Source organism: Streptomyces sp. NPDC023481 (assembly GCF_055560195.1).
Window position 1 is genome coordinate 504,800 of sequence record NZ_JBVHJE010000003.1, and the last position, 57,671, is coordinate 562,470.

The window sequence follows — 57,671 nt, forward strand, 5'->3', positions numbered from 1 at the left end:
CAGGCGAAGAAGGTCCAGCGCTGGCTGAAGACGTACTGGAAGTACCAGGGCTCCATCGACGGCAAGCTCGGCACCAACAGCTGGAAGGCCTTCCAGCGCTGCCTGAAGAAGTACTGGGGCTACTCCGCTCCGATCGACGGCGTCGTCGGCAAGAACACGGTCAAGGCGCTCCAGCGGCTCCTGAAGGAGGGCTACGGCTACCACGGTCACATCGACGGCATCGCCGGTGCCGGCACCAAGGCCGCGTTCAAGCGGTTCGCCAACGCCCACTGAGGCACGGCATCCCGCGCCGCCCGCACCAGCCTCCGCCCCGGCTTCCCGGGGCGGAGCGCTTGAGGGCGCGCTGCCGGGTTACTCGGCCGGTATGGCGAAGCTGCACGTACCCCGGCGCCGCCACCGGCAGGCCGCCGACGAGGACCCGGCGCCGCGGATCCCGGCGCCCGACGAGGCCGGGCCCGCCCCCGAGGTCGAGCGGCGGGCACCGCGCACTCCCGTGAAGCTGCCGCGCCGCGCGTGGGCCGCGGTCTTCCGGGGCGCCCTGCGCGAGTTCCGGGACGACGAGCTGACCGACCGGGCGGCGGCGCTCACCTACTACGCCGTCCTGGCCCTGTTCCCCGCGCTGCTGGTCCTGGTCTCCCTGCTGGCCGTCGCCGGCAGGTCGGTCACCGACCGGCTGCTGGCCAACCTGAACGGCCTCGCGCCCGGCCCCGCCCGGGACATCGTCACCCGGGCCGTGGAACAGCTGCGCCACGGCGCCGGCGTCGGCTCGCTCGTGGCCCTGGTCGGCATCGTGCTGGCCGTGTGGTCCGCGTCCGGCTACGTGGCCGCGTTCATCCGCGCCGCCAACGCCGTCTACGACATGCCCGAGGGCCGCCCGGCGTGGAAGATCCTCCCGGTGCGCGTCGGCGTCACCGTCGTCCTGATGATCCTCACCGTGGCCGGCGCGCTCATCGTGGTCTTCACCGGGGGCCTGGCCCGCCGCGCCGGGCGGGCGCTCGGCCTCGGCGACACGGCGCTGACCGTCTGGGGCATCGCCAAGTGGCCGGTGCTGGTCCTGCTCGTCACCCTGATGATCGCCATCCTGTACTGGGCCACCCCGAACGCCAAGGTCAAGGGCTTCACCTGGATCACCCCCGGCAGCGTCCTCGCCCTGCTGATCTGGATGGCCGCCTCCGCCGGCTTCGCGTTCTACGTCGCCAACTTCGGCTCCTACAACAAGACGTACGGCACCATGGCCGGCGTCATCGTCTTCCTGGTCTGGCTGTGGATCACCAACCTGGCCGTCCTGCTGGGCCTGGAGTTCGACGCGGAGACCGTACGGCAGCGGGCCATCGCCGGCGGCCACCCGCCCGACGCCGAGCCCTACACCCGACCCCGCGACACCAGGAAGTGGACCAAGGACGACGTACGCCGCCTGGACGGAAGCTGACGCGGGCGTACGCACCTCGCCCTCGGCGAGCCGGTACCGGTCAGCTCCGCGGGACCCCGCCCGGGGCGATCAGGCCGGTCTCGTAGGCGAGGATCGTGGCCTGGACTCGGTCGCGCAGGCCGAGCTTGGACAGCAGCGCGTTCACGTGGCTCTTGACCGTGCCCGTGGTGACACCGAGTTCGGTGCCGATCTCCGCGTTGGTCAGCCCGGAGGCGATCTTCAGCAGGACCTCCCGTTCCCGCTGGGTGAGCCGGCCCAGGGGCCCGCCGGCCGGGGGCCGGGGCGGGGGAGGGGCGCTGCGGGCGAAGGTGTCGATGAGCCGGCGGGTCACCGCGGGCGCCAGGATGCCGTCGCCGGCCGCGACCACCCGGATCGCGGACAGCAACTGCTCGGGCTCGGCGTCCTTCAGCAGGAACCCGGACGCCCCGGCGCGCAGCGCCTCGTACACGTACTCGTCCAGGTCGAACGTGGTGAGCACCAGCACGCGCGGACCGCCGGACCGGGCGGTGATCAGCCGGGTCGCGGTCAGTCCGTCCATGCCCGGCATCCGGATGTCCATCAGGACGACATCGGCGTCCCCGGCGGCGGCGCGTGACACCGCCGTCGCCCCGTCACCGGCCTCGGCCACCACGGTCAGATCGGGTTCGGCGTCCACGATGGCGGCGAATCCCGCCCGGACCACGGCCTGGTCGTCGACGACGATCACGCGTACGGCTACGGGGCCACCTCCTGGACCGGGGCCGGAACGGCTCCGGCCGGCAACACCACCCGTAGCGTACCGGCCGGTTCGCACCGGAGCCGCCCCTCGGCCGCGGCGGCCTGCACCCGCAGGCGTTCGGCGACCGGGCCCGCGACGGCGAGCCGCACCCCCGTCACCGTGATCCGCAGGGTGCCGCGCCACCGCCGCAGGGTCACCCGCGCCGGACCCGTGTCGCCCGCACCGAGTGCCGCTTCGACGATCCGGTACACCGAGACCTGTACCGACGGCGGCAGGTCCCGGGCGGCCTCAGGCAGACCCCGCAGCCGGACGTCACGGCCGGCGGAACGCAGCGCACCGCACAGCGCCTCCAGGTCGCCGGCGGCCGGCGACGGGGCGAGCCGGCCGCCGGGTCCGCCGCCGTCGCCCAGGCTGTGCAGCATCTCCCGCATCGCGGCCAGCGCCGCCCTGGCCGTGCCGGCCACCTCCGCCAGGTCGCCCCGCCGGGCCGCGCCGACGAGCGCCCGCGTGTGCTCCAGCACGGCGTCCCGCAAGGTGGCCGCGAGCCGCCGCCGTTCCGCCACCGCGGCCCGGTCCGCCTGCCACATCGAGCTGGCGAACGCGAAGTCGTCGTGGGCCAGGGCGCGCAGCCGGCGCCGCCGCACGATCAGACCGGCGCCCCACACGGCCGCGAACACCGGGGCCAGCAGGACGGACAGCAAGAAGACCAGCAGGACGGTGCCGGCCGTCCCCGTCGGCTCGCCCGCCACCGAACCGTCGGCCGAGGACACGGCCGCCACGGCGCCGGCCGCTCCGAGGGCCGCCGCGACCGGCGCCGGCCAGGTGCGCCCCGCCCCCTGACCGTAGGCGGCGACCGCGTACACGGCCAGGGTCTCCGCCAGCGTCCCGGCGGCGAGGAACTGCGCCACCGGGGACGGCAGAAGGCCCCCGGCCACGGCCACCGGACCCGGCCAGGCCGTCGCCAGAACGGCGAGGAGGACGGTCCACGGCGCACGTCTGCGCCACAGCAGGGGCAGCGCGTGCAGCACCAGCAGCCCGCAGACGACCAGCAGCGCCGGCAGCGCGGCGCGCCGGGCGGCGCCGGACCAGTCCTCCGTGACCGCGAGGGCGTAGGTCACCGGCAGGATCATCGACACCGCCACCAGGGCGGGATCGGCGAGTCGCTGCTCCCGCAGCACGTCACGCCGCCAGCCGTGCGGGTCCGGCCGTCGCGGCTCGGCGCCGTCGGGCAGTGTCGCGCACACCTGCCAGCCGCCCTCCGGCGTGGGTCCGGCGCTCAGTTCGCCACCGGCCGCCACGGCCCGCTCCCGCATCCCGGCCACGCCCCGCCCCGCGCCCAGACCGCCGGCGCCGTGCGGCGCGGTGCGCGGCGGCGCGTTCCGCACGGTCAGCCGGAGCATGCCGTCCGCCCGCGTGACCAGGACCCCGGCGGCGGCGCCGGGCGCGTACCGCAGCGCGTTGGTGAGCGCCTCGCGGACGATGCCGTGGACCGCCTCGGCCGACGGGCCGGCCAGGTCGCCGGGGATCCGCGCGGTGACCGGGCGGCCCAACCGGCCGAAACCGGCGACCAGTTCCTCGATCCGCCCGCTCATCGGCCGGTGGTCCGGGCGGTCGGTGTCCCGCAGCAGGCCCACCAGCCGTTGCAGTGCCGTGAGGGTTTCGGTTCCGGTGCGCTCCGCGAACGACAGCGCCTCCGCGGCTATGTCGGGCCTGCTGCCCTGGAGTCGGCGCGCCGCGTCGACGGTCACCACGACCGAGGTGAGGTGATGGGCGCTCACATCGTGCAGCTCCCGGGCCAGTCGCCGGCGCTCCTCGTCGCCCGCCACCCGGCGGGCGTGCTCCGCCCCGGCCAGCCGCCGGGCCGCGGTGAGCCGGCCGGCCAGCCACTGCCGCCGTGCCTCGCCGAGCCCCGCGCACAGCAGGTACCCGCCGAGCGCGACCGCCATCTCGGACAGCAGCGCGGGCCGGGGGCCCTCGCGTACGGCGGCCAGCACCCACTCGACGCCCACGGCGGCGGCGACCGCCCGCACCGTCACCGGAACCGGGCACCGCACGGCGACGGAGTACAGGGCGACCAGCGGGGCGACACCGAGGTAGTGGTCCGGCCCGGCGAGCCCGCCCAGGACCAGCGTGCCCAGGGTGCAGACCAGCACCCGCACCGGGGCGGTACGGCGTCGGGCCAGCGCGGCCGTCTCCAGGGCCGGCGCGCCCAGCACGCAGAGCAGGGCGGGGCGGCCGGGTGTGCCGTCCGGGCCCACGCCGGGCCACAGCAGGGCGCCCTGCCCGGCCGCCAGCAGCAGGGGCAGAAGCCAGTTGCGTATCGTCTCCATGTAGCCGACGAGCGTAGGGGCCGCCCGCGCGCCGGGCACCGGACCAGGGGTGGAGATCCCTCTCCACCCAGAGACAGAGAACGGACCCCCGGTCCCGGGCCAGGCACCAACCGGGGGTGGAGCATCCGGTCACCCCCTGAGCCGATGCCACGCCAGGGGATGTTCGGGCAGGCTGACGGCATGACACAGCCTCAGCTCGACGAGCGACTGCCGTACCACCGCCTGGCCCGTCTCTCCCCGCACCACCGGTGGTGGCGCCCCCTGCTCGGGACGCTGGTCGTGGCCGTGGCCTACACGCTCGCCGTGGTCCTCCTGATGCTCGCCTGCGCCGCCCTGGCGGTGTCCCTGGGTTACCGCGAGGACGCCGACGGCTGGCCGGAGTTCGGCCCCGTCTCGGGCACCGCAGTGGATCTGCTCTCGATCGCGGTGGCGATACCCGTCGTCCTGGTGACCGTGCGCTGGATCGGCCGGCGCCGGGCCGGCACGGTCTCCTCCGTGACCGGGCGGCTGAGATGGCGCTGGCTGCTGCTGTGCGGGCTGACCGCCGTACCGGTCCTCGCCCTCTCGATGGGTGCCGCGTACCTGCTGCCCGGTGACGGCGAGGGGGAGGGCCCGTGGGTGGGCTGGGCGGCCTTCGGCAGGGCCCTCGCGATGCTGGTGGTGCTCGTGCCGGTGCAGGCGGCCGCGGAGGAGTACGTGTTCCGCGGCTGGCTGACCCAGACCGCCGGGGCGTACCTGCGCTCGCCGTGGGCCGCCCTGCTGCCCCAGGCCGTCCTGTTCGCCGCCGCCCACGGCTGGGGCACCCCCTGGGGCTTCGCCGACCTGGTCGTCTTCGGGGCGGCCGCGGGCTGGCTGACCTGGCGGACGGGCGGGCTGGAGGCGTCCATCGCCCTGCACGCGGTCAACAACCTCCTCGCCTTCGGCGTCTCGGCCGCCGTCGTGGGCGGCCTGAACACCGACGAGAGCGCGGCCGACGCGCCCTGGCAGATGGTCGCCGTCGACGTCGTGGGCATCGCCCTGTACACGGCGGCCGTGGCCTGGTGGCTGCGCCGCCGAAGGCCGGCCCGCACCGCCCCAGTACCCGGTCCTGCGGTGCCGCCGCCGCTTGTCGCGATGGCGTACCCGTACGTCCACGGCGCACCCGTGCCGCCGCCGTGGCCCGGCCGGCCGGCACCGGACACGGCGGCTCCGCCCGCGTCCCGGGGCGCCGGGGGAGACGGCGCGGGCCGCGTGTGAGCCGCGGTCAGGCGGTGTGCGGGGCGGTGGGGAGGGTGCGGGCCGCGAGGCCGGTGGCGGCCACCGGCGCCACCGCATCGGACATGACCCTCTCCTCCGCTTGCCGGACCCCGCCACGCCGCCCCCGCACCCGCCGCGGCCCACGCACCACCGGTATCCCCGCCGCACGGATCCACCGGCCACCGCACTCGGGGACGGTTCCCGTCCGGCCGCCGCGCCCCGGGGGCGCCCGTGTCCGGGAACGGCAGGTGACGAGGATCGGCCGGCCGGCTCCGTATCCTCGGCCAGGAGACGCGGAACGGCCGGCAGGTGCGCCCGGGCGGTCCGGGCCGCGTCGCAAACCCCCACACTTCAGGGAGTCGACGTCATGACCGACAAGCTCACCGTGAGCGTCCTGGGCACCGGCATCATGGGCGCCGCGATGGCCCGCAACCTCGTGCGGGCCGGACACAGTGTCAGGGCCTGGAACCGCACCCGCGCCAAGGCCGACCCGCTCGCCGACGACGGCGCGCACGTCGCCGGCACCCCAGCCGAGGCCGTCGAGGGCGCCGATGTCGTCCTGACGATGCTCTACGACGGCCCGGCCGCCCTGGAGGTCATGCGCGAGGCGGCGCCCGCGCTGCGCTCGGGCGCCGCCTGGGTGCAGTCCACCACCGCCGGCCTCGACGCCATCGGAGATCTGGCCGCTTTCGCCCGCGACCACGACCTCGTGTTCTTCGACGCGCCGGTCCTGGGCACCCGGCAGCCCGCCGAGGCCGGACGGCTCCTCGTCCTCGCCGCCGGCCCGAGCGCCCACCGGGCCGCCGTGACCCCGGTGTTCGACGCGGTCGGGGACCGTACCGTGTGGACCGGCGAGGACGGTGCGGCCGGTACCGCGACCCGGCTGAAGCTGGTCGCCAACAGCTGGGTCCTCGCGGCCACCGCCGCGACCGGCGAGGTGCTGGCCCTGGCCCGGGCGCTCGGCGTGGACCCGCAGGGATTCTTCGACGCGATCGAGGGCGGCCCGCTGGACATGGGATATCTGCACGCCAAGTCCCGGCTGATCCTGGAAGGCCGGCTCACCCCGCCCCAGTTCGCGGTGGCCACGGCCGCCAAGGACGCCCGGCTCATCGTCGGGGCGGGCGAGGCAAACGGGGTCCGGCTGGACGTGGCCGCCGCGAGCGCCGCGCGTCTGGAGCGCGCCGCCGCGCAGGGCCACGCGGACGAGGACATGGCCGCCGCCTACTTCGCCAGCTTCGGCCCCGCCGACCGTCCGTCCGCCTGATAAGCCGCCGTCCCCTCCGCCGCCCCTCTTGCGAGGGGGGGTGTACGACCACGCTGCCGGCCGGTGCGGCGGTGCCGAGCACCTGCCGCACGCCGGGCAGCAGGACCGGGTCGTACGGCGGGGAGGCCAACCACTCCCGCGGTGGGGCCAGTCCGGCCGTGGGGTGGTCCTGGTCCTCGACGGCCCGGAAGTCATCATCGCGGCGATCCCGGGTAGGGCGCTCGGTATGTCTTCGCGCCCCGCCGCCCCGCCGCCCCGGAAGAGCCCGCAGCCGTACGCGGGGAGCGCCCGTGGGTGAGACGCTCGCGCTGGCCTCCGCGCTCTGCTTCGGGGTGACCCACTTCGCGAACGGGCTCGTCTCCCGCCGTACCGACGGCATCACCGTGGCCCTCTACGCCCAGCTCGCCGGGAGCGTGGTCGCGGTGGTGGCGGCCCTCGCGTCCCCCGGTGGCTCCGCGACGGCGGGGGACTACTGGTTCGGGGCGCTGTCGGGTGTCGGCACGGGCGTGGGCGTCGCCTTCCTCTACCGGGCGATGTCCCAGGGGAAGATGAGCGTCGTCGTACCGGTCAGCGACGTGGGCGCCGTCGCCCTTCCCGTGCTGGTGGGTGTGGCCTTCCTGGGGGAGCGGCCGGCCGCCGTCGCCTGGGTCGGTATCGCGGCGGCCGTGCCCGCGCTCTGGCTCGTCGCCCAGGCGTCGGGGCCCGGCCCGGACGGCGGCCGTGCGCCGGTGACCGCGGGCGTGCCGGCCGCACTGGCCGCGAGCGCCGGTTTCGGGGTGCAGTTCCTCGCGATGGCCCAGGTGGGAGCCGGCGGCGGCCTGTGGCCGGTCGTCGTCAGCCGGCTCGCCTCCGTGCTGGTCATCGCCGTGGTACTGGCCCTGTACCGGTCCCCGGTGGCCATGCCCGGCCGGCTGACGGCGGTGGCCGGGGCGGCCGGAGCGGTCGGCACGGTCGCGATCATCCTGTACCTGGCCGCGACCCGGCACCAGCTGATGGCCGTCGCCACCGTGCTCTCGGCGCTCTACCCGGCCATCCCGGTACTGCTGGCGCTGGTCTTCCTGCACGAGCGGCTGACCCGGTGGCAGGCGGCCGGACTGGTGTGCGCGGCCGCCGCCATCGGACTCATCGCCCTGCGCTGAACCCGTCGGTGCCGGATCCGCCGGCCGCCTCAGGCGTCCGTGTAGGTCATCACGTGCTTGACCCGTGTGTAGTCCTCCAGCCCGTACGCCGACAGGTCCTTGCCGTACCCGGACTGCTTGAAACCGCCGTGCGGCATCTCGGCGGCCGTGGGCATGTGGCAGTTGATCCAGACGATGCCGGCGTCGATCCGCCGGGCCAGGGTCACGGCACGCCGGTGGTCCCGCGTCCACACCGACGAGGCCAGCCCGTAGCGCACGTCGTTGGCCATGCGCAGCGCCTCCTCGTCGTCGGCCGCCGCCTGCACGGTGAGGACCGGCCCGAAGATCTCCTCCTGGACCGCCTCGTCGTCCTGGCGCAGCCCCGTGACCACCGTGGCCTCGTGGAAGAAGCCGTCGCCGGGCAGCGCCGAACCCCCGGCGACGGTCCGGGCGTGAGCGGGCAGCCGCTCCAGGAAGCCCCGGACCCGCTCGCGCTGCGCCGCGCTGTTGAGCGGCCCGAAGTAGGCGCCGGCGTCCTCGGGCGGCCCGGGCGGCAGGTCCTTCACCTCGGCGACCAGGTGCTCCACGAACGCGTCGTGCACCGAGGCGTCCACGATGATCCGGCACGCCGACGCGCAGTCCTGCCCGGCGTTGTACAGGCCCGCCTCGGCGATGCCCCGCGCGGCCCGCGCCAGGTCGGCGTCGGCCGCGACCAGCACGGGCGCCTTGCCGCCCAGCTCCAGGTGGACGCGCTTGACGTCGGCGGAGGCGGCGGAGGCCACGTCGGTGCCGGCGCGGACGCTGCCGGTGACCGACACCATGGCCGGCCCGGGATGCCGTACCAGCAGGCGCCCGGTCTCCCGGGTGCCGCACACCACGTTGAGCACGCCCGGGGGCAGGAACTCGGCCGCCAGCTCGGCCAGCATCAGCGTGGTCACCGGAGTGGTGTCCGACGGTTTGAGCACCACGGTGTTGCCGGCCGCGACGGCCGGCGCGAACTTCCACACCGCCATCATCAGCGGGTAGTTCCAGGGGGTCACCTGGGCGCACACGCCGACCGGTTCCCGGCGGACCGACGAGGTGTGCCCGGGCAGGTACTCGCCGGTGGCCCTGCCCTCCAGCATCCGGGCGGCCCCCGCGAAGAACCGGATCTGGTCCGTCATGGGGCCCATCTCCTCGCCGGTGACGAGGTGCAGGGGCTTGCCCGTGTGGACCGTCTCCGCCGCCGCGAACTCCCCGGCCCGCTCCTCCAGGGCGTCCGCGATCCGCAGCAGGGCCCGCTGCCGCTCCCCGGGCGGGGTGTCCCGCCAGCGTGCGAACGCGTCCTGGGCGGAGCGTACGGCCGCGTCGACGTCCGCCTCGCCGGAGACGGGTGCCGTACCGGCGCGGCGCCCGGTGGCCGGGTTCACCAGGGGGACGGTCTCGTCGGTGCGGGCCGGGCGCCGGGCTCCGCCGACGAAGTTGGGCAGCGGTTCGCCGAGGTTCACCGGGCCTCCCCCACGGGTGTGAAGTCGCGGGAGGCGATGTACGGCGGCCGCGGCGCGGGCGCGGCGTACGGCGACCCGAGCGTGTTGTCCACACTGTTGTAGACGAGGAAGATGTTGGAACGCGGATACGGCGTGATGTTGCCGTTGGAGCCGTGCATGCAGTTGGCGTCGAAGAACGTCGCGGACCCGGGCGGCCCGGTGAACTGGTCGATCCCGCCCGCCTCTTCGGCCAGCTCGCGTACCGCGTCCTGCTCCGGCATGCCGACGGTGGGGGAGTGGGTGCGCAGCGAGGTCCGGTGGTGGCCGGGCGGAGTGCGGCCGACGCAGGGCACGAAGGTGCGGTGCGAACCGGGAATGATCAGCAGACTGCCGTTGTACGGGTGGTTCTCCGTCAGGGCGATCGAGACGCTCAGCGCGCGGGGCCGGGGCATGCCGTCCTCGGCGTGCCAGGTCTCGAAGTCGGAGTGCCAGTAGAACGGGCCGCCGGTGAATCCCGGCTTGTAGTTGACCCTGCTCTGGTGCACGTACACCTCGGAGCCGAGGAGCTGCCGGGCCACGTCCGCGAGCCGCGGGTCGGCGGCCAGCCGGGCGAAGACGGGGCTGACGCGGTGCACCTCGAAGACGGAGCGGACCTCCTGGGAGGCCTCCTCCACCACGGTGCGCTCGTCGGCGCGCAGGGCGGGGTCCTCGGCCAGCCGCGCGGCCTCCCGCCGCAGGGCGTCCACCTCGTGGGGGCCGAACAGCGGGTGCGGGCTGTGGTGGTGCCCGCGGTCGGCGAAGCCCGTGTACGCGCCGGGCGTGAGCGGCCCGTCCGCGGGGTCGCCCCACACCACGGGATCGGGCCGGGGCACGCGGGGTCCGGGCTCCGGCAGCCGGGTGGGGTAGCGGTCAGCGAGCGTGGTGGTCATGGTGTCCCTTTCCGGTCCGTTCGTCGGGCAGTCGGTCGTGGCAGGGGGCGGCGCGGCAGGCGTCGGGCGCGGGCACGTCCAGGGCGGGGTTGCCGTCGAAGAAGCCGTTCGGCCGCAGGGTGAAGCCCGTGGCCACCACCGGCATCGCCGGCCAGTCCTCGGGCCGTACGACGTGGTGCTCGCCGAAGGTGTGCCACAGCACGATGTCGGTGTCGGCCGTGGGCCGGTCGCCCTGCACGTACTCGGGCAGCCCCCCGTCGCCGGGGTGCTGGTTGGGGTAGTCGCCGGCGGCGTACATCTGGGCGGGGTCGTGCGCGGTGACCCAGAGGTGGCCGTAGGTGAAGCGGGCCCGGTGCCAGGCCTGGCTGCCGCGGGGCTGCATGGGCAGCAGACCCGAGGAGGGGACGAGCTTGTAACCGACCGGCTCGCCCAGGCCGTTGCGCCGGTGCGGGTTGACGATGTTCCAGAAGCGTCCGGTGGCCGAGTGCGCGGTGCGCTGCTCGGCCTGCCGTTCCGTGGCCAGCAGACGGGGCTGGAGGCGCCAGGCGTTGCCGTACGGGTTGTGCTCGTCCATCGGCAGCGGCACCGAGTCGACCTCGTACACCGAGTTGTGCGGTCCGTCGACGGCCATGTCCAGGCGCATGGAGAAGAAGTGCTGGTGGTGGGGGCCGTAGAGGCCGGGCGCCACCGCCGTGCCGTACGGCGGGCAGGGGCCGGAGAACGCGCCCGTCGAGATCATGCCGGTGAGCTTGACCTCGAAGCCGATCGTGCCGTCCAGGTACAGGTACCAGAAGTACCCGTACTGGTAGTTGCCGAGGACGGCGAACGAGGAGACGACCAGCCGGCGCTGGCGCCGGGTGACGACCTTGCCGGTGCGGAAGTCGGTGTGCTTCCACGCGATGTTCATGTCCTCCTCGTGCATGCAGATCGCGTGCGGCAGCGTGACCGGCTCGCCGTCCTGGTCGTGCACCACGGCGTCGAAGTAGTGGATCTCGCCGAGGCAGTCGCAGCCCAGTTCCAGGGCGTTGACCATGAACCCGGCGCCGTACTCGCCCTCGTCGAAGGCGTTCTTGCGGTAGTGGGTGAACCCGGGGTCGCCGTACGGCGTGTACATCTCGGCCAGGGAGGCGCGGTGCAGCACCGATCGGACCCGGCCTTGGTCCTCGTAGCCCAACTGGTGCAGTACGAGGCCCTCGCGGACGGTGAAGCCGAGGCGCAGCCGCCACTTCTGCCAGCGCACCGCGTACCCGTCGACGGTGAAGCTCGGCCCCTCGGGCTGGGTGATGTCGATGGGCCGCAGGTCGGTGCGCTCCTGGACGACGGGCGGCCAGTTGCCGTCGGCGGCGCGTTCCTCGGGGTCGTAGTTGCCGGACAGCGGCGGCAGCGGCACCACACCCTCGTCGGCGACGTCCAGGACCTCCACCGAGTCCAGGTCCACTAGGGCCACGAGGTTCTCGACGGGACGGGCGTAGCCGTTGTCGCGGGGGTGGGAGCGGACGAAGGTCAGCGCGTAGGACAGCCGCCGTCCCGGCCAGTCGGGATGGTCACCGGTGTGACCGGTCGGCCAGGCGTCGATCATCGCGAGGGAGAAGTCGGTGACCCCGCGCCGGCGCATGGCGTCCTGCCAGCGCGGATCCTCGCGGACCGCGGTGTCGCACTCCTCGAACTCCTCCTCGGTGACGGCGGTGTGGACCCCGGGCCGCGGCCGCCACCGGGTGACCTCCTCGGTGTCCAGGCACACCACCGCCTCGTAGGTACGGCGCTGCCGGCGGTCCCGCAGGACGACGGACACCTCGCGCGGCGGACGCCGGCCGGGATCGTCGTCCGCCAGGCGTTCCTTGTCCGGTTCCCTGAGCGACATCATGACGAACCGCACGTCCGCCGTGAGTCCCTGCCGGGACCTCAGCAGCGTGGCGGCGCGCCGGATCTCGTCGGCGGTGAGCGGCTCCAGCGGATGCCGTGTCGCTACGGCGGTCGTGGCGGGAGAAACGGTCACAGGGGCCTCCTGGACAGGTGGGCGGCGGGGGTCCGGGGCGGGGCGGGACGGGGTGCGGCCGCCTGGAGCAGGTCGTGCCGCAGGGCCTGCAGGACCAGGGGGCGGCCGGCGTCCAGGTAGAAGTGGTCGCCGGGGAAGCGCCGGTGCCGTACGACGGGCACACGGGTCAGCTGACCCCAGTCGTCCAGGTGCCGCGGCACGAGCGTCATGTCCTCCGACCCTGCGTAGACGGCGATCGGCGTCGGCAGCGGGGGACCACCGGGCCGGTGCCGGTAGGTCTCCGCGGCGGTGAAGTCCGCGCGGAGCGCCGGCAGCGCCAGGCGCAGCAGTTCCCGCTCCTCGCGGATCTCCGGCGAGGTGCCGCCGAGCCGGATGACCTCGGCCAGGAAGGCGTCGTCCGGCAGGCCGTGGCAGGGGCGGGCGGGCGCGGTGAGGCGGTGCGGGGGCTCGCTGCCCGAGACGACGAGCATCGCCGGCGGCCGGCCCCGGCGCAGCAGCTCGCGGGCGGTCTCGTAGGCGGCGACGGCCCCCAGGCTGTGCCCGAACAGGGCGTACGGCCTGTCGTCCGCCGCCTGCTCCAGCAGGCCGGCCAGTTCCTCGGCACAGCCGCGGGCGAGGGCGGTGACGCTCGTGCGGGGCGGCTCGGCGTAGCGCCCGTCGCGCCCCGGGAGCACCACGGGGTGCACGTCGATGTCCGGGGCGAGCGCGTCGGTCCAGGCCCGGTACACACCGCTGCCGGCGCCGGCGTGCGGGAAGCAGAACAGGCGGATCAGTGCGTCGGTGGTCCGGTGTCGCGGGTCAGTCATCGGGCTGGTCTCCTTCCCCTGCGTGCGCTGTGCTCTTGACGAGGTCCCGGACGGTGGGCGACGCCAGGAAGTGCTCCAGGCGGACGTCCAGGCCGTGTTCGGCGCGGACCCGGGAGACGAACCGGGCCGCGTGCAGCGAACTGCCGCCCGCGGCGAAGAAGTCGTCGCCCGGGTCCAGCCGGTCCTGGCCGAGCACCCGGCCCGCGAGCGCGGCGAGGGCGTCCTCCAGGGCGTCCGGCCGGCCGCCGTCGGCCACCGTGCTGCGCGGCTCCGGCCGCAGGGACGGCAGCGCGGCGTAGTCGGTCTTGCCGTTGCCGGTGACGGGCAGTGCGGACAGGAAGCCGTAGGCCGCGGGGAGCATGTAGGCGGGCAGCGTGCGGCGCAGGTGCCCGGTCAGCTCGGCGGGCTCGGGGGCGTCGCCGGCGGCGACGACATGGGCCTCGACCCGGTCCCCGACCGCCCGGACCGCCGCCGCGCGGACCCCGGGGTGGCGTTCCAGGGCGTGCTGGATCTCGCCGAGTTCGATCCGGTGGCCGCGGATCTTCACCTGCCGGTCGGTCCGCCCGAGGAAGTGCAGGACACCGTCGGTGTCCATGCGGACGAGGTCGCCGGTGCGGTACATGCGCGCGCCGGGCCGCCCGGCGAAGGGGTCGGGCAGGAAGCGCCGCGCGGTCAGGCCGGGCCGTCCGCGGTAGCCGCGGGCCACGCCGGCCCCGCCGACGTACAGCTCGCCCGTCCGGCCGGGCGGCACCAGTTCGCCGTGCTCGTCCAGCACATGCACGCCGACGTTGGCCAGCGGGACCCCGATCGGCACCGGCGCGTCACCGGCCCCGGCGTCGCAGCGCCAGGACGTGACGTCGACGGTGCACTCGCTGGGCCCGTAGAAGTTGTGCAACCGCGCCCCCGTGCCCAGCGCGTGGAACCGTTCGACCAGCCGTGGCGGCAGGGTCTCACCGCCGCAGAAGACGTAGCGCAGGCCGGTCACGTCGGTCAGGGCCGGGTCGTCCTCGTCCAGCAGCACGTCCAGCAGGGAGGGGACGCAGGCCAGCACGGTGACGCCGGAGTCCCGCATGAGGGTGAGCATCCGGTGCGGGTCGCGCAGCGCGCCCGGCGGGGGGACGACGAGTGTGGCGCCGGAGACGAGCGGGGCGAAGATCTCCCACACCGAGATGTCGAAGCCGAGCGAGGTGTGGTGCAGGACCGCGTCCCGCGGGCGCAGCGGGAAGGTGGCGGCGTCCCAGTACAGCCGGTTGGTGAGACTGCGGTGCTCGACCTCGACCCCCTTGGGCGTACCGGTCGATCCGGACGTGTAGAGCACGTACACGAGCGAGTCGGGAGCCGCCGGCCTCCTCTCTTCCGGGGGCCCCGCCGGGGCGTCGGCCAGGTCCGGCACGGTGGTCACCGGCATGTCGAGCGGCGGCAGCCGGTCGAGCAGTCGGGGGTCGCCCAGGACGAGGGCGGCCGCCGCGTCCTCGGCCAGGAACGCGGTGCGCTCCGGCGGATGGGCGGGGTCGAGCGGCAGATAGGCGGCACCCGCCTTGAGCACGCCGAGGATCGCCGTCACCGCTCCGGGACCGTGCTCCATGTGCAGCCCGACGACGTCACCGGCGCCGACGCCACGGCGGCGCAGCGCCCCGGCCAGCCGCTCGGCGTCCGCGTCGAGACGCGCGTACGTGAGATCCGCGCCGGCGCTGCGCACGGCGACCGCGTCGGGGTGGCGGGCCGCGGCCGCCTCCACCAGTTCGTGCACACACCGGCCGGCCGGATAGCGCACCCCGGTGTCGCGCACGCGCGCCGGTTCCCGCAGCCGGGCCAGCCGGCGCGGGCTGATCACCGGGCGGCGAGCGGATTCCGTCCCGGCCGCGGGGAGCGGGCCGCTCAGGTGCGCATACGGTCCCCAGCGTGCCGTTTCCGTCAGCAGGCGGCGGTGGCAGGCGGCGACGGGACTCCCGTCGGACAGCCCGAACGCGCCGTGGACGTGCACGGCGTGGCGCACGCAGTCCTTCACCAGCGCGGTGACCGCGTCGGCCAGCGCCAGCGCGTCGGCCACCAGCCTCCCCGCCCGCTCGGCTGTCAACTCCTTTCCTTCGGCGTCCAGTTCCCGCAGCCGCGCGTCGTTCGCCAGCCGCAGCCCCTCAAGTCGGGCGCGCTGCGCGGCCAGAGGGAACGCGACGGCCTGGTACGAGCCGATCGGGCGGCCGAACTGCGGTCGCCTGCGGGCGCGTTCGACGGCCTTGCCGAGCGCGGCACGGGCCAGGCCCAGCAGATGGGCGTTGCGCAGCAGCACGCAGCCGGCCCACAGCGGCCCGGCGGGCACGCCGGCCAGATCGGGGTGGGCGGTCCCGGGGGCATCCGTGTCCACGGCCAGGAGCAGGTCACCCGGCGTGGGGTGGGGTGTCGCCGTGTCCGGCCGCCAGCCGGTCACGGTGTCCGGCGCGCCGGGGGTCGGGAGGAGGACGAGGTCGGGCCGGTGCTGGGTGAACAGAGCCGGTTCGCGGCGGCCGGCGGCCCGGCTGCCGTACCCGGCGCCCGTGCCGCCCGGCTCCAGCCCGTCCGGTCCGTCCAGCCGGGCGTGCGGGCGTTCGGGCGTGGTGTCTGGTCCGTCCAGCCGGGCGTGCGGGGCCTCCAGCCGGGTGTGGGGGCCATCCAGCCCGGTGTCCATCCCCTCCGGACCGGCGTGCGGGCGCTCCAAACCGGCGTGCGGGCCCTCCAGCTCGCCGTGCGGGCGCTCCGACCCGCTGCCCTCCTGCCGGTGGAGCGGCACGGCCACCCCGACGCTGCACGCCCCCGTGCGCACCTCCCGCGCCAGTCCGGGTGCCGCACGAATGAGCAGCGGCAGGGCGATCAGGGTGTCCAAGGGGTCGCTCGGGCCCTCGGCGCGACCCAGGCGCTCGGCGAGGCCGGCGGCGTCGGCGGTTGTCAGCCCCAGGCCCCCGTCGTCGACCGGGAGACACGCGGCGTACCAGCCGTCCCGGGCGAGCCGGCGGCGCAGGTCGGTGACGCGGGACGGATCGCAGGAGTCGAGGGTGTGGGTGAAGTCCTGGAGCAGCTGCTGCCGCCAGGCACTGTGACGAGGCATGTCAGAGGTGCTCCTCCCAGGGATCGCCACCGTCCAGCAGGTCGGTGACCACGGTCGACAACTGCATCTCCGAGGTGCCGGCGGCCAGCGTCAGGCCGGGCGCCTCACGGACGGCCACCATCAGGTCCGGGAAGGCGGGTGACCCCTGCGGGCCGAGCAGATCCCAGGCCAACCAGGCCACCCGCTGGGCCAGTTCGCTGCTCCACCACTTCGCGGCGGCCGCGGCGGAGGCGCCGAGCCGCCCGTCCGCGAGGTCGGCCACGGCCCGCCAGCCCAGCAGGCGCGCGGCGGTCACCTCGGCGTCCAGCCGGGGCAGTCCCTGAGCGCCGCTCGTACGGGCCGCTCCCTCGCCGGCGTCCAGTGCGCGGACGAGCTGGTCCAGCCAGCGGCGGGCCCGCCCAGCGAAGCAGATGCCCGTGCGCTCCAGCCCCAGGGCCTGCGTGAGCATCGACCAACCCGCGCCCGGTGCGCCGATCAGTGCCTCGTCGTCCACCTCGGCGCCGTCGAGGTGGACGACGAAGAACCGCTCCGGGTTCACCGTCGGCAACGCCTCGATCCGCACCGCCGGATGGTCCAGGGGCACGACGAACAGGGCGGTGGCCGCATAGGCGTTGTCACCACCGCCGGCGACCCGTGCCGCGCAGATGCCGTACCGGGCGTCGGCCGTCGTGGCGTTCCAGGTCTTGGTGCCGGTCAACCGCCAGCCGTACGCGGTGCGTTCGGCGCGGGTGGCCATGCCGCCGAGGTCGCTGCCGGCGTCCGGTTCGGTGTACAGCACCGAGAAGACGACGTCGCCCGCGGCCATCGCCGGGCAGTGGCGGCGGCGTTGCCGCTCGGTGCCGAACGACAGGAGCGTGGCACCGGCGTTGTCGATCGTGTTCACGCGGGCGCTGTCGGGGACCCCGTGCAGGGCGAGTTCCTCGGCGACCACCGCGGTGGCGGTCACATCGGAGCCGCGACCGCCGTACTCCGGCGGCCAGTGCGGGGCGAGCAGACCCCGGCCGCCCAGCTTCCGGTAGGTCAGCCGGGGCAACGGGCACTCCTCGTGCGGCGGGGTTCTCCAAATGCCGTTCAGTTCCTCGCGTAATTCCGGTGCTGCCAGCAGCCGCCGTACTTCAGCACGTAAATCGGAGTTCTGAAGTCCTGCCATTTATCCAGTGTGAGGACAGCAGCGGACCGGGTGTCAAGAGGGGTGCGGAAAAGGGCCGGAACAGGGCGCCACCCGGTAGTTCCCCGCACACAGGATCCAAACCCGCGACTTTGCGTCGCCTTTTCCGTGCGGGTCGGACCGGTGAATGGAATGCCTTCACACAACCTTCAGATCGCGTGTATCCGTGCAGGTAACCACCCTCGCCGCAGAAAGATCACCGGCATTTCACGTCATCATTCGCGATCATTTCCGCGATGGTCCGTTGACGTCCGCGCCCGGATTTCCCTACGTTGGCCGGACACGGCACCGCTTCCCTGGCCGGGGTAATGCGTCCCCCGCTTTCCGCGTGCCTTCCCCGGGAGCGGCCACGAGGCGTTCTCCTGCTCGCGGGGACGACCCGCTTCCACGGCAGCGCGGCCCCACCTGCTCGTCCCGTCCTCACCGTTCTCCCGTTCTCACCGTTCCGAGGAGGAACACATGACGACGTACGACCATCCCACCCGCACCTTCGCCGACGCGGCCGAACAGCAGAAGGACCAGGTCAGGTCCGTCTACCGGCGAGTGGCCGAGGAGTACGACGAGCGCATCCCCGGACTCGGCCCGTGCGACGAGATGTTCACCACGACCGAGCACCGCTTCCTGCTGGAGAAGATCCGGCCCGGCGAACGCGTCCTGGACATCGGCTGCGGCACCGGCCGCTTCACCGTGCCCATGGCGGAACTGGGCGCCCAGGTCAGCGGACTCGACCTGTCGGCGGCGATGCTGGAGGTGGCCGGCGGCAAGCTCCGCGACCGGGGCCTGAGCGCGGACCTGCGCGAGGGCGACATGGCGCACATGCCGTTCCCGGACGGCTCCTTCGACACCGTCACCAGCATGCTCGCCCTCATGCACCTACCCCTGGAGGACCGGCCGGCGGTCTTCGCCGAGGTGCGCCGTGTGCTGCGGCCCGGCGGCCGGATGCTGCTCGGCGTCAAGAACGCCCTGTTCGAGGAGATGTTCACCGGCGACCGGTTCGCCTCGGTCGACGTCACCGACGTCGCCGGCAAGCAGCTGCTGTTCACCGGCACCCGCAGCGGCGAGGACTACCTCGCGCCCTGGTACAGCTTCAGCCCGCAGGACCTCACGGCACTGTTCGCCGGGGCCGGGATGACGGTCACCAGGATCCGCGGCAACTCGCCCCTCGCGGCCTGGCTCGCGGACGAGGTCCTGAGCGACTCCTCCGTGCGCGCCTTCGTCGACCGGATCGAGCGGTTCCTCGGCGAGATACCGCCCTTCAACCACTTCGGCTACCACCTGCTCGTGGAGGCGGTGAAACCGGCGGTCTGACGTCCCGTCGGGCGGTGCGCGACCGCGCTCGCCCCGCGGCCGGCACAGGTCCGGTGCCGGCGGGTGACACCCGGAGCCGCGGTCCGGCTCCGGGTGTCACGCATGCCGTGTCCGCCCGCGGCCCGGGACCGAGCGCACGGTCCCGGCGGCATGCCGGCCCGCGGCTCACCGCCGGCCCGCGCCCCAGCCCCCGGTTGCCCGCCTCTCGCGCTCCCGCAGGTCAGGCACGGTTTCCCGGGCGTGCAGGCGAGGGGCGACGGGAAACCCGTCGACTCCGGCCGGCCACGGCGGGATCGTGAGGGTCGTCAACACCGAGCACGACCTGCGGACGACGCAGGAGAACCGCAAGGGGGAAACCATGCGCAAGACGATGCGTGTCGGCGCCGCGTTCGCGACCGCCGCGGCGGCGGTCCTGACCATGAGCGGCGCGGCCCACGCCAAGCCCGCGGCCGACCCGTGGGCCGGCTGCCCCGACGGGGCGGTGTGCGTGTACCCGCAGAACCAGAACCCGGCCCAGTCGCCGAGCCTGGTCTTCTACAGCTACGGGCCGCACAACCTCAGCAACCAGTTCGGCCGGCACTGGGTCCTCAACAACCAGTACGGCGGCGCCACGGCGAGCCTGTGCTCCGGCTACAACGGCACCCTCTGCGGCACGCCCTTCGCCGAGGGGACGGGCGTGTGGGTCGACCTCACCGGGATCAACTCCATCACCCTGAACCGGCCGTAGGCGGCACGGCCCGCAGAGCCACAGCCCTCGGCCCGCCGTACCCCACCAACGGCGGCCGAGGGGTCATCACGGGGGAAGCTTCCGGAACCGCGACCGCGGTTCCGGAAGCTCTTTTTCGGCCACTGCACACACATGGCTGGGCCACCTGTCACACCCCGGCAGTAACCTGGGCTCCCGCCGTCTCACGGCCTGGGCACGTGCCATGGGGGACGCCTTGGGGGAGCCGCAAAAGGGAGCCGACACCGGCAACCGGAACGACAACGACCGGAACGAGGACGACGGGGACGGGACGGTGCCGACCACACCGTCCTTCCCCGCACAGCTACGACGACTGAGGCAGCAGCGCGGCCTGTCACTGGCCGACCTGGCCAGACAGACCCACTACAGCAAGGGGTACCTCAGCAAGATCGAGACCGGCGCGAAACCCGTGACCGTCGACGTGGCCCGCCGCTGCGACCAGATCCTGCGCGCCGACGGCGCGTTGCTGCGTCTGCTCGTACCGCAGCGCAGGGTCGCGCCCGCCGACGGCAACGATGTCACCGGCCCCGCCTGCCCCTACCCGGGCCTGTCGGCGTTCACCCCGCAGGACGCCGGCCGTTTCTTCGGCCGGGAGCGGGCCACGGCCGCCCTCGTGGAACGGCTCTTCGACCGGGTCGGCAAGGGACCGCTGCTGCTCGTCGCCCCCTCCGGCGCGGGCAAGTCCTCGCTGCTCAACGCCGGTCTGGTACCCGCCCTGCGGCGGGCGGGCGGTTTTCCGATGGCCGGCGCCGACCGCTGGCCCGTCGTCACCCTCACGCCCACCGCGCACCCGGTGGACGAACTGCTGGAACGCGCCGCGAAGGTGCTCGGCGGCGACCTGGACCTCACCGCGGCCCGGCTGGGCGAGCGGCCCGAGGCCCTCCTGACCGCCGTCCGGGCCCGCGCGGAAGCCACCCCCGCCGGGCGCCGGCCCCCACCACCGCCCCGGCTCGTGCTACTCGTCGACCAGTTCGAGGAACTGTTCACCCTGTGCGCCGACGACACCGAACGACGCACCTTCGCCCGCGTGTTGTGCGCCCTGGCCGCACCCCCGCCGTCACCCGGACACGATCCCGCGGTGGTCGTCCTCGGTGTACGCGCCGACTTCTCCGGCCGATGTCTCGACCTGCCCGAACTCGCCCCCGTCTTCACCGACGGCCTCTACGTCCTGCCCCCGATGACCACGGCGGAGCTGGTCGAGTCCATCACCCGCCCCGCCGAACTCGCCGGTGTCACCCTCGACCCCGGCCTGGTCCCCCTGCTGCTGCGGGACGCCGGACTGACCGGCGAACCCGGCGCCCACGGCGTCCCCTCGGGCGCGCTGCCCCTGGTCTCCCACGCCCTGCTGGCCACCTGGCGCCACCGCGAGGCAAGCACCCTGACCGTCGCCGGGTACGAGAGCACCGGCGGCATCCAGGGAGCCGTGGCGCGCACCGCCGAGGACGCGTTCGCCCAGCTGTACCCGGCGGAACAGCAGACCATCCGGCGCATCCTGTCCCGGCTGGTGCAGGTCTCCGACGGGACCGGCGCCACCCGGCGCCGGGTCGGCCGTACCGCCCTGATGACCCAACTGGCCGACGCGGAGGGCGCCGACACCGCGCTCGACGTGTTCGTCCGCGCCCGGCTCCTCACCGTCGACAGCGACAGTGTGGAGATCACGCACGAGGCCCTGCTGCACAGCTGGCCGCGGCTGCGGGAATGGATCAGTGCCGACCGGGCCGGCCTGCTCGTCCGCCAGCGACTCGCCCACGCGGCGGCCGCCTGGGAACGCGAGGGCCGCGACCCGTCGGCGCTCTACCGTGGCACCCGCCTGGACACCGTCCGCACCTGGGCGGCGGACACCGACGGCCTCGGCCCGCTGGGCCCCGTCGAGGAGGCGTTCCTGCGCGCCAGCCAGGCCGAGGAGGAGGCCGGGCAGCGCCGGACCCGGCGTCAGACCCGGCTGCGCCAGGCCCTGGTGGCCACCCTCGTCGTGCTGCTCGGCTGCGCCCTGGCCGCCGGCGGCATCGCCTACCGGCAGCGCGCCGACGCGCTCGCCCAGGAACGCCTCGCCCGCTCCCAGGCCCTCGCCGTCCGGTCCACCCTGCTGGCCGGCGGCCGGCCCGAGGCGTCCATGCTGCTCGCCGCCGAGGCCTACCGCACCGACCCCAACGCCACCACCCGCGGAGCCCTGCTGAGTACCCAGGCCGAGCCGTTCACGGCCCGGCTCGGCGGCCACCGCGGACCGGTCAACACGGTGGCCTTCGCGCCGGACGGCCGGCTGCTGGCCACCGGCAGCTCGGACGGCACGGTCCGGCTGCGGCGCCTGAGCGACCACCGGACGACGGCGACGCTCACCGTCCCCGGCCGGATCCGCTCCGTGACCTTCAGCCCGGACGGCCGTACCCTCGCGGTCACGGCGACCGACGGGCCGGTACGGCTGTGGTCCCCGGCCCGCGCGACACCCGCCACCCTGCTCCCGGGCACACGCGCGGCCCGCGTGGTCGCCTTCGCACCGCGCGGCCACACCCTCGCCGTCGCCGCCCCCGGCGGAACCGTCCAACTCTGGGACACGGCCGGCACCCCCCGGCGGACGGCCCGCCTCACCGGTCACGCCGGTGAGGTCGACGCGCTCGCCTTCGCGCCGGACGGCCGCACCCTCGCCTCGGCCGGCACCGACCGGACCGTACGGCTGTGGGACGCCCGTCGGGGCCGCCGACAGGCCGTCCTGCGCGGCCACACCGACGGGGTCCTCGGCCTGGCCTTCGCCCCCGACGGCCGCGGCCTGGCCAGCGGGGGAGTGGACCGGACGGTCCGGCTGTGGGACGTCGACGGCCGCCGCGTCACGGCGACGCTCACCGGACACAGCGACGACGTCAACGCCGTCGCCTACACCCCCGACGGCACCACCGTCGTCAGCGCGAGCGGGGACGGCACGACCAGACTGTGGGACGTCCGCAGCGGACGCCTCGTCACCATCCTCACCGGACACACCGACTACGTGATGTCCGTGGCCGTCGACCCCACCGGCACCCTCCTCGCCACCGGCGGCTTCGACCAGTCCGTGGTCCTGTGGGACCTGCGCGGCCGGACCCTGGCCGCTCGCCCCTTCACCCCGGTCTCCGCCGTCGCCTACCGCCCCGACGGGCGGCTGCTGGCCACCGCGGACGCCGACCACACCGTACGGCTGTGGGACCCGGACCCCGCGCGGCGGCGCGGCATCCCCACCACCCTGACGGGCGGCACCGGCAGCGTCACCACCGTGGCGTTCTCCCCCGACGGCAGCACCCTGGCCTCGGCCGGCTCCGACGGCACGATCGTGCTGTGGGACCCGGCCGCCCGCCGCCCCCGGGCCCTGCTGCACGGCCATCACGGCGCCGTCTTCGCGGTGGCCTTCGCGCCGGACGGCCGCACCCTCGCCTCCGCCGGCGCCGACCGCACCGTACGCCTCTGGGACGTCCCCGGCCGCCGCCCGCTCGCCGTCCTCACCGGCCACACCGACTACGTCAACGGCGTCGCCTTCAGCCCCGACGGGCGGACCCTGGCCTCCGCCGGCGACGACCTGACGGTCCGACTGTGGGACCTGCGCGACCACCGCCGGCCGGTGACGCTGACCGGCCACACCGGCGCCGTCCGCGCGGTCGCCTTCAGCCCCGACGGCCGCACCCTGGCCAGCGCCGGCAACGACGGCACCGTACGGCTCTGGGACGTGGCCCGGCACCGGCTCCTCGACTCGCTCACCGGCCACACCGGCTCGGTACGCGGCCTTGCCTTCTCACCGGACGGCCGGCTCCTCGCCAGCAGCGGCAACGACCGTACGGTACGGCTGTGGGACGTGCCCGGACGCCGGCCGTGGGCCACCCTGTCCGGGCACACCGACGCCGTGTGGGGCGTGGCCTTCGCGCCCGGCGGACGGACGGTGGCCAGCAGCGGCACCGACGGCACGGTACGGCTGTGGAACCTGGACACCGCGGCCCGGCTGGCCGGCATCTGCCGCCTCGACCGGGAGACGGACCCGGCGACGCGCCGCGCCCTGCTCCCCGGCGAGCCCGCCCCCGGCGCCTGCGCATGCCCACCACCCTGAGCAACCGCCCTGCTGGGGCCGGGTTTCCCGAGCGTTTCCCGTTGCCCTTCGAAGAAGGCCCGCGCGGCCCCCTCGACCGGCCCCACCGCACCCGGGAACGCTGGGCGCGGCACCACCGACCACCAGACCACGAAACGGGGGTACCGGCATGCTGCGGCGAACCGGCGCCATCGGCACACTCATCGCCCTGCTGACAACTCTCCTCCTCACCTCCGCGGCGACCGCCGCCGACCGGCACTCCGGGCCGGCGCGGGCCGCGGACGACGACTGCCGCGTCCTCGCCCCGGGCGCGACCGACGCGGCCCAACGGGCCGTCGACGCCGCCTGCGCCCAGGTCGCGGCGGGCGTCTGGTACACCTGGGGCGGCGGCCACGGCACGCAGCCCGGACCCACCTACGGCAAGGTCGACCCGACCGACCCGGCCAGCGAACACGACCCCGAACGCCTCGGCTTCGACTGCTCGGGCCTGGTCCGCTACGCCTACGCGCAGGCCACCGGCGCGGACCTCCTCAACGGTGACGCGAGCACCCAGTACTACACCCACCGCACCACCGCCCGCTTCACCGCCGCCGACGGCCTCGCCCCGCTGCTCCCCGGCGACCTGCTCGCCTACGGCACCTCGGCCGACCTGCACCACATCGCCCTCTACCTCGGCGCCGGCAGGATGGTGGAGGCCCGGCAGTCCGGCACCAAGCTGATGGTCAGTGACGTCCGCCTCGGCGGAGACTACTTCGGCGCCGTCCGCGTCAACACCGGCACGGTCGAGGGCCCCGTCTTCCGCACCTGGGGCACCGGCGTGTGGACCAAGGCCCAGCCCTCCACCAAGGCCGCCCGCGTCTACGCCTTCCCCGGCCCCACGACGATCCGCGTCGCCTGCCAGAAGCACGCCGAGGTGGTCACCGCCGAGGGCTACACCAACGACGCCTGGTCCTACCTCCCCGACTACCGCGCCTGGGTCACCAACATCTACATCCAGGGCCCGGCCTGGCTGGACGGCGTACCCACCTGCACCACCTGAGCCGGTCTCAGGCGGTCTTGAGGACGACGAGTTCCCGGGTGGACCGGGTCATCGCGACATAGCGGTCCACCGCCCCCTCGACACCGTCCCCGAACCGGGCCGGGTCGACCAGGACGACCAGGTCGAACTCGAGACCCTTCGCCAGCTCCGGGGTGAGGGAGCGGACACGGGAGGTCGACCGGAACGCGGGATCGCCGATGACACAGGCGATCCCGTCGGCGTGCTCGGCCAGCCAGGCGTCGAGGACCGGGCGCAGGTCCGACACCGGGCCGTGGGCGACGGGGATGCCGGTGCTGCGGATGGAGGCCGGCACGTTGGCGTCCGGGAGCACCGCCCGGATGACCGGCTCGGCCTCCGTCATGATCTCCTGCGGCGTGCGGTAGTTGATGCCCAGGGAAGCGAGGGCGATCCGGTCGAACCCGACCCGTTCCAGCCGCTCCCGCCACGACTCGGTGAAGCCGTGCCGGGCCTGGGCGCGGTCCCCGACGATGGTGAAGCTGCGTGACGGACAGCGCAGCAGCAGCATCTGCCACTCGGCGTCGGTCAGTTCCTGCGCCTCGTCCACGACGACGTGCGCGAACGGGCCGGCCAGCAGGTCCGGGTCCACGGTGGCCACCTCGCTCTCGTCCACCAGGCTGACCTTGGCGTCCTCACCGCGCAGCATCCTCACCAGGCCCTCGCCGTCGTCGCCGTCGGCACCGGAGTCGGCCACGGCCGCGACCAGGTTGTCCACCACCTGTTCCATCCGCTCGCGCTGGGCCTCCAGGACGGCCGCGTGCCGGCGCTTGCGCCGGGCCGTCTCCGGGTCGCCGAGCCGCTGCCGTGCCGCGTCCAGGAGCGGCAGGTCCGACACCGTCCAGGCCTGCGGGTCCGCGCGCTGGAGCAGCCGGACCTCGTCGCGGCTCAGCCAGGGGGCGCACAGCCGCAGGTAGGCGGGCACCGACCACAGGTCGCCGACGAGGTCGGCCGCCTCCAGCAGCGGCCACGCCCGGTGGAACGCCGTGACCAGTTCCCTGTTCTGCCGCAGCGACCTGCGCAGCAGCTCGGGCGGGGCGTCGCCGTCGTGCTTGTCCACCAGCATCGTCAGCAGCTCCTCCCAGACCTGGTGGCGTGCCTCGTTGTGCGGGGTGCCGGGCTCGGCCGCCTCGAAGGCCACGGCCCAGTCGTCGGGGCCGAGCGCGATGTCGGACCAGTGGGTGGTGACCGTCATCCCCTCGGTGGGCGGCTCCTCGTAGAACGCGACGGCCTTCTCGATCGCCTTCACCATGTCCGCCGTCGCCTTCAGGCGGGCCACCTCCGGATCGGTCTCGACGGCCGCGTCGGCGCCCTCGGCGACGAGGTCCCGCAGGGTGCAGGTCTGCACGCCCTCCTCGCCGAGGCTGGGCAGGACGTCGGAGACGTAGGCCAGGTACGGCCGGTGCGGGCCGACGAACAGGACGCCGCCCCGGCGGTGACCGAGCCGGGGGTCGGCGTGCAGCAGGTAGGCCGAGCGGTGCAGGGCGACGACCGTCTTCCCGGTACCCGGGCCGCCGTCGACCACGAGGGCGCCACGGGACCCGGCCCGGATGACGGCGTCCTGGTCGGCCTGGATGGTGCCGAGCACGTCCCGCATCCGCGGCGAGCGGTTGCCGCCCAGGCTGGCGATGAACGCGGACTGGTCGTCCAGCGCGGCATGGCCGACCAGCCCGTCCGGGGTGAACACCTCGTCCCAGTAGTCGCTGATCCGCCCGTCGGTCCACCGGTACCGGCGGCGGCTGACCAGCCCCGACGGGTTCGCGTGGGTGGCCCCGAAGAACGGCTCGGCGGCGGGCGAGCGCCAGTCCACCAGCAGCCGGCGGCCCGCGCTGTCGGTGAGGCCGAGCCGGCCGACGTACACGGGCTCCGGGCTGTCCGCGCCGACCATGCGCCCGAGGCACAGGTCCAGGCCGAAGCGACGCAGCGTGCGCAGGCGGCCGGTCAGCCGGTGGATCTCCGCGTCCCGGTCCATCGCGTGCCGGCCCATGCCGCCGGGCGCCCTGCGCTCGGCGTCGAGCCGCTTCGTCAGTTCGGCGATCGACTGCTGCAGGCACTCCGCGATGGCCGCGAAGTGCCGCTCGTCGTCGGCGATCAGCGCCGGGTCCGCCTTCGCGGCGAGCCGCTCGGGAAGGTCGAAGGCGCCGGCGGCCGGGGCACGGTGCCGTTCCGTGTCCGGGCTCTCGGGCGCTTCGGCGTCTGGGCGCGGACCGTACGACGCCATGGGTGCATGCATGTGGTGAATCCCCGTTTCCGGCAGCTTCCTGACCTAGGCGGGCAATTCTGCGGGACGACGGGGGCCTTGCCGCAAGCCCCCCCGTGCGCTATACGTTGAGGGTGGCGAGGAGTGCTGACTCCTTGCCCTTCGTTTTTCCGGCGAGGTGCCGGACCTGCGTCGATGGGCGACTCTGTAGGGGTGTGGGGTCTCCGAGGTGTCCGGCTGCCCGCGGCCTACGCCGCCTCCGGCCGCCGCGCGCTGCGCGTGACCCTGGTCGCCGCCACCGGCTTCTACCTCTTCCGCTACGGCCTGGACCGCCCCGTGGCGGCCACCTACGCGCTGTTCACCGTGGTGGCCCTCGGCGGACTGTCCAGGATCCCCGGCACCGGCCGGCAGCGCGCCGCGTTCCTGGCACGGCTGCTGCCGGTGTGCTGGGCGCTGGTGGCCGTCGGCACCTGCCTGTCCGTGCGGACGTGGAGCGCGGTCGCCGGCATGCTGGTGATCGGTTTCACGCTGGCCTTCTCCGCCGTCGGCGGACCCCGCCCGGCGGGGGCGGCGCCCGGCCTGCAACTCCTGTACATCCTGCCGTCCTTCCCGCCGTACGACCCCGGCTCGCTCGGCGACCGGCTGCTCGGGACGACCACGGGCGTGGCCCTGTTCGTGGCGGCCGAGGCGCTGCTCTTCCGCGAGCCGGCCCCCGTGCCCTACCGCGAGCGGGCCGCCCGCGCGGCCCTGGTCGCCGAGCGGGCGGCCCGGCTCGCCACCATCCCCGTTGCCCCGAGCGACGCGGAGCTCCGGGCGGCGCAGGAGGCGGGCCAGGCGCTGCGGCCGCTCAACGTGCCCGAGGGGGAGCGGCCGGCCGGACCCGGGCTGCGGGACCGCGCCCTCACCCACACCGGCCTGGCCGCCCGTACCCTGCTCGCCAGGCTCACGCAGCTGCCCGCCGGACCAGGGGACGACACGGCACCCGAGGTCACCGCCGTCCTGCGGGCCGTGGCGCGGCTGGCCGGGGCGACCGCGGCCTGCCTGCGGTCGGCGGTGTCCCCCGCGGCGGGGCAGCAGGCGCTGCTCGCGGCCCGCGCCCGCCTGTCCGCCGTCTCCGGCGGGCCGCCTGCCGCCGACGGCCGTTTCCCGCCGGCCATGCTGCGCCGCCACGCCGCCGTGCTGGAGGCCGCCGACGCGGCGCTGGCGATGGGCGCGGCGGCCGATCTGGCGGTGCGCGGCCGGCACGCCACGGTGGAGCCGCCGCCCGGCCGCTTCTGGTACGCCACGACGCGGGCCCCGCTGCTGTGGTGGCACCGGGCCCACGGCCACGCCGGACGCCGGTCGGTGTTCTTCCAGAACGCGGTGCGCATGGCGCTGGCCCTGACGGCCGTCCGGCTGGTGGCCGGGGTGGACACGCTGCCGCACGGCTTCTGGGCGATGCTGGCGACCCTCACGCTGACCCGGACCACGCTGGGCGAGACCTGGAGCACCATCCGCCTGGCGCTCGCCGGCACCCTGGCCGGGGCCCTGGTCAGCGCGGGCGTCCTGATCCTGGTCGGGGCCGACACCGCCGTGTACGCCGTCCTGCTGCCGGTGTGGATGCTGTGCTCCTTCACGGTGGGCCCCGTCCGGGGCGTGGGGTGGGCGCAGGGGCTGTTCACCGTGCTCGTCGCGCTGGTCTTCGCGCAGCTGGCGCAGCCGACGTGGCGGCTCGCGGAGGTCAGGATGCTGGACGTGCTGGTCGGCAGCGCGATCGGCGCCGTCTTCGGCGTGCTGGCCTGGCCCCGGGGCGCCCATGACGAGCTGCGGCACGCCGCGGCGGACCTGCTGCGCAAGGCCGCGGAGATCGTGGTGGCGACCAGCGCCACGGTGGCGGGCGGCGCGGCGGCGGCCGCCCCGACGGGTGCGCCCCGGCACCGGTCGCTGGAACGGGCCCTCATCCTCGCCGAGTCCGCCTACGCCCAGCTGCAGAGCGAACCCACGCCGTTCGGCGGCAGGGGGCGCGGGCCGCGGCCGCCCGCGGTCGACTGGCAGGCCGCGCTGATCACCGGGCACCACACCCTGTGGGGGTCGTCCCGGCTGCTGGACCCGCCGCGCACTCCGCTCGGCCCGCCGGCCGCCGCGTCGGCCGGCGGGCTGGGGGAGCGGGTGGCGGGCCGGATGCTGCTGGTGTCGGCGGCACTGGACCCGGGAGACGGCACCCCGGCCACGACGGCACCCCTCATCGACCCGGCCCGCGCCGCTTTCACCACCGAGCCGCCCGGCGCCCCCCGGCGCTACTACGCGACCGTGGCCTGGCTGAACTCCCTCATGACCGACCTGACCCGGATCACCCGGCCACCGGAGGGGCCGGGTTAGGCATCGGGTCGCCGGTCCGGGAGCATCGGCCGGGTGGCCGGGTGGCCGGGTGGCCGGGTCGGCGCGGGTGCGGCGGCCGTTCAGCTGTCGGCGGGAGCGGAGAGCACGGTCCGGGTGGCGAAGGCGCGGTAGCCGGCACGGTCGAACGCGGCCGACATGGGACGGTTCACCAGGTCGGTGTCGGCCGTGATCCGGCGGGCGCCCGCGTCCAGCAGGATGCAGGTGGTCTGCGCCAGCAGCTCGTCCACGTACCCCCGGCCGCGCAGGGCGGGGACCACACCGAGACAGCCGACCACGAAACTCCGCTCGTTGCGGGACGGGACGAGCAGGCCGGCGAGGGTGCCGTCCGGGGTGTGGGCCAGCCGCCACCAGTCCCGCTCGCCGGGCATGCCCCGGTAGCCCGCCAGGTCGTCCCGGGCGGCCCTGGCCACGCCGTGCCGTGCGACCGCGCGCCGGGTCGTGGTGTCGAGGCTGCCCTCGGCCACCTGCTGGAAGGCGGCGACGAACGCCTCGTCGTCGGGTTCCGCGCGGAACACCAGCCGCGCGGGGGCCGCGGGCGGTCTGTCGTCGGGCGTCCACTCGTAGCGCAGCCTGCGCAGGACGTCCGTCAGGCCGGCCGCGGCGGCGGCCCCGGTCCGCCAGCCGAGCGCGGCGGCCGTCTCGGCCGGGGGACCGTCGGTGCGGGAGAAGACGTGGAACTCGGGCGGACGGGCCATGCCCTGGGCGCGGAACCACGGGTGTGCCGAGGTGATCAGCCGGGCGGCGAGCGCCTGGCGGTCCCCGACCGACTCGTGCACGGACAGGCAGTCCAGCGCCAGCGGGTGGGCGCCGTCCGGCAGCCCCCACCACACCGCGCGGGCGAGGAGCTTCCCGCCGTCCTCCGCGATCCAGGTCCACTCCGGCCGGTAGTGACCGCTCTTCAGCCCGTCCGCGAGCTGGCCGGGGCCGACCCCGTCGACGGGTTCGCGCCCGGTGAGGTCGGGAGCACGTGCCGCTTCGCTCGCGGAAAGAGCGCGTACCAGCATGCTGTTCTCCCGGGCGTGGCGGTCGGGGCGGTGCGGGTCACTCGTCGGCCGGTTCGGCCGGCAGGCAGTCGAGTCCGGCCTCGCCCGGGGCGGCGGTCCGCAGGGCGAGGACCACGATCGCGCCCGTGGCCGGTTGCGACAACACCTTTTTCCCCAGCGCCGGCAGGCAGCGAGGCCGACCCCGGCTCCTGGGACGTACGCGTGATTCCGCACCGCGGAGCGGCCGCCGGCCCGGGACGCCGCTGTCCCGGGCCGCCCCCGGTCACAGGCCCATGACGTCGAACAGGGCCGACGGGTCCGGTTCCGCGTCGCTGTCCAGGTTCTGCTCGGCCCAGATGACCTTGCCCCGGGAGGCGTAGCGGGTGCCCCAGATCTCCGCGAACTGCGAGACCAGGAACAGCCCGCGGCCACCCTCGTCGGTGCTGGCCGCGCGCCGCAGCCGGGGCGAGGTGTTGCTGCCGTCCGACACCTCGCAGACCAGGGTGCGGCCCAGCAGCAGCCTGACCCGGACGGGCGGCGCGCCGTAGCGGATGGCGTTGGTGAGCAGTTCGCTCAGGATCAGCTCCGTGGCGAAGGCCACCTGCTCCAGGCCCCAGTCGGCGAGTTGCCGGCTCACCTCCCCGCGGATCCGGGGCACGGCCTCGGCGTCGAACGGGACGTCCCAGGCCGCGACCCGGGAGGGCGGCAGGAGCCGGGTCCGGGCGACCAGCAGCGCCACGTCGTCGCTGGGGTGCCCGGGCAGCATCGTCTCCACCAGGGCGCGGCACGTCTCCTCCGGTGACCGGTCCGCGTGCGCGACGGCCGACGAGAGCATGGCCAGGCCCTCGTCGATGTCCCGTCCTCGGTTCTCGACCAGGCCGTCGGTGAACAGCACGAGCCGGCTGCCCTCGGGCAGGTCCAGCTCCCCGGCCTCGAAGGGGTGCCCGCCGACCCCCAGGGGCGGCGACAGCGGCAGGTCGGGGAACGTCACCCGGCCCTGCGGATCCACCACGGCCGGCGCCAGGTGCCCGGCGCGGGAGAGGGTGCAGTGCCCGCCGACCGGGTCGTAGATGGCGTACAGGCAGGTGGCCCCGGTCAGCGGCACCCGGTCGTCGTCGGTGGGGGCGCCCTGGGTGTCCAGCCGGGTCACCATCTCGTCGAGGTGTCCGAGCAGTTCCTCCGGGGCCAGGTCGAGCGACGAGAAGTTCAGTACGGCCGTGCGCAACCGCCCCATGGTCACCGCGGCCTGCAACCCGTGCCCCACGATGTCCCCGACGACCAGCGCCACCCGGAAACCGGGCAGGGGGATGACGTCGAACCAGTCGCCGCCCACCCCGGACTGCGCCGGCAGGTAGCGCGAGGCGACCTCCAGCGCGTCCTGGTCCGGCAGGCCCAGCGGCAGCAGGTTCCGTTGCAGCGTCATCGCGAGGGCGTGTTCGCGGGAGTAGCGGCGCGCGTTGTCGATCGCCACGGCGGCCCGGGCCACCAGCTCCTCGGCCACGGCCACGTCCTCCTCCTCGAACCGGGGGGAGCCCGCGCCACGCCAGAAGTTGACCATGCCGAGGATCACCCCGCGGGCCCGCAGCGGCACCGTGATCAGCGAGTGGATGCCGTACTCCAGCGCCCGCAGCGCCCCCTCGGGGTCCTGGGCCCGCCAGTCGTCGGCGCCGTGCAGGTCGGCCACCAGGACGGCCTTGCCCTGGCGCAGGGCCGCGGCCATCGGCGTGTCGGCCATCACGAGCCGGATCAGGTCGCCCACCGGCTGGAGGGGGTGCCCGGCCCGCGATGCGCGCAGCGCGGTACGGCGCATCTGCCGCACGGCGCTCGTGGGCTCCTGGCCGCGCAGCACGGAGTCGAGGAGTTCCACGGTGACGATGTCGGCCATCCGGGGGACCGCCACCTCGGCCAGCTCCTCCGCCGTACGCCGGACGTCGAGGGTGGTGCCGATCCGCATGCCCGCCTCGTACAGGAAGGACAGCCGGCCCCGCGCCACCTCGGCCTGCCCGGACAGCGCCCGCAGGTCCGTGGTGTCCCGGAAGGTGGCGACCAGCCCCTGGGCGCCGCCGTAGGGAGCGGTCGGCCGGATGTTCACCGCGAGCAGCCGGCCGTTGGCCGGGATGACCTCGTCGGTCGCGGTCTCCTGCGACTCCAGCAGCCGCGCGAGCCGCGGCCCGAGACCGAGCTCCCGCACCGGCCGCCGGTCGGCGTCCTCGGGCAGGTCAAGCAGCCGCCGCGCCTCGTCGTTGGCGAGCAGCACGGACCCCTCGCCGTCGACGATCAGCACGCCCTCGCGCACCGCGTGCAGCACGGCGTCGTGGTGTTCGTACATGCGGGTCATCTCGGCCGGGCCGAGCCCGTGGGTCTGCCGCAGCAGGCGCCGGCTGACCAGGGCCGCACCGCCGGTCGCCAGCACGAGTGCCGCCGCCGCCGCGCCGAACAGCATCGGCAGCTGCCGGTTCAGCACAGCGCTGACGTTCGCGTACTGGATCCCGGCGGTGACGATGCCGACCACGCGCCTGCTGGCGTCCGTCACGGGTACGACCGCGCGCACGGCGTCGGCGGGCCGGCCGTGGAACGTCTCGGTGAACGTCTCGCCCCCGGCGGCCCGGCCGACGCCCCCGGCCTTCGTACCGATCAGCCCGGGCACCGGATCGGTGAGCCGGACCCCGTGCCGGTCCAGGACGCTCACGAAATCGACGCCGGACCCCTTCCGCGCCTGCTCCGCCGCCGCCTGGAGCAGGGCCGTCGGATGCGACGACCGCAGCGCGAGCGCCGTTCCGGGCGCGTGCGCGAACGCCTCCGCCGCGGCGAGGGAACGATCCTCCGCGCTGCGTTCGGCGTCGTAGCGCCCCTGCACGACCAGGGCGGCGGCGGCCACCGCGACCAGCATCAGCATGATCAGCGCCTGCAGCAGGAAGACCTGCGCGGCCAGCGTGCGGACGCTCAGGGACGGCGAGAGACGGCGTCCGCGGAACGGCCAGGGCCTTCGACTTCGGGACGGACCGGATGACCCTCGTGTGCCGGGCGGTGGCGCCGCGCTCGCCCATGGCCAGCGGGAACGTCCGCTCATCTCCCTTTTCTAGCACTGGGGCTCGGTGACCGGCGACCGCTGTGCCGCCGACGGTGCAGGCGCGGGCACCGGCACGGGCACGGTGTGCGGCGCGGCCGCTGCGCGCCGGGTGACCCCCGGGCCTCGCGACGGTGACCCCCAGCCCGCGCGAAGGGCCGGAACATGCCGTTGACTGGAGCAATCCGGGCGCAACGCGGCCCGGCGGACCAGGCTGGGAGTCTTGTCGAGGTGCCGTGACAGGAGTCCGTGTGCGGAGACCACGTATGCCGAAACCTGGACACACCGGTCGGGAGCCGGAGGGTGGCGCCGGCGCGCGGACGCGGTTGCCGGCGCCCCCGGCATGGACGCGGTGGCTCCCGGTCCTGTACGTCGCGGCCCTGCTGCTGCTGGAGCCGGTGACGCCCGTGCAGTGGCCGGTGAGCTTCGTGCTGATCGCCCTGCCCCTCGTCGCCGCCTTCGCCCACGGCCCGGTCGTCGTCGCCGGTGCCACGGTGTTCGGCGTCGTCCTGGAAGGCGTCCTGGCCGGCACCCCCTGCTGCGCGGGCCGCTCGGTCGGCTACCTGTGGGACCGCCACTACGTGGCCGCCTACGTCTGCACCGCGCTGGTGGGCGTCCTCGGCACGATCCTGGCCGCGCACCGCATCCGCCGCGAGCGCACCCTGGCCGACGTGCGCTTCGTGGCCGACATCGCCCAGCGGGTCCTGCTCAGACCGGTACCCCACCGGATCGGCCCGCTGCGGATGGAGAGCCTCTACGTGTCCGCCGCGGCGGAGGCCCGAATCGGCGGCGACCTGTACGAGGCCGTCCCCACCCGGTACGGCGTACGGCTGCTCATCGGCGACGTCCGGGGCAAGGGGCTGCTCGCGGTGGAGACGGCCGCGGCCCTGCTCGGCGCGTTCCGCGAGGCGGCCCACGACGAGCCCGCCCTGCCCGCCCTGGCCGGCCGGGTGGAGACCAGTATGAACCGCAGGGCGGCGCTGCTGGGCGGGAGCGAGGTGGGCGAACGGTTCGTCACCGCCGTCTTCGCCGAGATCGCCACGCGGGAGCCGGTGGTCCGCGTCCTCAACTGCGGCCACCCGCCCCCGGTCCGGATCCGGCCCGGCGAGGTACGGGAACTGGACAGCGGCCGTTCGGCCCCGCCGCTCAACCTCGGCATGCTGGTCCGGGAGCCCTACCACGTGCACGACTACGCGTTCCGGCCCGGCGACCAGCTCCTGCTGTACACGGACGGCATCACCGAGACCCGCGACGCCGACGGCACCTTCTACCCGCTGCTCCAGCGCCTGCGTGCCTGGGGCCGCCTGCCGCCCCGGGACCTCCTGGAGCGGCTCCACCACGACCTGCTGGACCACAGCGGCGACCGGCTGCAGGACGACATCGCGGCGCTCGCCGTCTGCCTCCCCGCCGACGAGCCGCCCGCCCCGCCGCAGCCGCCTTCATGAGGCGCCGCGGCAGCGCCACGGGGAAGTGCCCCGGGCCGGCTCAGAAGGCCGAGTGGACGAACCAGCGGTCGAGGACCGCGGTCTCGCCCGACACGTCGAAGGCGGGCTCCTGGTACGACCGCCGCCCGTACAGCAGCAGGAGCAGATCCGCCGCCTGCCCGCGCACCGCCACCGTGGGCGGCTCGGACGCGGTGTCGCCGCCGGTGAGCGGCAGCAGCCGGAAGCCGTCCGGGTCCAGCCGCACCCGCCACTCCTCGCCGGTGCCGGCGCACCGGAACGCCAGCGTCTCGCCGTCGCCGCGCAGCTTCGTCACAGCGGGGGAGAACAGCCCCGCGTAGCGGAGGTTGACCAGGAACTCGTCCACCCCGTCCACCGCGAGCACCGGGTCGATGTCCGACTCCCGGCCCACGGCCTGCTCCGCGTCCACCCGGTGCACCAGCGTTTCGCAGAGCATCCGGCGGACCCAGAACCGCGCGTGCTGGTCCTCGCCCCACGCCCACATCGCCGCGTCGGGATCGGTGTCCCGCAGCACGGCCGCCACCGCGGACGTGCCTGCCGCCAGCCAGTCGGCGAGATCCCGCTCGTCCTCGGGCAGCCCCAGCTCCACGTCACGGCTGCGCGGTGGCTCCTGCACCCGCTGGGTGAGCAGCGCGCAGAACCAGCGCTGCACCGCTCCCGTGTGCCGGGTCAGCTCGGCCAGCGTCCAGTCGGGGCAGGACGGCACGGCGCTCGTGGGGTCGGCGCCCCGCACCGCGCCGGCGAACCGGAGGGTCTCCCGCTCGATCGCCTCCCGGTAGGTGCCGTACGGCAGGGAGTGCCCCGGCCCGCTCGTCGTTGCCATCTGCTGCCGCCGTTCTGTCCTGGGCACGGATGCCGCTCCGTCCGCCGCGACTTGTGTCGCCGGATCCCACCGGAGGGTAACCGGTCAGCGGACGCGGGCCACCGCCGCGTAGACCCCGCTGGCCTCCGGCTCGGTGTCCGGGGCCGGCGTGCCCCACTCCGTGGCGGTCACCAGGCCGGGCGGGACGAGGTCCAGCCCGTCGAAGAAGCGCGCCACCTCCGCGCGGGACCGGAAGCCGAGCTGGATACCGCCCTTGGCGTACTCGGCGGTGACCTGCGCGGCGAGTTCCGGATAGATGTCGGACGCGGCGTGCGACAGCACCAGATAGCTGCCCGCGGGCAGCGTGGCCACCAGGTTGCGGACGATCCCGTGGGCGTCCTGCTCGTCGCTGATGAAGTGCATCAGCGCGATCAGCGACAGCGCGATCGGGCGGTCGAAGTCCAGCACCTGCCGGGCGTGCCGCACGATGGACTCCGGCCGGCGCACATCGGCCTCGATGTAGTCCGTGACGCCCTCGGCGCTGCTGACCAGCAGGGCCTCGGCGTGGCGCAGGACGATCGGGTCGTTGTCGGTGTAGACGACCTTCGCGGACGGCGCGATGTCCTGGACGATCTGGTGCAGGTTGGGCGGGGTGGGGATGCCCGTGCCGATGTCCAGGAACTGGTCGACGCCCTGCGCGGCGAGCCAGGCGGCGGCCCGGTGCATGAACTGCCGGTTCTGCCGCGCCGCGTCCTTCGCCTCGGACGGCAGCCGCTCACCCACGGCCTCGTCGACCGGGTAGTTGTCCTTGCCGCCCAGCAGCCAGTCGTAGACCCGCGCGGGATGCGCCCTGCTGGTGTCGATCATCGCAACTCCGTTGTCCCCGTGTCCCGTTCGGACCCTGTGGTCGATCATCCTATGCGCACGGGGACGGGGACGGAGCGCTACCGGTCCCGGATCACGCGGGCGGTACGGCGAGTTCGTCCACCACAGCCTGCAGGCGGCCCCCGTGCCGCCGCGCCATCCGCCGCTGCCGCACCGAGCCGGTGCCCCGGTGCTGGACCTCGCTCAGCCAGTCGCCGACCCACCGGTCGTCGCCGTAGCGGCCGAGGTACGGCTCGACCCGCTTCCAGAGTTCCTCCACCAGCCGGCCGACGGCGGTCGGCGCGCAGTCCCGGGTGTGGGTGGCGGGCAGGGCGCCGTCCGTCCCGTACCGGGCGGCGTGCCAGCACGCCGCCCGCAGCACCAGGTCGGGGGAGTCGGGCGCGGGTTCACCGGCGCGGACCGCGTCCACGGCGCAGCCGACGAGGGCGCGGACCAGGAGCGCGTACGCCGTGGTGGCCGCGGGCTCGGGCAGCACGTCGGCGATGCGGACCTCCACGGTGGGAAGGTGCGGTGAGGGCCGGACGTGCCAGTACACCATGGCGGGGTCCATCACCGCCCCGCTGGCCACGAGTTGGCCGACGATCTGCTCGTGGTGGGCCGCGCCCCGCAGGAAGGGCGGCGGCCCCGCCAGCGGCCAGCGGCCCCAGACCATGGAGCGCCAGCTCGCGTAGCCGGTGTCCGTGCCGTCGCTGTACGGGGAGTTGCCCGTGAGGGCCAGCAGCAACGGCATCCAGCCCCGCAGGTGGTTGACCGCCCGTACCGCCTCCTCCCGGTCGGCCACCCCGACGTGCACGTGGCAGGCGTTCACGCCCTGGTCGTGGACGAGAGGCCCGAAGCGGCGGAGGAAGGCGCGGTAGCGGGCCTTGTCCACGACGGGCGGCGGGCCGGGCCGGCCGAGGACCGCGCTGCCACTGGGCACGAGCAGGCAGTCGTACTCCGCGGCGGCCGCGGCCGCTCCACCGCGCAGCCGGACGATCTCCGCCTCCAGCTCCCCGGCGGTACGGCACACCGCGCTGACGGTCTCCACCTGGGCCTGCGAGACCTCCGCCGTCACGTGCGGCGCGCCGAGGCGACCGCGGGCGGCGTCCACCACGGCCGGGGCCCGGTGCACGGCCGCCCTGCTGTGCCGTTCGGCCAGGACGAACTCCTCCTCCACGCCCAGCGTCGGCGGGGCGGCCACCTCCGCCGGGGGTGCGGGCGCGGCGGCGACGGCGGGGATCACGGCATCAAGCGACTCTGGCACGACCAGCCCTTCCGAGGGGACACAGGACGCGGTGCTGTCGAACGCGGAGACCGGGCCACTCCCTGACGCGCAGCGGGTGGGAGCACACATGGTCGTCCCGGGGCCGAGCGCACGGCAAGCGGCTACCCGGACACCGTCGACGCGCCCGCACCACCCGTGCCGCGTTCACCGCCGGCGGCGGCACCGCCCCGAGAAGGCGCAGGCCGGACGGTGGTTCCCGCACGGCGCCCGCCCGCGGACCGCCGTGCCCCACCGCCCCACCGCGACGCACGCGTCCAGAGGGTCCTGCACAACTGGCCGAACTCCGACGGCCGTGAGCCGTGGCCCCGCCCGCCCCGGGCCCGCTCGGTGCCTACCCCGGGGTGGTAATAAGCTGGGGGCACGTGAGAACCGTACGTCGAGGACCGCGCCGGACAGCGGCTCGAGGGTGAGGGAGCTACCGATGACATCGGAAACCGAGCGGGCCGTACTGGCGGGCGGTTGTTTCTGGGGCATGCAGGACCTGATCCGCAGGCAGCCGGGCGTGGTGTCCACCCGCGTCGGCTACAGCGGCGGTGACACGCCGAACGCCACCTACCGCGACCACGGCGACCACGCCGAGGCCATCGAGATCCTCTTCGACCCGAAGGTCACGAGCTACCGCGACATCCTGGAGTTCTTCTTCCAGATCCACGACCCGACCACCAGGGACCGCCAGGGCAACGACATCGGGCGCAGCTACCGGTCGGCCATCTTCTACGCCGGCGAGGAGCAGCACCGCGTCGCCCTGGACACCATCGCGGACGTCGAGGCGAGCGGGCTGTGGCCGGGCAAGGTGGTCACCGAGGTCGAACCCGTGGGCGACTTCTGGGAGGCCGAGCCCGAGCACCAGGACTACCTGGAGCGCTACCCGGACGGCTACACCTGTCACTTCCCGCGACCGAACTGGAAGCTGCCGCGCCGCGCCTCGTCCCCGGCGAGCGGTACCGCCCGCTGATCACGCCCTGCGCCGCCTGAGGGGCTCGCCCACGCGGTGCAGGTGCGTCAGCGCCTCGCGGTAGGACCGGCCCAGCCCCGTCTCGTGGTACGGCACCCCGGCATGCCCTTGTGGCCGGGGGCGAAGGTGCAGCCCAGTCGGTGGCCGGGGGCTTTCCCCCGGGAGTAGACACGGAAAGTCACCCCCGGGCGGACTCACCGGGTCCGGCGTCGCCGCCCGGCGCTCTCACGCCGGCAGGTCCTGCCCGGCCTGCTCGGCGGCGGCGCCCCGCACGAGCAGCAACAGGGCGTCGACCAGGTCCTCGGCCGGGCTGCCGGTGGCCAGGCGGCGCAGTTGCAGGCCCATCACCACGGCGACCGTGGTGGCCGCCAGGCGCTCCGCGCCCGGGACGCCCAGAGCGGTGAGGATCCGGGTGGCGAGCCGGTCGTAGGCGCGGAAGGCCTCCGCCGCCGCCTCCCGCAGCCGCTCGTCGCGTCCCGCGTGCAGGTACAGCTCGAACGGGGCGAGATGGGCACTGTCCAGCGCCCCGCCGCACGGGACCTGGCCGGCCAGGGACGCGGCCTCCTCCACGCCGATGCCGTCGGTCCGGCACTGGTCGGCCAGCTCGGTGAAGTGCCGGGCCTCCTCGCGGACGAAGTGCAGCAGACTCTCGCGCAGCAACTCGTGCTGGGTCGCGAAGTGGTACGTCACCGAGCCCAGCGACACCCCCGCCTCCCGGGCGATGCGCCGGTTGGTGACCGCCGCGACCCCGTCCTCGCCGATGATCCGCAGGACGGCGGTGATGATGCGCTGGCGGGTGGAGGCGGCGGGAGCGGCGTTCGGCATGCCACGCATTCTCCCATCCGCTCTCTTCCGGCCAGGACCGCGCGTGTGCCGCCGACGCGGTGGACAGGAGGGCCCGTCGTCTCTACTGTTCGTTCGAACGAACGACACGGGAGGACAGTCGTGCACATTGCCGGGGCAACCGTTCTGCTCACCGGGGTCACGGGCGGCATCGGCGGCGCGATCGCCGCGGAGATGTCCGCGCGCGGCGCGCGTCTCGTCCTCACCGGGCGGCGCAGAGAGGCGTTGGAACCCCTCGCCGACCGCTACGGCGCCCGGACGGTCCTCGCCGATCTCGCCGACGACGAGGACGTCACGCGACTCGCCGAGGAGGCCGCCGGTACGGACATCCTCATCGCCAACGCGGCGCTGCCCTCCAGCGGCGACCTGCTCGACTACACGCCGGCCCAGATCGACCGGGCGCTCGCGGTGAACCTGCGCGCCCCCGCGATGCTCGCGCGGCTGCTGGCCCCCGCCATGGTGGCCCGGGGACGCGGCCACATCTGCTTCGTCGGCTCCCTGTCGGGCATGGCCGCCACCAAGTCGTCGTCCCTGTACACCGCGACGAAGTTCGGCCTCCGCGGCCTCTCCCTGGCCTTGCGCCAGGATCTGCACGGCACCGGCGTCGGCGTCTCCATCGTCCAGCCCGGGTTCGTGCGCGACCTCGGCATGTTCGCCGACACCGGTTCCCCCACGCCCGGCGGCGTCCGCACGGTCGCACCGCGCCAGGTCGTCGCGGGCGTCACGCGCGCGATCGAACGCAACGCCGCGGAGATCAACGTGGCCCCGCTCGAACTGAGGTTCCTGACCCGGATCGCGTCGCAGTTCCCGGCGTTCGCCGAACGGGTGCAGCGGCGCGCGGGCGCGGAGAAGACCCTGACGGCGATCGTGGCGGCCCAGCGGACGCGCCGCTGACGACGTGGTCTTGCTCGCCGGAAACGGTTCGTGGTCCCCGGGAGGGCGAGGGGCCACGGCCGCGTCGTCGACAACGTCCTCCCCTGGCCCCACAGCCCCACAACACGGCCCACGTCCCACCGGACAACCCCTGCACGCCTGTTGACACCGCACCCCGAGCGGCCCCACCATCTCCGCTGCAAGCGATCGATTGAATCGATTCATACGCAGAGGTCTGGAGCCCCGATGCCCCCAGTGACGCGCCGTACCGCCCTGCGCTCGGCCATAGCCGTGGCCCTCGCGCCCACGCTCGGCTCCCTGGCGCTGCCCGTTCTGGCGCCGGTGGCCTCGGCCGCCGCGGCATGGACGGCGCGGTGGATCTGGGCGGCGGGCAGTACGGCGAACCAGTGGGTGGCGTTCCGGCGGTCGTTCACGCTGGGCTCGGCGCCGGCGAAGGCCGTGACGCGGATCGCCGTGGACTCCAAGTACTGGCTGTGGGTGAACGGCACGCTGGTCGTGTTCGAGGGCGGTCTCAAGCGCGGTCCGAACCCCACGGACACCTACTACGACGAGATCGACCTCGCCCCGCACCTCACCGCGGGCCGCAACACGATCGCCCTGCTGGTCTGGTACTTCGGCAAGCAGGGCTTCTCGCACAACAGCAGCGGCAAGGGCGGCCTGCTCTTCCAGTCCGACCTGCGGACCGGTGCGAGCAGCACCCCGCTGGTCAGCGACACCGGCTGGAAGCACACCGTCCACCCCGGCTACTCCCACGACACCAGCGGCCCCCAGGCCAACTTCCGCCTGCCCGAGTCCAACATCTCCTACGACGCCCGCAACGCCACCGCGATGGCCGGCTGGCAGTCGTCCACCTTCGACGACAGCTCCTGGCAGGCGCCCACGGACTACGGCCCCGCGGGCACAGGCCCCTGGAACGGCCTGGTCCAGCGGCCCGTCCCGCAGTTCCGCTACTCGGATGCGAGGCCCTACGTCAACGCCTCCGCCCTGCCGTCCACCGGCCAGGGCGCCACCGCCATCTCCGCCATCCTGCCCTCCGATCTCCAGGTCACCCCGTACCTGAAGGTGGACGCCCCGTCGGGCGCGGTGATCGGCATCCAGACCGACCACTACGACGACGGCGCCGGCCTGTCCGGGATCGAGCCCGGAACCGCCTACAACGTCCGTACCACCTACGTCTGCACCGGTGGGGTCCAGGAGTTCGAGTCCCTGGCGTGGATGAGCGGCACCGCCGTGCGGTACACGATCCCGGCGGGCGTGCGCATCCTTGACCTGAAGTACCGGGAGAGCGGCTACGACACCGACTTCGCGGGGTCGTTCACCAGCAGCGACGACTTCCTCGACACGCTGTGGACCAAGGCCGCCCGCACCATGTACGTCAACATGCGGGACAACTACATGGACTGCCCCACCCGCGAGCGCTCCCAGTGGTGGGGCGATGTGGTGAACCAGCTCAAGGAGGGCTTCTACACCTTCGACACCCGCTCCCACGCCCTCGGCGCGAAGGCGATCTCCCAGCTGGCCTCCTGGCAGAAAACCGGCGGCGCGCTGTACTCGCCGGTCCCGTCGGTCATCTGGACCAGCGAACTGCCCGTCCAGATGCTCGCCTCGGTGTGGTCCTTCGGCACCTACCACCTCTACACGGGCGACGCCGACGCCGTCACCGGCGCCTACCCGGCGGTGAAGAAGTACCTCGAGCTGTGGGCCCTGGACAGCGACGGCCTGGTCTCGCACCGGGCCGGCGACTGGGACTGGGAGGACTGGGGCGGCGACATCGACGCCCGCGTCCTCGACAACTGCTGGTACCACCTGGCGCTCGGCACCGCCATCACCCTCGCCGGCCTCGCCGGAGCCACCGGTGACGTGGCCGCCTGGCAGGCCCGACGCGACAGCATCGAGGCCAACTTCGACCGCGTGCTGTGGGACTCCACGAAGAACGAGTACCGTTCACCCGGCTACACGAAGGACACCGACGACCGGGCCAACGCCCTCGCCGTCGTCGCCGGTCTGGCCCCCGCCTCCCGCCACCGCGCGGTCACCGAGGTACTGCGCACCCACCTCAACGCCAGCCCGTACATGGAGTTCTACGTCCTGGAAGCGCTGTACCTGATGGGCGCGGCCACCGTCGCCGAGGAGCGGATACGCAACCGCTACGCCACCCAGGTCGCCGACCCCGCCTGCCACACCCTGTGGGAGCTGTGGGACAAGACCGCCGGCACCGACAACCACGCCTGGAACGGCGGCCCGCTGTACGCGGCGTCCGCCTACGCCGCCGGCGTCCGCCCCACCAAGCCGGGCTGGGTGTCGTACGACGTCGTCCCGCAGACCGGCACCCTGACGAGGATCAGCAGTGTGACCCCCACCGTGCGGGGCGACATCCGCTTCGGCATCGAACGCGACGGCACCGCGGTGACCCTCACGCTCACCTCCCCGACGGGTACGACCGCGCGGGTCGGCGTCCCCACCTACGGCGGCCCCCGGCCCGTCATCGCGGCGAACGGCACCACCGTCTTCCGCGACGGCTCCTCCACCGGCGGCGCCGCCGGCCTGGCCTACGCCGGCAAGGACGCCTCCTACGTCTACTTCACCCTCCGGCCGGGCAACTGGAGGTTCACCGTCACCGGCGCCGGCCGGCGGGACGACATCGCCCTGGGCAGGCCGGTCACGTCCAACAGCAGCCTGGAGAACGCCGACTGGGGCAGGAACCGGCTTACCGACGGCGTCCTGACCGGCGTGAGCGGCGCCCGGGGCTACACCAGCCTCGACTTCCCCTCCGCCGACGTCTCCGCGAACCCGGTCTGGGTGGAGGTCGACCTCGGCTCCGACACCGACCTCGACGCCGTACGCCTCTTCCCCCGCACCGACACCCTCGCGGCGGGCGGCGGCACGGCGGGCTTCCCCGTCGACTTCACCCTCCAGACCCGCGCCGACGGTTCCGCTTCGTACACCACCGTCCGCACGGTCACCGGCGAGTCGGACCCCCGCGGACTGGTGCGGACGTACGGCTTCAGGACGACCACCGCCCGCTACGTCCGCCTCCGGGCGACCAGGCTGGGCGCACCCGCCGCCGACGAACCCGCCACGTACCGGCTGCAACTCGCCGAGCTCACCGTCCCGACCGCCGCGACCACCGTCACCGCCAACTACACGCTGGAGAACGGCGACTGGGGCAAGACCCGGGTCCTGGACGGCACGACCACCAGCGTGAGCGGCGCCAAGGGCTTCACCAGCATCGGCTTCGCCTCCGCCGACGTCGGCGACACACCCGTGTGGATCGAGGTCGACCTCGGCGCGGACCGGGCGATCGGCTCCGTCACCCTCCACCCCCGTACCGACACGGGCGCGGCCGGCGGCGGCACGGCGGGCTTCCCGGTCGACTTCACGATCCAGACCCGCGCCGACGGTTCCGCTTCGTACCGCACGGTCCGCACGGTCACCGGGCAGGCGGATCCCGGCGGCACCCCGCAGACGTACACGCTCGCCTCCGCCGGAGGCCGGTATCTGCGGCTGCGGGCGACCAGGCTGGGCGCTCCCGCGGCCGACGAGACCAGCGTCCACCGCCTGCAACTCGCGGAGATCCGGATCGGATGACGCCGGCGGCCCCGGGCGTGCTCGCCGAGTCTCCTCACCCCTCGTGGGCGTTCCACAGCGCCCGCAGTTCCGCCCAGTTAGGCGCCCGGCCGGAAAGGGTCTCGTCCTCGCCGGCCGGCGCCGCCCGCAGTCCGGCGAGGACGAGGTCCAGGTACCGCAGGTGCAGCGCGGTGGCCCGCTCGACGGGGACGGGGACGCGTGGGGTGAGGTGTTCCAGCAGCAGGGGGATGTCGGCGGACGTGAAGTCGGTACGCAGCACCCCCGCCCGGTGCGCGCCCACCACCAGCTCGTCGAGGGTGGCGCGCAGCCGGTCGGCGGCGGCCACGATCTCCTCGGTGGCCGGCAGCCGGCCGCCCACCAGCGGAAGCAGCGGCCCGCCGGACCCCTGCGCCGAGAGCGCGTCCCGCAGGAAACGGGCGAAGGCCGCCCACGGGTCGTGCTCCTCGGCGAGGGCCGTACGCGCCTGGGTGACGAGCTGTTCCATCCCCGCGATCCGCATGTGCTGGGCCAGCAGCTCCTTGCTGGGGTAGCGGCGGTAGAGACTGCCCATGCCGATGCCCGCCCGGCGGGCGATCTCCGAGACGGGGGCGTCCCAGCCGCGCTCGGCGAAGACCTCGCGCGCCGCCTCCATGAGGCGGGCGTCGTTGCGGTCCGCCTCCCGCTGTCGGCCGCGTGGTCTGGCGGCGTGCGTGTCACCCATGGCGCAGCATTCTCCCCTACCGGCGGATGCTCCCCCCGGCAGACGCTCTCTCACCGGCGGGCCACGCCGTGCCCGCCGTCGACGGGCAGGATGGCGCCGGTGATGTAGTCGGCCTCCTCGCCGGCGAGCATCGCGATCGCGCGGGCCACGTCCTCCGGCTCCGCGACCCGCCCGAGCGGGGTGTGCTCCACCAGGCGCCGCTGGAACGGAGCCGGCTGCCCGGCGCTGGACTCGGTACGGACGAAGCCGGGTGCCACGACGTTGACATTGACGCCGAGCGGGCCGGCCTCGAAGGCCACGAAGCGGGCGAACGCGTTCAGGGCGGCCTTGGCGGTGCCGTGCGCGGCCATGCCCGCGATGGGCGGGCCGTCGGCCACGGCGCTGGAGACGTAGACGATCCGGCCCCGGCCCCGGGCGCCCATCATCGTGAGGGCCCGCTGGGTGAGGGCGTAGACGGACGCGAGTTCGTTCGTCACCTTGGCGTGGAAGTCGTCCCAGGTGAGCGCGGACAGCGGGGTCGGCGTGAAGCGGGCGCCGGCGTTGCATACGAGGACGTCCAGGCAGCCGTCGACCGCGGCGCGGTCCAGCAGTCCGGCCGCTTGTGCGGTGTCGTGCACGTCGGCCTGGACGGCGAAGGCTTCGCCGCCGTCCGCCTCGATCTCCCGGACCACCTGGTCGGCCGCCGCGCGGTTGGAGTGGTAGTTGACGGCCACGCGGTATCCACGGGCCGCCAGTTCCCGCGAGGTGGCCGCGCCGATGCCCCGGCTGCCCCCGGTGACCAGGGCGGTCGGCTTGCTCGTACTCATGCATTCCTCCGGATCGGCGCAGGGCTGGACTGTGCCGGCACCTTATCGGAGCGGAGCGCTCCGCTCAAAATCCTGGACCAGGGACACCGCGGCACCGGTGAGGAAGAGCGCGCGCATCGAGGCGACGCACCCCTCCAGGGACGCGGCGGTGCCGGCCGTGCCGCCGTTGGACATGTGGCGCGGGGTTACCCGGCGATCTCCTCCAGGTCGCCGACCGCCTGCTCGACGTCCGGCAGGGTGAGCATCGCCAGCTGGGCCGCCCGGGCCCGCGCCCGGGGTGCCGGGTCGGCGAGCAGCTTGCGGCACACGTCGGCGATGCCCGCCGCGGTGCGGTCGGTGATGTGGCCGCCGAAGCCCAGCTCCGTCACCCGCTCGGCGTTGGCGTGCTGGTCCCCGAAGTGGGGCAGGACCGCCAGCGGTGTGCCGGTGCGCATGGCCTCGCGGATGCTGTTGAACCCGCCGTGGGTGACGAACAGGTCGACCGACTCCAGCAGCAGCGGCTGCGGCACGCGCTCGGTGACGTGGACGTGCCCGGGCAGCCCGTCGGTGTCCAGCGGCAGCCCGGACGTCGAGATCACCACCGTGCAGTCGTCCAGCTCGGCCGCGGCCCCCGCGATCGCGCGCAGGCTCTCGCCGGTGTCCGGCATCCTGACCGGCAACGGCTCGGCCGGCTCGGTCGACTGCTCGCGCAGCGCGGGCAGGGCCGTACCGATCGCGGCGTACACCAGCGGCCGGTCGGTGGGCAGCCCGGCCGCCCACGGGGGCAGCACCGCGCGGCGCTCGACGTCCACCGTCTGCCGGTAGGACAGGCCGGCGGGCATGTTGCGAGCGAAGGAGAACGCGGGCGGTACGTAGTCGACACGGCCGTGCGGTACGACGGACAGCGGGTCCTCCCGCACCGGTAGCCCCAGCTCCTCGCGCCGTTCGTTGAGCGGCCCCAGGATCTCTGCGGGGTCCACGATGTTGCTGAACCCGGAGGGCGTCGGAAGCTGCGGCACGCCCAGCAGCTCGGCGATGAGCACCGAGCTCATGTCCATGCCGTCCCGCAGGATCAGGTCGGGGCGGAAGTCCCGGGCGAGGGGGAGCAGCACGTCCAGCAGCGGCTTGACGGCCACCCCGGCCACGCTCCGCATCAGCAGCCTGGACAGCTCCGGCGTCGGCGGCTTGGTCACGTCCGGGGGCTCGGGGAGCCGGGCGAGGTACGGGCCGACCGCGACGAGCGGGTTGAACCGGGCAAGCGTGGCGTTCACCTCGACGTCGTCGTCACGGAAGACCGGGGCGAGGGCGTCGGAGGTGACCACCAGCACCTGATGCCCGGCCTCGGCCAGGACGCGCAGCAGGGGCAGTTGAGCGCGACCGTGGGAGGGACTGCCGAGCGTGGTGCACAGAACCCGCATGGGGTGACCCTTTCTGGTGGAGGACTGTCGGGGATGGTCCGGAACTCCCGGCGGGCGACCGCGAGTCGGGGACCGCCGTCGGGGTGGCTGTGCGTCGGTGACCGCCGGTGGGTTCCAGTGAGTCGGGGCTTGCGGTGGGCGGCCGCGGGCAGCGACGGCCGGCCGCTCGTGGCGGAGCGGCCGGCTCCGGCGGTGGTGTCGGCCGGGGACGGGACGCCCGGTGGCACCCCCGCGCCCGGCGCCGACGGCGTGGCGGTCGCTCCGGGCGCGCGTCACGCCACGCGTGCCGGTGCCGACGGGCGTCCGATGCCCCGTCGGCTCAGCCCGGCCCGCGCGAGCAGGTCCGCGTCCAGCAGGTTGCGGAAGTCGTGGACCTCGTCGCCGGACATCCGCGCGGCGATCGCCGCCCAGTCGAGGTCCCGCAGCTGTGGCCACTCGGTGAGCACCAGGCAGGCCGCGGCCCCCTCGGCGGCCCGCACCGGGTCGGCGACGAGGTCGAGCAGATCGCTCAGGTCGGGCCGCTCCTCGGACAACGCCGGGTCGTACGCGGTGAGTTCGGCGCCCCGCTCGCGCAGCAGACGGGCGATGGCGAGCGCGGGCGAGTCACGCAGGTCGGAGGTGCCGGCCTTGAAGGTCAGGCCGTACAGGGTGAGCCGTACGCCGTCCAGGGAGCCGTCCTCGCCGCGCCCGCACGCGGCGGCCACCCGCTCCACGAGCCGGCGCTGATGGGCGACGTTGGTCTCGATGGTGGCGCGGAGCAGCGGGAAGTCGACGCCGGACCGGTCGCACACGGTCAGCAGGGCGTGGGTGTCCTTGGGCAGGCAGGAGCCGCCCCAGCCCGGCCCGGGCCGCAGGAACGCCGAGCCGATACGCGGATCGCGCCCGATGCCCTCGGTGACATCGGCGATGTCGGCGCCGAAGCGCTCGCACAGGGTGGCGAGGTTGTTGGCGAACGACAGCTTCATCGCGAGGAAGAAGTTCGCCGCGTACTTGGTCAGTTCGGCGCTGGCCGGGTCGGTGAGGACGAGGGGCGCGTCGAGTACGGCGTACAGGTCGGCGACGCGCCGGGCGGCGGCCCGGTCCGCCGAGCCGATCACGATGCGGTCGGGGTGCAGGAAGTCGTGGACGGCGCGACCCTCGCGCAGGAACTCCGGATTGCTCACCACCGTCACGTCCGCCCGGCCGAGGAGCGCGGCGACGCGCTCGCACGTGCCGACCGGCACGGTCGACTTGTTGACCACCACACTGCCAGGCCGCAGTACGTCCCGGATCTCCCCGGCGACGGCCTCCACGGCGGCGAGGTCGGCCGCACCGCCCGCCCCCATGGGCGTGGGCAGGCACAGGAACACCACCTCGGCCTCGGCGACGGCGGCCGCGGTGTCTCCGGTGAACTCCAGCCGGCCCGCCTCCAGGGCGTCCCGGACGGTCTCCGGCAGGTCGGGCTCCAGGATGTCCACCCGGGCCTCGCGCAGCCGTCCGACCTTGTGCGGGTCGGCGTCGGCACACACCACGGAGTGTCCCAGCGAGGCCAGGCAGGCTCCGGTGGTCAGTCCGACGTAACCGGTTCCGATCACGGCGACATGTCGAGCAGGCACAGAAGATCACCACTTCCGGTCGGCGGGGCCCGTACACAGGGCCTCCGGGACACGCGCCGTCGCACCACGCGGGCGGCCTGGGACGGGCCGACTCCGTCGTACGGCCCGGCAGAACGAGGTCTGAAAACGTCAACTCGTTGACCTGTCACAGGTATGGCATGCGACGCGAACACAAGTCAACGATTGGTGACAACGGTCGGTGACTTTCAGACAGCCGCTGCACACTGGACCATGGGGCGGGCAGCGGGAGGTCCGCGGGCGACGGAGGTGCGGTGACGTGACGGGAGTACACGACGGCGGGACGCCCGAGGCGGGGGCCTGCCGGCCGGGCCAGAGACGCTCGGCCTCGGCCACGCGCACCGCGCTCAGGTCGGCCGCCGCGTTCCGCTTCGGCAAGTACGGCTACGAGGGCACCAGCGTGCGTGACATCGCGGGTGACGTGGGGGTGGACGCCGCCCTCGTCTACCGCTATTTCGGCTCGAAGGAAGCGCTGTTCAACGATGTGGTGGGGGCCGGGAAGATATTCCGGCCCCTGCTGGAGGAGCCCGTCGAGACGATCCCCGACTGGCTCTGCGCGTTGCTCTCGGGGACGCCGAAGGAGGGCGATTTCCCGCACCCGGTGCTGTCCGTGCTGCGGTCCTCCGGCCGGAACGAGGCGCTGGCCCGGCTGCGGGCCGACTTCACGGAGGTGTTCACCGAGCGCCTGGCCTCCCGCCTCGGCGGCCCCGACGCGGAACTGCGCGCGGAACTCCTGGCGGCCTGGATGCTCGGCACCAGCCTGATGCGCACCGAGATACGGCCTCCGGCCCTGACCGCGGCGCCGGACGCCACCCTGGAGCGGTACCTGCGGGCGGGCATCGACGCCCTGCTGACCCCGGCACCGCGCGACGACCCGGGGACGGCCGCACCCGGGGACGACGAGCCCACGGCCGACGACCACTGAGCCACGGGGGAGCGGCCGGGCGCCGTTCCCGGACCGCACCACCTCGCCCGGCCCCGCCGGTTCCGCGGATGCCCTGTCCATGATCACGTGGGGACGGTTCGGCCGAGCCCGAAGCGTCGGCGCCCTACGGTCGCCGTATGAACACCGCACCGCACCTGCCCCCGCACACCGGCTCCCACCTGACGATCACGCCGAGCATCCTCTACTTCGGCACGCCCGTCGTGCTCCTGACCACCGAGAACGCCGACGGCACGGCCAACCTCGCGCCGATGTCGTCGGCCTGGGCCCTCGGACAGGTGGTCGTCCTGGGACTCGGACGGGAAGGACAGACCGGCGCGAACCTGGCCACCCGCCCGGAACTCGTCATCAGCCTGCCCGAGCCCGGGCAGTGGGCGGCCGTCGAACGGCTGGGGTGGCTCACCGGCAGGCCGGAGGCGGCAGGGCGCGGCTCCCGGCCCACCCGCTACGAGCCGGACAAGTTCACGGCGAGCGGCTTCCGGCCGGAGCCGTCCCAGGTGGTGCGCCCGCCACGGGTGGCCGAGTGCCCGATCCAGCTGGAGGCGCGGGCGGCCCGGGTCGCCCCCGATGCCGCCGGGGACTTCCTGATCGTCGAGGCCCGGGTGCTGAAGGTGCACGCCGACGCCCGCCTCGTGGTCCCCGGAACCCAGCACATCGATCCCGCGGCATGGAGCCCGCTCGTCTACAACTTCCGGCACTACTTCGGACTCGGCCCCGAACTCGGCCACAGCGGCATCTCCGAAACCCCGCGCCGCAGCGGCACGGCGGACGGCCTGCCCGCCTCGCACCGCGCAACGGCCTCACCGGCGACCGGGACTTCGCCGCACGCCTGATCAGCGGGGCACTGGCCGGCGCGGACGTACTGCGACGCGAGCGTCCCGGGCCGGGACAGCGGTACGGACCGCGGCACCGGTCCGCGGTCCGTACGCTGCTGATGCGCGGGGCTGCTGGGGAGGGTCAGCCCGTCTTGGCCGCCGTACCGATCCGCGCGAGCGCCTTGGCGAGGCCGTTGGCCCACAGCTGGTTGACCCGGGCCCGCTCCGTGCTGTTCGGGTAGCGGTTGGTGCAGCTGGTGCCGGGGCCGCCGCCGGACATCAGTTCGCTGCACGGGCCGCTGTAGTGGTCGGGCAGCCCCAGCACATGGCCGGTCTCATGGGCGGCGACCCGGATGGAGTCGTACTGCCGGTTCTGCGTGTAGTCCAGGAAGATGTAGCCGCTGCCGTGGCCGTCGGTGGAGGCGTACGAGCCGCGCGAGTCGTTGCCCTCGTAGTAGGCGAAGTCGCCGCTGCCCGTGGTCGCCTGGAGCTTGACGTTCGACACCGAGCTGTTCCATATGGAGGCGGCGCTCGATATCTGGGAGCGGAAGCTCGGCGCCTGGGAGGCGTTGTAGTAGACGGTCACCGTCTGCAGGGAGGGCTGGGCGGCCTGCCGCTTGGCGACCGACTTCAGCACGGCGTCGAAGAACACCTTGTCGCCGGCGCTGCCGGCCGCGCCGACGTAGCCGGCGGCGGTGGCCCCGGCGGGGGCTTGTGCGGTGTTCGTCGCGCTCGCCGGGCCGGCGGTGCCCAGCGCGGCGGAGGCCAGACCGACGCCCAGCGCCAGGGCCGTCAGTCTCCTGGAGTTCTTCGACCCGGGGCGGGTACGGAACGATGTCATGGGGGTGGGCTCCTTCTCGTCCTGTGGGGTTGAACGATCGGTTGCCAGTGAGTTTCCGGTAAGCCAATGGGGCGGGGAATGATGGCAGTTGGGGATAGCACGGAACTATCGGTGGCCGACTCGTCCGGTTTCGTTGGACCTTGAACATCTGGTGTGGTGAGCGGCGCCGCCCTACGCTCCTCCCATGGAGCTGGAGGTGAGGCATCTGCGCGTACTCTGCGCCATCGCCGACACCGGCAGCCTGCACAAAGCGGCCCGGCAACTCGGCCTGGCGCAGCCCTCGTTGAGCACCCAGTTACGGCGGATAGAGCGCGCCCTGGGCGCCCAGCTCTTCGTACGGGCCCAGACCGGCTGCGACCCCACCCCGCTGGGACTGGCCGTGCTGAGCCGGGCCAGGCCGCTGGTCGCGGAGTTCACGGCGATCGTCACCGAGACCAGGGCGGCGGCGGCCCGCGCGGCCGCCGGCTATCGGCTGCGCATAGGGGCCACGGCGAGCCGGGCCATCCCCGGCTGGCTGCGCCTGCTGCGGGCGCGCGGCCCGGAAGGCGAACCGACCCTGCAGATGAACGCGTCCGCCAACACTCTGCTGGGCATGGTCGCCGGGGGCCGGCTGGACATGGCCTTCGTGCACGAGGTCGAGGGCAGCCCGCTGCGCGTGCCACCCGGCCTGTGCCTGCGGGTACTCCTCACACGCGAACCGCAGTTCGTCACGCTCGCGGCGGATCATCCCGCCGCGTCACAGCCGGAAGTGAGCCTTGCCGACCTGGCCGGCGACCGCTGGATGGTCGACTCGACGGTCGACGGCGAATGGGAGGGCCTGTCCCGGGTGCTGCGCACGGCGGGCCTCGACTCCGAGATGCTGCACGGCGACTACCTCACCGCGTACTCACTCGCCGCCACCGGCGAAGTGGTCACGGTCAGCCAGCCGACCGCCCCCTGCCGTCCCGGCCTCGCGATCCGCCCGCTGAAGGGCGACCCGCTGCGCGTACGACTGCTGCTGGCGGCCCGCACCGAGCACGAACTGGACGCCGTCTTCCCGCAGTTGCGCGAGGCCTACTGGGCCGTCGCCCACGAGGCGCCGGCCTACCGGGAGTGGCTGAAGCGCGCCCGCCCGCCCGGGGCGCCGGACGGCGGCACCGCTGCTCAGCTGTCCCGCTCCACCATGTAGAACGGCAGATCGAGCAGGAACTGCTTGTCCTCCGAGTCGGGATGATCGGCGAACGCCTTGACCGCCTCCATGTGGGCCTCCTCGGCGAGGGCCTTCGCCCGGGCCCGCACCGTCTCGACACAGCCCGACGCGAGCAGTTCCTCGTGCACCCACCGCACCTCGGCCTCCGTGCGGGTGGCACGCGTCTTGGCCAGGAAACCCTCCATCCGCTCGCGCTGCGCGGCCGTACAACGGCGCAGGTACTCGATGAGGACGAGGGTGCGCTTGCCCTCCCACAGGTCCCCGGAGATCTCCTTGCCGTACTGCGCGTAGTGGCCGGTCAGGTTGAGCAGGTCGTCCTGGATCTGGAACGCCGCACCGAGGTAGCAGCCGTAGCGGTCGAAGCGGACCGTCCCCCTGTGTTTGCCCTCGGCCACGAGCGCGCCGACGCGACACGGGTAGATGCACGTGTACCAGGACGACTTCTTCATGCACATCCGGTAGTAGTCGTCGTCCGCCAGGTCGCAGGCGTTGCTCCTAATCCAGCCGACCTCGATCGCCTGTCCCTCGAGGGAATGGCGCATCATCAGCGCCGATTCCTGGAGGACCGCCCACGCCAGACCGGGTCCGAGCGTCCGCCGGTTGGCCATCAGGTGTTCCAGGGCGAGCAGGTTGGTCGCGTTGCCGACGTTCACCGCCACCCCGAGTCCGTACTCGGCGGGCAGCGTCGGCGCTCCACGGCGCATCTCGCTGCCGTCCTGGATGTCGTCCAGGATCAGGAAGGCGTTGTGGGTCAGCTCGATGGCGACCGCGGAATCGACCGCCTTCTCGATGTCACCGCCGAGCGCCCGGCACACCGCCAGGCAGAGCGCGGGGCGCAGCCCCTTGCCGGACCGGCTGGGATAGGCGCGCACGAGACGGTAGAGATCGTCCTCGAGGGAGTCCGGGATGTCGGACATCAGTCGCGCGATCGTGAGGTCGCGGTAGCGCGTGAGAACCGACTCCACGGCCGAGGGGCCGAGCCGTACGCCCGTAGCAGAGGTCACCGCTCGGCCCTCTCAGACGCCGGGCAGCGGCGGTTCGTCACCGACGACCGGACCCGGCCCCGGTTCGGGCCCATTGGGTGCCCCCGCGGTGGAGGTCGGGGGCGGCGGCGTGGTGAAGCCCAGGTTCGCCAGGGCCCTGGCGGTCGCCGGCGTGTTGTCGACCAGGTTCATCGTGGTGTCGAGCACGTCGTGCGCGTCGTCGGCCATACGCGACACCATCTGCTGGACCTCGTCCGTCTGGAGCTCGGTGAACATGTCGGCGGCCATCGCGATGAGGTCGTGCACGTCCTTGCGCACCCGGCTGCTCAACGCCCGGAACTCGTCGGGGTCGACCTTCTTCGTCGCCGCGTACGTCGCGTGCATCGTGGAGGTGTGCCCCGAGCCGTCGTTCACCTCCTGCTGAAGGATCTCGGCCGCTTGCCTGACCGCCTGGGAGACCGTCCGCGACAGCTGGAGGCGCGCCGGATCGACCTGGTGGATGTGTTCGTCGGGCATGAGGTCTCCTGACCGGGAGAACGTCCATATTGTCGCGATATGATCGTGATCGTAATCGAGGCCGCCGAGGAGACCCCGCAGCGAACCGCCGTGGCCCCGCCACCCGTCCGCGCCCCCACGGCCGGCATGGCTGTCGCCGACCGTCGATAGGCTGAGCGGATGAGACGTACGGAACGAGCCATCGCGACGGTCGTCGGCTCAGCGGTGGGCGACGCGCTGGGAGCACCTTTCGAGTTCGGACCCGAGGGGGCCTTCTCCGCCCGGTTCCCGGACCCGGGGTGCGGTGGCGAGATGTGCGGCGGAGGCGGCTGGGACCCGGGCGAGGCCACGGACGACACGCAGATGGCCGTGTGCGTCGCGGATTCGCTGCTGCAGCGGGGCGGACTCGACCTGCCGGACGTCTTCGCCCGCTTCCAGCGCTGGGCGGCGGCCGAGCCCAAGGACATCGGCATCCAGACCCAGGACGTGCTGACCAACGGCATGCCGTGGGACCAGGCCGCCGCGACGCACTTCCGGATCAACCGGCGAGCGGCAGGCAACGGCTCCCTGATGAGGGCGTCGACCTCCGCGGTCTACTTCGCACGCGCCGGCCGCACCGCCACCATGGACGCCGCCCGGCGCATCGCCGCCCTCACCCACGGCGACCCCGCCGCCTGGGAAGGCACCGCCGTCTTCCACGAGCTCATCCGGCTCGCCCTGACCGGCGCCGACCCGCTGAGCGCCCTCCCGGACGTTCTGGACCTCGTCCACCCCGACCACCGTCAGCGCTTTGCCACCGTCCTCGCCGCCGACTGGCATCCCGACCAGGCGACCGAGTTCAACGGCGCGGTCTGGCCCTGCCTGGGTTCGGCGGTCTGGGCCCTGCGCACCACCACCAGCTTCGAGGACGCCCTCCGCGCGGCGATCGACCTCGGAGGCGACACCGACACCGTCGCCGCGGTCACCGGCGCCCTGGCAGGCGCCTACTACGGCCCGGACGCGATTCCCACCCGCTGGACCGACCCCCTCCACGTCCCCCTGCCGGGCTTCGAGGGCCGGACCCTACGCGCCTTGGACCTGACCGACCTGGCCCACCACCTCGCCACGGCGGACTCGGACTGACCGGGCCGGCGAGGGCGGTCACGGCGTCCTCCCGAGGGTCGGCGCCGGGGCGGGGGAGTGCTCCGCGGCTCACCACCGCCCCCCGCCCTCACCCAGCCCCCAGCACCCTACGGCAGTGGGCCCAGGCCGGCTCGGACAGCAGGGGGCGCCAGCGCCCGAACAGGTCGAGCAGGTCCGCTCCGTAGCGTGCGCGGGCCTCCGGGCTGATCGCGGTGATGTCCAGCTCGTTGGCGGCGGTGAGTTCGGCGAAGTCCTGTCGCGCTTCGAGGCTCGGACAGGTCCGTGTGCCGGTGAACCGGTCGACGAACGTACCGCGGTCATCGGTCAGTTCGCGGTAGGAGGACGAGCGGTCGCAGCAGGCGTAGAGGTAGACGAGCGCTTCGGCCTCGACGCCGATCGCCTCGACCAGTTCGGCCCGGCGCCCCAGGTCCAGCAGGGCGACCGGGAAGCCGTCCGTGCCGTAGAACGCGTGGCACAGCCCGGCCGACACCAGCGCCGGACGAGCGCCCCACGAGGCGAGAAGGGCACTGACGCGCTGGAGATGCGCCAGCAGTGTCCCGCCGGGGTGCTCGATCTCCTCAGCCCGGGCCGTCCGAAGGATCGCCAGCGCTTTCGCCGTCATGTCGTCCTCACCCCTCCGCACGGTCGCCCTCTGCACTGCCCGAGGAGCGCAGGGCCGAAACCGCACCCGGCCCGCCTCCGCTGGACCTTGACACGGTGACAAGGTCTTCACTGTGCCCCGGGAGGTGGTCGCCATGACCGGGCCGGGAGAGGACAGGAACAGGATGCGGGCTCTTCGGGGGCTGGAGAACGACGACGCGTCGGTCCGGCTGCGGGCAGCGCTGGCGGTCGGTACGGACCCCGACCCGGAAGTCGTCGGCACGCTCATCGAGCGATGCGCGATCGAAACCGAGCTGTACGTGCGCGAAACGCTGACGTGGGCCCTCACTCGCCACGAACCCTCGCTGACGGTGCCGCTGCTGGTCGCCGAAGTCCGCTCGGAGCGTGCGCAGGCACGGAGCCAGGCCTTGCACACGCTGTCCAAGATCGGGGACCGTGCAGCGTGGCCGGCGATCACACCGGCGCTGCTGTCCGACCCCGACGACGAGGTGGCCCGGGCCGCCTGGCGGGCAGCGGTCGTGCTCGTACCCGAAGGCGGGCAACGGCAGTTGGCGAAAGCGTTGGCGGGGCAGCTCGGGCGCGGCGGACGCGAGACGCAGCTGAGCCTCAGCCGGGCACTGATCGCGCTGGGAGAGGTGATGCTCCCGGCACTGGCCGACGCGACGACGGATCCCGACCCTCGCGTGCGCGCTCACGCGATCGCCACGGAACGACTGTGGGAGGATCCGCATGCCGGATTCGAGTTCGCCGTCGAGGAGGCGAAGCGGGTGGTGGCCCTCGGCGGAGAAGGCCACGTCGGGCAGTAGGCGCAGACTCACAAGGGCAGTTGGCTGTGTTGATCGGTGAAGTCGCGAAGCGGTCCGGGGTCAGTGCCCGCATGCTCAGGCACTACGAGTCGCTCGGTTTGCTGCGGCCCACGGGCCGTACCGGCTCCGGCTACCGGGAGTACTCCGGCGAGACCATCCGGCGGATCTTCCACATCGAGAGCCTGCGGTCGTTGGGGCTGTCGCTGCGTGACGTCCGGCGCGCCCTGGACGACGACGGCTTCACACCCGCGGAACTCGTGGACGACCTCATCCGCCAGACGCGCGACCGCATCGCAGCGGAGACGGAGCTGCTCAAGCGACTCCGTCGGATCGGTGCCGCGGAACCCGCCGGCTGGGAGGACGTCCTCCAGACCGTCGCACTCCTCCAGGCCCTCGGGTCGAAGAGCGCGGGAGCACGGCAGCGGGCGGCCCTGTCCGCGGTCGAGGAAGGCCCCGTGCCGGTGGAGGCACTGGTCGAGGCCGTACTGAGCGAGCCGGAGCCGAACGTCGCCGGAGCCCTTCGCTGGGCTCTGGCGCAGTCCGGCGAGGACGGGCTGGCACTGCTGGCCGAGGGCCTCGGCTCACCCGCGGCCGAAGTGCGCGCCCGTGCCGTCCAGTCCATCACCGCGGTCCCGGCCGGTGAGTCGACCGCCTTGCTGCAACGCGCCCTCGCGGACTGCGACCTGGTGGTCCGCGGGTGCGCGGCTCTGGCGCTCGGGGCACGTGGAGTGGCCGACGCGGTCCCCACGCTCATCGACATGATCGTAGAGGAGAGGAACGACGTCGACGCGGCCGACGTGCTGAGCACGCTGGCGAGTGATCCCGCGTCGGCGGAACGGATCGCCACGGAGCTGGTCGACCGCCTCGCTCGCGGCACCGGGGGAGTCCCCGCACGCCGACGGCTGACACAGGCGCTCGCGGACATCCCGGGGAGCACGGCGTCCCGTGCCCTCGCCGAGCTGTCCCGCGACGAGGACCGTGCCGTGGCGCTGACCGCGACGTACATCCTCCGGTTGCGCGCCGAAAGGACGGCGGCCCGCCCGGACCAGCAGAGCTGAACACCGGACAGGCCCACCGGGTGCGGGCGGGAGCGAGACCGGGACGCCGCCACCCACCGTCTCCGGCGCGGTGCTCTTGACGTGCTCGGCGATGTGCGGGTTGATCCCCTGGTATTTCAGCGGGACGCGGGCCTTCTTGCCGACGACCCGGCGCGGAACGAGGAAGGGCCGAGCCTGCCGCACCCGACATCCTGTGCCCGCTCCTGTCGGGCTGCTCCGATAACATGATCCGTCAGGACGAGTGCACAAAGATCGACCCATTCACATAACA

The 57,671-nt window shown here is 74.0% G+C and carries 43 protein-coding genes (1 of these 43 cut by a window edge); 20 read left to right on the top strand and 23 right to left on the bottom strand.

Going from position 1 to position 57,671, the window contains the following annotated elements; genetic code table 11:
• On the top strand, positions 1–273 hold the 3' portion of the coding sequence (locus ACZ3ZD_RS09805) for a peptidoglycan-binding domain-containing protein (RefSeq protein ID WP_467395232.1). 192 nt of this gene lie to the left of the window's left edge; the window shows 273 of its 465 coding nt (coding positions 193–465); its start codon lies off the left edge, out of view; it ends in the stop codon at positions 271–273.
• A gap of 91 nt (positions 274–364) precedes the next feature.
• On the top strand, positions 365–1,429 hold the full coding sequence (locus ACZ3ZD_RS09810; RefSeq protein WP_467395233.1) for a YihY/virulence factor BrkB family protein: 1,065 nt from the start codon (positions 365–367) through the stop codon (positions 1,427–1,429).
• 40 nt (positions 1,430–1,469) lie between these two features.
• Here the strand turns inward: ACZ3ZD_RS09810 and ACZ3ZD_RS09815 are convergent, their stop codons facing one another.
• Positions 1,470–2,135, bottom strand: a complete 666-nt coding sequence (locus ACZ3ZD_RS09815; protein ID WP_467395234.1) for a response regulator — start codon at positions 2,133–2,135, stop codon at positions 1,470–1,472.
• Positions 2,136–2,143: 8 nt separating this feature from the next.
• The gene (locus tag ACZ3ZD_RS09820) at positions 2,144–4,477 is read right to left on the bottom strand and encodes a histidine kinase (protein WP_467395235.1); all 2,334 of its coding nucleotides are present in this window, start codon (positions 4,475–4,477) and stop codon (positions 2,144–2,146) included.
• Positions 4,478–4,657: 180 nt separating this feature from the next.
• On the opposite strand from ACZ3ZD_RS09820, the gene ACZ3ZD_RS09825 reads away from it, so the two are divergent.
• The 3 genes from ACZ3ZD_RS09825 (at position 4,658) to ACZ3ZD_RS09835 (ending at position 8,116) form a co-directional block, all read left to right on the top strand.
• A complete protein-coding gene (locus ACZ3ZD_RS09825) occupies positions 4,658–5,713 on the top strand; it encodes a lysostaphin resistance A-like protein (protein WP_467395236.1) in 1,056 nt (351 codons plus the stop codon).
• 367 nt (positions 5,714–6,080) lie between these two features.
• Positions 6,081–6,977, top strand: coding sequence for an NAD(P)-dependent oxidoreductase (locus ACZ3ZD_RS09830; RefSeq protein ID WP_467395237.1), 897 nt, complete (start codon positions 6,081–6,083; stop codon positions 6,975–6,977).
• 290 nt (positions 6,978–7,267) lie between these two features.
• Positions 7,268–8,116, top strand: coding sequence for an EamA family transporter (locus tag ACZ3ZD_RS09835; RefSeq protein WP_467395238.1), 849 nt, complete (start codon positions 7,268–7,270; stop codon positions 8,114–8,116).
• 29 nt (positions 8,117–8,145) lie between these two features.
• Here ACZ3ZD_RS09835 and ACZ3ZD_RS09840 read toward each other — a convergent pair whose 3' ends face one another.
• From ACZ3ZD_RS09840 to ACZ3ZD_RS09865, 6 genes are read right to left on the bottom strand one after another with little or no spacing between them, the layout of a single operon-like run.
• On the bottom strand, positions 8,146–9,582 hold the full coding sequence (locus ACZ3ZD_RS09840) for an aminobutyraldehyde dehydrogenase (protein ID WP_467395239.1): 1,437 nt from the start codon (positions 9,580–9,582) through the stop codon (positions 8,146–8,148).
• Entirely contained in the window at positions 9,579–10,490 is a 912-nt protein-coding gene (gene thpD / locus ACZ3ZD_RS09845) for an ectoine hydroxylase (protein WP_467395240.1), read from the bottom strand. Before thpD ends, ACZ3ZD_RS09840 begins: the two co-directional genes overlap by 4 nt.
• On the bottom strand, positions 10,471–12,486 hold the full coding sequence (locus tag ACZ3ZD_RS09850; protein ID WP_467395241.1) for a primary-amine oxidase: 2,016 nt from the start codon (positions 12,484–12,486) through the stop codon (positions 10,471–10,473). Before ACZ3ZD_RS09850 ends, thpD begins: the two co-directional genes overlap by 20 nt.
• Entirely contained in the window at positions 12,483–13,292 is an 810-nt protein-coding gene (locus ACZ3ZD_RS09855; RefSeq protein WP_467395242.1) for a thioesterase II family protein, read from the bottom strand. The genes ACZ3ZD_RS09850 and ACZ3ZD_RS09855 overlap by 4 nt, the downstream gene beginning before the upstream one ends.
• The gene (locus tag ACZ3ZD_RS09860) at positions 13,285–16,371 is read right to left on the bottom strand and encodes a non-ribosomal peptide synthetase (RefSeq protein ID WP_467395243.1); all 3,087 of its coding nucleotides are present in this window, start codon (positions 16,369–16,371) and stop codon (positions 13,285–13,287) included. Before ACZ3ZD_RS09860 ends, ACZ3ZD_RS09855 begins: the two co-directional genes overlap by 8 nt.
• A gap of 1 nt (position 16,372) precedes the next feature.
• Complete coding sequence (locus ACZ3ZD_RS09865) at positions 16,373–17,521, bottom strand: acyl-CoA dehydrogenase family protein (RefSeq protein ID WP_467395244.1); 1,149 nt, start codon at positions 17,519–17,521, stop codon at positions 16,373–16,375.
• Between the two features lie 477 nt (positions 17,522–17,998).
• Between ACZ3ZD_RS09865 and ACZ3ZD_RS09870 the strand changes: the two genes are divergently transcribed.
• The 4 genes from ACZ3ZD_RS09870 to ACZ3ZD_RS09885 all read left to right on the top strand — a co-directional run bounded on the left by ACZ3ZD_RS09870 (position 17,999) and on the right by ACZ3ZD_RS09885 (position 24,673).
• The gene (locus ACZ3ZD_RS09870) at positions 17,999–18,847 is read left to right on the top strand and encodes a class I SAM-dependent methyltransferase (protein WP_467395245.1); all 849 of its coding nucleotides are present in this window, start codon (positions 17,999–18,001) and stop codon (positions 18,845–18,847) included.
• A 295-nt stretch (positions 18,848–19,142) separates the two neighbouring features.
• Positions 19,143–19,574, top strand: coding sequence for a hypothetical protein (locus tag ACZ3ZD_RS09875; protein ID WP_467395246.1), 432 nt, complete (start codon positions 19,143–19,145; stop codon positions 19,572–19,574).
• A gap of 214 nt (positions 19,575–19,788) precedes the next feature.
• Positions 19,789–23,655 carry an nSTAND1 domain-containing NTPase gene (locus tag ACZ3ZD_RS09880; RefSeq protein WP_467395247.1) on the top strand — a complete coding sequence of 1,289 codons (3,867 nt, stop codon included), beginning with the start codon at positions 19,789–19,791 and terminating at the stop codon, positions 23,653–23,655.
• A 148-nt stretch (positions 23,656–23,803) separates the two neighbouring features.
• Positions 23,804–24,673 (top strand): C40 family peptidase, encoded by an 870-nt coding sequence (locus tag ACZ3ZD_RS09885; RefSeq protein WP_467395248.1) that lies wholly within the window; start codon positions 23,804–23,806, stop codon positions 24,671–24,673.
• 7 nt (positions 24,674–24,680) lie between these two features.
• On the opposite strand, the gene helR is transcribed toward ACZ3ZD_RS09885, so the two are convergent.
• Entirely contained in the window at positions 24,681–26,921 is a 2,241-nt protein-coding gene (helR, locus tag ACZ3ZD_RS09890; protein WP_467395249.1) for an RNA polymerase recycling motor ATPase HelR, read from the bottom strand.
• A gap of 162 nt (positions 26,922–27,083) precedes the next feature.
• Here helR and ACZ3ZD_RS09895 point away from each other — a divergent pair, with 162 nt between their 5' ends.
• The gene (locus ACZ3ZD_RS09895) at positions 27,084–29,246 is read left to right on the top strand and encodes an FUSC family protein (protein WP_467395250.1); all 2,163 of its coding nucleotides are present in this window, start codon (positions 27,084–27,086) and stop codon (positions 29,244–29,246) included.
• Between the two features lie 80 nt (positions 29,247–29,326).
• On the opposite strand, the gene ACZ3ZD_RS09900 is transcribed toward ACZ3ZD_RS09895, so the two are convergent.
• Together ACZ3ZD_RS09900 and ACZ3ZD_RS09905 are read right to left on the bottom strand one after the other, a co-directional pair.
• Positions 29,327–30,271 carry a GNAT family N-acetyltransferase gene (locus ACZ3ZD_RS09900; protein ID WP_467395251.1) on the bottom strand — a complete coding sequence of 315 codons (945 nt, stop codon included), beginning with the start codon at positions 30,269–30,271 and terminating at the stop codon, positions 29,327–29,329.
• A 262-nt stretch (positions 30,272–30,533) separates the two neighbouring features.
• Complete coding sequence (locus tag ACZ3ZD_RS09905) at positions 30,534–33,320, bottom strand: SpoIIE family protein phosphatase (protein ID WP_467395252.1); 2,787 nt, start codon at positions 33,318–33,320, stop codon at positions 30,534–30,536.
• Between the two features lie 263 nt (positions 33,321–33,583).
• On the opposite strand from ACZ3ZD_RS09905, the gene ACZ3ZD_RS09910 reads away from it, so the two are divergent.
• Positions 33,584–34,762: a PP2C family protein-serine/threonine phosphatase gene (locus ACZ3ZD_RS09910; protein WP_467395253.1), complete on the top strand. Its 1,179-nt coding sequence runs from the start codon at positions 33,584–33,586 to the stop codon at positions 34,760–34,762.
• Between the two features lie 40 nt (positions 34,763–34,802).
• On the opposite strand, the gene ACZ3ZD_RS09915 is transcribed toward ACZ3ZD_RS09910, so the two are convergent.
• From ACZ3ZD_RS09915 to ACZ3ZD_RS09925, 3 genes are all read right to left on the bottom strand, one after another.
• On the bottom strand, positions 34,803–35,630 hold the full coding sequence (locus ACZ3ZD_RS09915) for a maleylpyruvate isomerase family mycothiol-dependent enzyme (RefSeq protein WP_467395254.1): 828 nt from the start codon (positions 35,628–35,630) through the stop codon (positions 34,803–34,805).
• A 57-nt stretch (positions 35,631–35,687) separates the two neighbouring features.
• A complete protein-coding gene (locus tag ACZ3ZD_RS09920; RefSeq protein WP_467395255.1) occupies positions 35,688–36,449 on the bottom strand; it encodes an SAM-dependent methyltransferase in 762 nt (253 codons plus the stop codon).
• Between the two features lie 91 nt (positions 36,450–36,540).
• A complete protein-coding gene (locus tag ACZ3ZD_RS09925; RefSeq protein ID WP_467395256.1) occupies positions 36,541–37,710 on the bottom strand; it encodes a carboxylate-amine ligase in 1,170 nt (389 codons plus the stop codon).
• Positions 37,711–38,152: 442 nt separating this feature from the next.
• Here ACZ3ZD_RS09925 and msrA point away from each other — a divergent pair, with 442 nt between their 5' ends.
• Positions 38,153–38,686: a peptide-methionine (S)-S-oxide reductase MsrA gene (gene msrA / locus ACZ3ZD_RS09930; RefSeq protein ID WP_467395257.1), complete on the top strand. Its 534-nt coding sequence runs from the start codon at positions 38,153–38,155 to the stop codon at positions 38,684–38,686.
• Between the two features lie 225 nt (positions 38,687–38,911).
• Here msrA and ACZ3ZD_RS09935 read toward each other — a convergent pair whose 3' ends face one another.
• A complete protein-coding gene (locus ACZ3ZD_RS09935) occupies positions 38,912–39,511 on the bottom strand; it encodes a TetR/AcrR family transcriptional regulator (RefSeq protein ID WP_467395258.1) in 600 nt (199 codons plus the stop codon).
• Between the two features lie 120 nt (positions 39,512–39,631).
• Between ACZ3ZD_RS09935 and ACZ3ZD_RS09940 the strand changes: the two genes are divergently transcribed.
• Positions 39,632–40,423: an SDR family NAD(P)-dependent oxidoreductase gene (locus tag ACZ3ZD_RS09940; protein ID WP_467395259.1), complete on the top strand. Its 792-nt coding sequence runs from the start codon at positions 39,632–39,634 to the stop codon at positions 40,421–40,423.
• A 225-nt stretch (positions 40,424–40,648) separates the two neighbouring features.
• On the top strand, positions 40,649–44,011 hold the full coding sequence (locus ACZ3ZD_RS09945) for an alpha-L-rhamnosidase-related protein (protein ID WP_467395260.1): 3,363 nt from the start codon (positions 40,649–40,651) through the stop codon (positions 44,009–44,011).
• A gap of 34 nt (positions 44,012–44,045) precedes the next feature.
• Here the strand turns inward: ACZ3ZD_RS09945 and ACZ3ZD_RS09950 are convergent, their stop codons facing one another.
• From ACZ3ZD_RS09950 to ACZ3ZD_RS09965, 4 genes are all read right to left on the bottom strand, one after another.
• The gene (locus tag ACZ3ZD_RS09950) at positions 44,046–44,711 is read right to left on the bottom strand and encodes a TetR/AcrR family transcriptional regulator (protein WP_467395261.1); all 666 of its coding nucleotides are present in this window, start codon (positions 44,709–44,711) and stop codon (positions 44,046–44,048) included.
• A 50-nt stretch (positions 44,712–44,761) separates the two neighbouring features.
• A complete protein-coding gene (locus ACZ3ZD_RS09955) occupies positions 44,762–45,517 on the bottom strand; it encodes an SDR family oxidoreductase (protein WP_467395262.1) in 756 nt (251 codons plus the stop codon).
• Between the two features lie 185 nt (positions 45,518–45,702).
• Positions 45,703–46,914: a glycosyltransferase gene (locus tag ACZ3ZD_RS09960; protein WP_467395263.1), complete on the bottom strand. Its 1,212-nt coding sequence runs from the start codon at positions 46,912–46,914 to the stop codon at positions 45,703–45,705.
• A 272-nt stretch (positions 46,915–47,186) separates the two neighbouring features.
• Entirely contained in the window at positions 47,187–48,488 is a 1,302-nt protein-coding gene (locus tag ACZ3ZD_RS09965) for a UDP-glucose dehydrogenase family protein (RefSeq protein WP_467395264.1), read from the bottom strand.
• A 298-nt stretch (positions 48,489–48,786) separates the two neighbouring features.
• Between ACZ3ZD_RS09965 and ACZ3ZD_RS09970 the strand changes: the two genes are divergently transcribed.
• Positions 48,787–49,452, top strand: a complete 666-nt coding sequence (locus tag ACZ3ZD_RS09970) for a TetR/AcrR family transcriptional regulator (RefSeq protein WP_467395265.1) — start codon at positions 48,787–48,789, stop codon at positions 49,450–49,452.
• 137 nt (positions 49,453–49,589) lie between these two features.
• Positions 49,590–50,303 (top strand): flavin reductase family protein, encoded by a 714-nt coding sequence (locus tag ACZ3ZD_RS09975; protein ID WP_467395266.1) that lies wholly within the window; start codon positions 49,590–49,592, stop codon positions 50,301–50,303.
• A gap of 124 nt (positions 50,304–50,427) precedes the next feature.
• Here ACZ3ZD_RS09975 and snpA read toward each other — a convergent pair whose 3' ends face one another.
• Positions 50,428–51,126, bottom strand: coding sequence for a snapalysin (snpA, locus tag ACZ3ZD_RS09980; RefSeq protein WP_467395267.1), 699 nt, complete (start codon positions 51,124–51,126; stop codon positions 50,428–50,430).
• A gap of 184 nt (positions 51,127–51,310) precedes the next feature.
• On the opposite strand from snpA, the gene ACZ3ZD_RS09985 reads away from it, so the two are divergent.
• On the top strand, positions 51,311–52,294 hold the full coding sequence (locus ACZ3ZD_RS09985) for a LysR family transcriptional regulator (protein ID WP_467395268.1): 984 nt from the start codon (positions 51,311–51,313) through the stop codon (positions 52,292–52,294).
• Here ACZ3ZD_RS09985 and ACZ3ZD_RS09990 read toward each other — a convergent pair.
• Together ACZ3ZD_RS09990 and ACZ3ZD_RS09995 are read right to left on the bottom strand one after the other, a co-directional pair.
• On the bottom strand, positions 52,270–53,319 hold the full coding sequence (locus ACZ3ZD_RS09990) for a polyprenyl synthetase family protein (protein ID WP_467395269.1): 1,050 nt from the start codon (positions 53,317–53,319) through the stop codon (positions 52,270–52,272). The two genes, ACZ3ZD_RS09985 and ACZ3ZD_RS09990, sit on opposite strands and share 25 nt — an antisense overlap.
• 12 nt (positions 53,320–53,331) lie before the next feature.
• Positions 53,332–53,814, bottom strand: a complete 483-nt coding sequence (locus tag ACZ3ZD_RS09995; RefSeq protein ID WP_467395270.1) for a hypothetical protein — start codon at positions 53,812–53,814, stop codon at positions 53,332–53,334.
• 159 nt (positions 53,815–53,973) lie between these two features.
• Here ACZ3ZD_RS09995 and ACZ3ZD_RS10000 point away from each other — a divergent pair, with 159 nt between their 5' ends.
• Entirely contained in the window at positions 53,974–54,915 is a 942-nt protein-coding gene (locus ACZ3ZD_RS10000; RefSeq protein WP_467395271.1) for an ADP-ribosylglycohydrolase family protein, read from the top strand.
• An 88-nt stretch (positions 54,916–55,003) separates the two neighbouring features.
• Here ACZ3ZD_RS10000 and ACZ3ZD_RS10005 read toward each other — a convergent pair whose 3' ends face one another.
• Positions 55,004–55,537, bottom strand: a complete 534-nt coding sequence (locus ACZ3ZD_RS10005) for a DUF6817 domain-containing protein (RefSeq protein ID WP_467395272.1) — start codon at positions 55,535–55,537, stop codon at positions 55,004–55,006.
• 133 nt (positions 55,538–55,670) lie between these two features.
• Between ACZ3ZD_RS10005 and ACZ3ZD_RS10010 the strand changes: the two genes are divergently transcribed.
• Together ACZ3ZD_RS10010 and ACZ3ZD_RS10015 are read left to right on the top strand one after the other, a co-directional pair.
• Complete coding sequence (locus ACZ3ZD_RS10010; RefSeq protein ID WP_467395273.1) at positions 55,671–56,342, top strand: HEAT repeat domain-containing protein; 672 nt, start codon at positions 55,671–55,673, stop codon at positions 56,340–56,342.
• A 26-nt stretch (positions 56,343–56,368) separates the two neighbouring features.
• A complete protein-coding gene (locus ACZ3ZD_RS10015; protein WP_467395274.1) occupies positions 56,369–57,400 on the top strand; it encodes a MerR family transcriptional regulator in 1,032 nt (343 codons plus the stop codon).
• The last annotated feature ends 271 nt before the right edge of the window (positions 57,401–57,671 follow it).

Coding starts and splice junctions, on each gene's coding strand:
- ACZ3ZD_RS09810 (WP_467395233.1), top strand. CDS start 365: ATGGCGAAGCTGCACGTACCCCGGCGCCGCCACCGGCAGGCCGCCGAC.
- ACZ3ZD_RS09820 (WP_467395235.1), bottom strand. CDS start 4,477: ATGGAGACGATACGCAACTGGCTTCTGCCCCTGCTGCTGGCGGCCGGG.
- ACZ3ZD_RS09825 (WP_467395236.1), top strand. CDS start 4,658: ATGACACAGCCTCAGCTCGACGAGCGACTGCCGTACCACCGCCTGGCC.
- ACZ3ZD_RS09830 (WP_467395237.1), top strand. CDS start 6,081: ATGACCGACAAGCTCACCGTGAGCGTCCTGGGCACCGGCATCATGGGC.
- thpD (WP_467395240.1), bottom strand. CDS start 10,490: ATGACCACCACGCTCGCTGACCGCTACCCCACCCGGCTGCCGGAGCCC.
- ACZ3ZD_RS09855 (WP_467395242.1), bottom strand. CDS start 13,292: ATGACTGACCCGCGACACCGGACCACCGACGCACTGATCCGCCTGTTC.
- ACZ3ZD_RS09860 (WP_467395243.1), bottom strand. CDS start 16,371: ATGCCTCGTCACAGTGCCTGGCGGCAGCAGCTGCTCCAGGACTTCACC.
- ACZ3ZD_RS09865 (WP_467395244.1), bottom strand. CDS start 17,521: ATGGCAGGACTTCAGAACTCCGATTTACGTGCTGAAGTACGGCGGCTG.
- ACZ3ZD_RS09870 (WP_467395245.1), top strand. CDS start 17,999: ATGACGACGTACGACCATCCCACCCGCACCTTCGCCGACGCGGCCGAA.
- ACZ3ZD_RS09885 (WP_467395248.1), top strand. CDS start 23,804: ATGCTGCGGCGAACCGGCGCCATCGGCACACTCATCGCCCTGCTGACA.
- helR (WP_467395249.1), bottom strand. CDS start 26,921: ATGCATGCACCCATGGCGTCGTACGGTCCGCGCCCAGACGCCGAAGCG.
- ACZ3ZD_RS09895 (WP_467395250.1), top strand. CDS start 27,084: ATGGGCGACTCTGTAGGGGTGTGGGGTCTCCGAGGTGTCCGGCTGCCC.
- ACZ3ZD_RS09900 (WP_467395251.1), bottom strand. CDS start 30,271: ATGCTGGTACGCGCTCTTTCCGCGAGCGAAGCGGCACGTGCTCCCGAC.
- ACZ3ZD_RS09905 (WP_467395252.1), bottom strand. CDS start 33,320: ATGAGCGGACGTTCCCGCTGGCCATGGGCGAGCGCGGCGCCACCGCCC.
- ACZ3ZD_RS09910 (WP_467395253.1), top strand. CDS start 33,584: ATGCCGAAACCTGGACACACCGGTCGGGAGCCGGAGGGTGGCGCCGGC.
- ACZ3ZD_RS09920 (WP_467395255.1), bottom strand. CDS start 36,449: ATGATCGACACCAGCAGGGCGCATCCCGCGCGGGTCTACGACTGGCTG.
- msrA (WP_467395257.1), top strand. CDS start 38,153: ATGACATCGGAAACCGAGCGGGCCGTACTGGCGGGCGGTTGTTTCTGG.
- ACZ3ZD_RS09935 (WP_467395258.1), bottom strand. CDS start 39,511: ATGCCGAACGCCGCTCCCGCCGCCTCCACCCGCCAGCGCATCATCACC.
- ACZ3ZD_RS09945 (WP_467395260.1), top strand. CDS start 40,649: ATGCCCCCAGTGACGCGCCGTACCGCCCTGCGCTCGGCCATAGCCGTG.
- ACZ3ZD_RS09950 (WP_467395261.1), bottom strand. CDS start 44,711: ATGGGTGACACGCACGCCGCCAGACCACGCGGCCGACAGCGGGAGGCG.
- ACZ3ZD_RS09955 (WP_467395262.1), bottom strand. CDS start 45,517: ATGAGTACGAGCAAGCCGACCGCCCTGGTCACCGGGGGCAGCCGGGGC.
- ACZ3ZD_RS09960 (WP_467395263.1), bottom strand. CDS start 46,914: ATGCGGGTTCTGTGCACCACGCTCGGCAGTCCCTCCCACGGTCGCGCT.
- ACZ3ZD_RS09975 (WP_467395266.1), top strand. CDS start 49,590: ATGAACACCGCACCGCACCTGCCCCCGCACACCGGCTCCCACCTGACG.
- snpA (WP_467395267.1), bottom strand. CDS start 51,126: ATGACATCGTTCCGTACCCGCCCCGGGTCGAAGAACTCCAGGAGACTG.
- ACZ3ZD_RS09985 (WP_467395268.1), top strand. CDS start 51,311: ATGGAGCTGGAGGTGAGGCATCTGCGCGTACTCTGCGCCATCGCCGAC.
- ACZ3ZD_RS09995 (WP_467395270.1), bottom strand. CDS start 53,814: ATGCCCGACGAACACATCCACCAGGTCGATCCGGCGCGCCTCCAGCTG.
- ACZ3ZD_RS10000 (WP_467395271.1), top strand. CDS start 53,974: ATGAGACGTACGGAACGAGCCATCGCGACGGTCGTCGGCTCAGCGGTG.
- ACZ3ZD_RS10005 (WP_467395272.1), bottom strand. CDS start 55,537: ATGACGGCGAAAGCGCTGGCGATCCTTCGGACGGCCCGGGCTGAGGAG.
- ACZ3ZD_RS10010 (WP_467395273.1), top strand. CDS start 55,671: ATGACCGGGCCGGGAGAGGACAGGAACAGGATGCGGGCTCTTCGGGGG.